Origin of the sequence: Roseovarius sp. E0-M6 (assembly GCF_037083845.1) — a bacterium.
GTDB lineage: Bacteria > Pseudomonadota > Alphaproteobacteria > Rhodobacterales > Rhodobacteraceae > Roseovarius.
In genome coordinates, this window is sequence record NZ_JBAPLA010000006.1 from 1 (window position 1) to 56,396 (window position 56,396).

The 56,396-nt window shown below is 60.9% G+C and carries 53 protein-coding genes, 1 other RNA gene and 1 pseudogene (1 of these 55 running past the window's edge); 35 read left to right on the plus strand and 20 right to left on the minus strand.

Features of this window, described 5'->3' with window-relative positions:
* A pseudogene (locus V8359_RS14190) lies at window positions 1-92 on the plus strand (IS200/IS605 family transposase); the annotation flags it as partial.
* Between the two features lie 218 nt (window positions 93-310).
* On the plus strand, window positions 311-1,393 hold the full coding sequence (locus V8359_RS14195; RefSeq protein WP_336429681.1) for a DUF2235 domain-containing protein: 1,083 nt from the start codon (window positions 311-313) through the stop codon (window positions 1,391-1,393).
* 18 nt (window positions 1,394-1,411) lie between these two features.
* Here the strand turns inward: V8359_RS14195 and serS are convergent, their stop codons facing one another.
* The 3 genes from serS to V8359_RS14210 form a co-directional block, all read right to left on the minus strand.
* Complete coding sequence (gene serS, locus V8359_RS14200) at window positions 1,412-2,704, minus strand: serine--tRNA ligase (protein WP_336429682.1); 1,293 nt, start codon at window positions 2,702-2,704, stop codon at window positions 1,412-1,414.
* A gap of 124 nt (window positions 2,705-2,828) precedes the next feature.
* Window positions 2,829-2,925: signal recognition particle sRNA small type (gene ffs, locus V8359_RS14205), an RNA gene on the minus strand.
* A gap of 46 nt (window positions 2,926-2,971) precedes the next feature.
* Window positions 2,972-4,870 (minus strand): bifunctional 2',3'-cyclic-nucleotide 2'-phosphodiesterase/3'-nucleotidase, encoded by a 1,899-nt coding sequence (locus tag V8359_RS14210; protein WP_336429683.1) that lies wholly within the window; start codon window positions 4,868-4,870, stop codon window positions 2,972-2,974.
* A gap of 190 nt (window positions 4,871-5,060) precedes the next feature.
* On the opposite strand from V8359_RS14210, the gene nudC reads away from it, so the two are divergent.
* Window positions 5,061-6,029, plus strand: a complete 969-nt coding sequence (gene nudC, locus V8359_RS14215) for an NAD(+) diphosphatase (protein ID WP_336429684.1) — start codon at window positions 5,061-5,063, stop codon at window positions 6,027-6,029.
* Between the two features lie 51 nt (window positions 6,030-6,080).
* Window positions 6,081-6,548 (plus strand): SRPBCC family protein, encoded by a 468-nt coding sequence (locus V8359_RS14220; protein ID WP_336429686.1) that lies wholly within the window; start codon window positions 6,081-6,083, stop codon window positions 6,546-6,548.
* Window positions 6,549-6,625: 77 nt separating this feature from the next.
* Here the strand turns inward: V8359_RS14220 and V8359_RS14225 are convergent, their stop codons facing one another.
* The 3 genes from V8359_RS14225 to V8359_RS14235 all read right to left on the minus strand — a co-directional run bounded on the left by V8359_RS14225 (window position 6,626) and on the right by V8359_RS14235 (window position 8,894).
* Window positions 6,626-7,096 carry a magnesium transporter MgtE N-terminal domain-containing protein gene (locus V8359_RS14225; protein ID WP_336429687.1) on the minus strand — a complete coding sequence of 157 codons (471 nt, stop codon included), beginning with the start codon at window positions 7,094-7,096 and terminating at the stop codon, window positions 6,626-6,628.
* 373 nt (window positions 7,097-7,469) lie between these two features.
* Window positions 7,470-7,832 carry a magnesium transporter MgtE N-terminal domain-containing protein gene (locus tag V8359_RS14230; RefSeq protein WP_336429688.1) on the minus strand — a complete coding sequence of 121 codons (363 nt, stop codon included), beginning with the start codon at window positions 7,830-7,832 and terminating at the stop codon, window positions 7,470-7,472.
* A 228-nt stretch (window positions 7,833-8,060) separates the two neighbouring features.
* On the minus strand, window positions 8,061-8,894 hold the full coding sequence (locus V8359_RS14235) for a prephenate dehydratase (protein WP_336429690.1): 834 nt from the start codon (window positions 8,892-8,894) through the stop codon (window positions 8,061-8,063).
* 120 nt (window positions 8,895-9,014) lie between these two features.
* Between V8359_RS14235 and V8359_RS14240 the strand changes: the two genes are divergently transcribed.
* The 5 genes from V8359_RS14240 to V8359_RS14260 all read left to right on the plus strand — a co-directional run bounded on the left by V8359_RS14240 (window position 9,015) and on the right by V8359_RS14260 (window position 15,486).
* Window positions 9,015-9,539, plus strand: coding sequence for a c-type cytochrome (locus V8359_RS14240; protein ID WP_336429691.1), 525 nt, complete (start codon window positions 9,015-9,017; stop codon window positions 9,537-9,539).
* Window positions 9,540-9,778: 239 nt separating this feature from the next.
* Entirely contained in the window at window positions 9,779-11,689 is a 1,911-nt protein-coding gene (locus V8359_RS14245; RefSeq protein WP_336429692.1) for an extracellular solute-binding protein, read from the plus strand.
* An 8-nt stretch (window positions 11,690-11,697) separates the two neighbouring features.
* The gene (locus tag V8359_RS14250) at window positions 11,698-12,786 is read left to right on the plus strand and encodes a microcin C ABC transporter permease YejB (RefSeq protein ID WP_336429694.1); all 1,089 of its coding nucleotides are present in this window, start codon (window positions 11,698-11,700) and stop codon (window positions 12,784-12,786) included.
* A gap of 4 nt (window positions 12,787-12,790) precedes the next feature.
* Entirely contained in the window at window positions 12,791-13,897 is a 1,107-nt protein-coding gene (locus V8359_RS14255; RefSeq protein ID WP_336429696.1) for an ABC transporter permease, read from the plus strand.
* Complete coding sequence (locus tag V8359_RS14260) at window positions 13,894-15,486, plus strand: ABC transporter ATP-binding protein (protein WP_336429697.1); 1,593 nt, start codon at window positions 13,894-13,896, stop codon at window positions 15,484-15,486. Before V8359_RS14255 ends, V8359_RS14260 begins: the two co-directional genes overlap by 4 nt.
* Before the next feature lie 25 nt (window positions 15,487-15,511).
* Here the strand turns inward: V8359_RS14260 and hemN are convergent, their stop codons facing one another.
* Entirely contained in the window at window positions 15,512-16,867 is a 1,356-nt protein-coding gene (gene hemN / locus V8359_RS14265) for an oxygen-independent coproporphyrinogen III oxidase (RefSeq protein WP_336429698.1), read from the minus strand.
* Between the two features lie 73 nt (window positions 16,868-16,940).
* Between hemN and fnrL the strand changes: the two genes are divergently transcribed.
* A complete protein-coding gene (fnrL, locus tag V8359_RS14270; RefSeq protein ID WP_336429699.1) occupies window positions 16,941-17,687 on the plus strand; it encodes a transcriptional regulator FnrL in 747 nt (248 codons plus the stop codon).
* A 36-nt stretch (window positions 17,688-17,723) separates the two neighbouring features.
* Here fnrL and V8359_RS14275 read toward each other — a convergent pair whose 3' ends face one another.
* Entirely contained in the window at window positions 17,724-18,563 is an 840-nt protein-coding gene (locus tag V8359_RS14275) for a universal stress protein (RefSeq protein ID WP_336429700.1), read from the minus strand.
* A gap of 204 nt (window positions 18,564-18,767) precedes the next feature.
* Between V8359_RS14275 and ccoN the strand changes: the two genes are divergently transcribed.
* The 9 genes from ccoN (at window position 18,768) to ccoS (ending at window position 28,003) form a co-directional block, all read left to right on the plus strand.
* Entirely contained in the window at window positions 18,768-20,372 is a 1,605-nt protein-coding gene (ccoN, locus tag V8359_RS14280; protein WP_336429701.1) for a cytochrome-c oxidase, cbb3-type subunit I, read from the plus strand.
* Window positions 20,373-20,408: 36 nt separating this feature from the next.
* On the plus strand, window positions 20,409-21,179 hold the full coding sequence (gene ccoO / locus V8359_RS14285) for a cytochrome-c oxidase, cbb3-type subunit II (protein WP_336429927.1): 771 nt from the start codon (window positions 20,409-20,411) through the stop codon (window positions 21,177-21,179).
* A 9-nt stretch (window positions 21,180-21,188) separates the two neighbouring features.
* On the plus strand, window positions 21,189-21,389 hold the full coding sequence (locus tag V8359_RS14290) for a cbb3-type cytochrome c oxidase subunit 3 (protein ID WP_336429702.1): 201 nt from the start codon (window positions 21,189-21,191) through the stop codon (window positions 21,387-21,389).
* A gap of 5 nt (window positions 21,390-21,394) precedes the next feature.
* Window positions 21,395-22,261 (plus strand): cytochrome-c oxidase, cbb3-type subunit III, encoded by an 867-nt coding sequence (gene ccoP, locus V8359_RS14295; protein WP_336429703.1) that lies wholly within the window; start codon window positions 21,395-21,397, stop codon window positions 22,259-22,261.
* A gap of 522 nt (window positions 22,262-22,783) precedes the next feature.
* Window positions 22,784-23,674 (plus strand): LysR family transcriptional regulator, encoded by an 891-nt coding sequence (locus V8359_RS14300; RefSeq protein ID WP_336429704.1) that lies wholly within the window; start codon window positions 22,784-22,786, stop codon window positions 23,672-23,674.
* 97 nt (window positions 23,675-23,771) lie between these two features.
* Complete coding sequence (ccoG, locus tag V8359_RS14305; protein WP_336429705.1) at window positions 23,772-25,199, plus strand: cytochrome c oxidase accessory protein CcoG; 1,428 nt, start codon at window positions 23,772-23,774, stop codon at window positions 25,197-25,199.
* A complete protein-coding gene (locus tag V8359_RS14310) occupies window positions 25,199-25,654 on the plus strand; it encodes a FixH family protein (protein ID WP_336429706.1) in 456 nt (151 codons plus the stop codon). The genes ccoG and V8359_RS14310 overlap by 1 nt, the downstream gene beginning before the upstream one ends.
* Before the next feature lie 4 nt (window positions 25,655-25,658).
* Complete coding sequence (locus tag V8359_RS14315; RefSeq protein WP_336429707.1) at window positions 25,659-27,842, plus strand: heavy metal translocating P-type ATPase; 2,184 nt, start codon at window positions 25,659-25,661, stop codon at window positions 27,840-27,842.
* A gap of 2 nt (window positions 27,843-27,844) precedes the next feature.
* Entirely contained in the window at window positions 27,845-28,003 is a 159-nt protein-coding gene (ccoS, locus tag V8359_RS14320) for a cbb3-type cytochrome oxidase assembly protein CcoS (protein WP_336429708.1), read from the plus strand.
* A gap of 110 nt (window positions 28,004-28,113) precedes the next feature.
* Here the strand turns inward: ccoS and V8359_RS14325 are convergent, their stop codons facing one another.
* Together V8359_RS14325 and V8359_RS14330 are read right to left on the minus strand one after the other, a co-directional pair.
* Window positions 28,114-29,598, minus strand: a complete 1,485-nt coding sequence (locus V8359_RS14325; RefSeq protein WP_336429709.1) for a D-alanyl-D-alanine carboxypeptidase family protein — start codon at window positions 29,596-29,598, stop codon at window positions 28,114-28,116.
* Between the two features lie 198 nt (window positions 29,599-29,796).
* Window positions 29,797-30,375, minus strand: coding sequence for a DNA-3-methyladenine glycosylase I (locus V8359_RS14330; RefSeq protein WP_336429710.1), 579 nt, complete (start codon window positions 30,373-30,375; stop codon window positions 29,797-29,799).
* Between the two features lie 100 nt (window positions 30,376-30,475).
* On the opposite strand from V8359_RS14330, the gene V8359_RS14335 reads away from it, so the two are divergent.
* The 4 genes from V8359_RS14335 (at window position 30,476) to phbB (ending at window position 33,735) form a co-directional block, all read left to right on the plus strand.
* Entirely contained in the window at window positions 30,476-31,318 is an 843-nt protein-coding gene (locus tag V8359_RS14335; RefSeq protein ID WP_336429711.1) for an EAL domain-containing protein, read from the plus strand.
* Window positions 31,319-31,453: 135 nt separating this feature from the next.
* Window positions 31,454-32,629 carry an acetyl-CoA C-acetyltransferase gene (locus V8359_RS14340; protein WP_336429713.1) on the plus strand — a complete coding sequence of 392 codons (1,176 nt, stop codon included), beginning with the start codon at window positions 31,454-31,456 and terminating at the stop codon, window positions 32,627-32,629.
* Between the two features lie 130 nt (window positions 32,630-32,759).
* On the plus strand, window positions 32,760-32,987 hold the full coding sequence (locus tag V8359_RS14345) for a hypothetical protein (RefSeq protein WP_336429714.1): 228 nt from the start codon (window positions 32,760-32,762) through the stop codon (window positions 32,985-32,987).
* Between the two features lie 25 nt (window positions 32,988-33,012).
* Window positions 33,013-33,735: an acetoacetyl-CoA reductase gene (phbB, locus tag V8359_RS14350; RefSeq protein WP_336429715.1), complete on the plus strand. Its 723-nt coding sequence runs from the start codon at window positions 33,013-33,015 to the stop codon at window positions 33,733-33,735.
* Window positions 33,736-33,958: 223 nt separating this feature from the next.
* Here the strand turns inward: phbB and V8359_RS14355 are convergent, their stop codons facing one another.
* The 3 genes from V8359_RS14355 to V8359_RS14365 all read right to left on the minus strand — a co-directional run bounded on the left by V8359_RS14355 (window position 33,959) and on the right by V8359_RS14365 (window position 35,206).
* Complete coding sequence (locus tag V8359_RS14355) at window positions 33,959-34,129, minus strand: YdcH family protein (protein WP_336429716.1); 171 nt, start codon at window positions 34,127-34,129, stop codon at window positions 33,959-33,961.
* 110 nt (window positions 34,130-34,239) lie between these two features.
* Window positions 34,240-34,998, minus strand: a complete 759-nt coding sequence (locus tag V8359_RS14360; RefSeq protein WP_336429717.1) for a tRNA1(Val) (adenine(37)-N6)-methyltransferase — start codon at window positions 34,996-34,998, stop codon at window positions 34,240-34,242.
* Window positions 34,991-35,206 carry a putative signal transducing protein gene (locus V8359_RS14365; RefSeq protein WP_336429718.1) on the minus strand — a complete coding sequence of 72 codons (216 nt, stop codon included), beginning with the start codon at window positions 35,204-35,206 and terminating at the stop codon, window positions 34,991-34,993. The genes V8359_RS14360 and V8359_RS14365 overlap by 8 nt, the downstream gene beginning before the upstream one ends.
* A gap of 54 nt (window positions 35,207-35,260) precedes the next feature.
* On the opposite strand from V8359_RS14365, the gene V8359_RS14370 reads away from it, so the two are divergent.
* Entirely contained in the window at window positions 35,261-36,262 is a 1,002-nt protein-coding gene (locus tag V8359_RS14370) for a polyprenyl synthetase family protein (protein WP_336429719.1), read from the plus strand.
* Here the strand turns inward: V8359_RS14370 and V8359_RS14375 are convergent.
* Entirely contained in the window at window positions 36,238-37,017 is a 780-nt protein-coding gene (locus tag V8359_RS14375; protein ID WP_336429720.1) for an alpha/beta fold hydrolase, read from the minus strand. The two genes, V8359_RS14370 and V8359_RS14375, sit on opposite strands and share 25 nt — an antisense overlap.
* Before the next feature lie 62 nt (window positions 37,018-37,079).
* Between V8359_RS14375 and V8359_RS14380 the strand changes: the two genes are divergently transcribed.
* Window positions 37,080-37,454 carry a hypothetical protein gene (locus V8359_RS14380; protein ID WP_336429722.1) on the plus strand — a complete coding sequence of 125 codons (375 nt, stop codon included), beginning with the start codon at window positions 37,080-37,082 and terminating at the stop codon, window positions 37,452-37,454.
* Window positions 37,455-37,599: 145 nt separating this feature from the next.
* Here the strand turns inward: V8359_RS14380 and glyA are convergent, their stop codons facing one another.
* A complete protein-coding gene (gene glyA / locus V8359_RS14385; RefSeq protein WP_336429723.1) occupies window positions 37,600-38,883 on the minus strand; it encodes a serine hydroxymethyltransferase in 1,284 nt (427 codons plus the stop codon).
* A gap of 176 nt (window positions 38,884-39,059) precedes the next feature.
* Here glyA and V8359_RS14390 point away from each other — a divergent pair, with 176 nt between their 5' ends.
* Window positions 39,060-39,821, plus strand: a complete 762-nt coding sequence (locus tag V8359_RS14390) for an NAD kinase (protein WP_336429725.1) — start codon at window positions 39,060-39,062, stop codon at window positions 39,819-39,821.
* Between the two features lie 222 nt (window positions 39,822-40,043).
* Entirely contained in the window at window positions 40,044-40,241 is a 198-nt protein-coding gene (locus V8359_RS14395) for a CsbD family protein (RefSeq protein WP_336429726.1), read from the plus strand.
* Window positions 40,242-40,305: 64 nt separating this feature from the next.
* On the opposite strand, the gene V8359_RS14400 is transcribed toward V8359_RS14395, so the two are convergent.
* The gene (locus V8359_RS14400) at window positions 40,306-41,181 is read right to left on the minus strand and encodes a LysR family transcriptional regulator (protein ID WP_336429728.1); all 876 of its coding nucleotides are present in this window, start codon (window positions 41,179-41,181) and stop codon (window positions 40,306-40,308) included.
* Between the two features lie 104 nt (window positions 41,182-41,285).
* Here V8359_RS14400 and V8359_RS14405 point away from each other — a divergent pair, with 104 nt between their 5' ends.
* On the plus strand, window positions 41,286-42,050 hold the full coding sequence (locus V8359_RS14405) for a class II aldolase and adducin N-terminal domain-containing protein (protein WP_336429729.1): 765 nt from the start codon (window positions 41,286-41,288) through the stop codon (window positions 42,048-42,050).
* Window positions 42,051-42,083: 33 nt separating this feature from the next.
* Window positions 42,084-43,235: a TauD/TfdA family dioxygenase gene (locus V8359_RS14410; RefSeq protein WP_336429731.1), complete on the plus strand. Its 1,152-nt coding sequence runs from the start codon at window positions 42,084-42,086 to the stop codon at window positions 43,233-43,235.
* A gap of 42 nt (window positions 43,236-43,277) precedes the next feature.
* Here V8359_RS14410 and V8359_RS14415 read toward each other — a convergent pair whose 3' ends face one another.
* Complete coding sequence (locus V8359_RS14415) at window positions 43,278-45,170, minus strand: propionyl-CoA synthetase (protein ID WP_336429732.1); 1,893 nt, start codon at window positions 45,168-45,170, stop codon at window positions 43,278-43,280.
* A gap of 374 nt (window positions 45,171-45,544) precedes the next feature.
* On the opposite strand from V8359_RS14415, the gene V8359_RS14420 reads away from it, so the two are divergent.
* A complete protein-coding gene (locus V8359_RS14420) occupies window positions 45,545-46,483 on the plus strand; it encodes a YeeE/YedE thiosulfate transporter family protein (RefSeq protein ID WP_336429733.1) in 939 nt (312 codons plus the stop codon).
* 275 nt (window positions 46,484-46,758) lie between these two features.
* On the opposite strand, the gene V8359_RS14425 is transcribed toward V8359_RS14420, so the two are convergent.
* Entirely contained in the window at window positions 46,759-49,062 is a 2,304-nt protein-coding gene (locus tag V8359_RS14425; RefSeq protein ID WP_336429734.1) for an NADP-dependent malic enzyme, read from the minus strand.
* A 217-nt stretch (window positions 49,063-49,279) separates the two neighbouring features.
* On the opposite strand from V8359_RS14425, the gene upp reads away from it, so the two are divergent.
* Entirely contained in the window at window positions 49,280-49,912 is a 633-nt protein-coding gene (upp, locus tag V8359_RS14430; RefSeq protein WP_336429735.1) for a uracil phosphoribosyltransferase, read from the plus strand.
* Between the two features lie 66 nt (window positions 49,913-49,978).
* Entirely contained in the window at window positions 49,979-51,259 is a 1,281-nt protein-coding gene (locus tag V8359_RS14435) for an SPOR domain-containing protein (RefSeq protein ID WP_336429736.1), read from the plus strand.
* Between the two features lie 114 nt (window positions 51,260-51,373).
* Here V8359_RS14435 and V8359_RS14440 read toward each other — a convergent pair whose 3' ends face one another.
* The gene (locus V8359_RS14440) at window positions 51,374-52,399 is read right to left on the minus strand and encodes a hypothetical protein (RefSeq protein ID WP_336429737.1); all 1,026 of its coding nucleotides are present in this window, start codon (window positions 52,397-52,399) and stop codon (window positions 51,374-51,376) included.
* Between the two features lie 177 nt (window positions 52,400-52,576).
* Between V8359_RS14440 and V8359_RS14445 the strand changes: the two genes are divergently transcribed.
* The 3 genes from V8359_RS14445 to V8359_RS14455 are packed head-to-tail and all read left to right on the plus strand — an operon-like array spanning window position 52,577 to window position 56,111.
* Window positions 52,577-53,389 (plus strand): TIGR00282 family metallophosphoesterase, encoded by an 813-nt coding sequence (locus tag V8359_RS14445; RefSeq protein WP_336429738.1) that lies wholly within the window; start codon window positions 52,577-52,579, stop codon window positions 53,387-53,389.
* A complete protein-coding gene (locus V8359_RS14450) occupies window positions 53,386-54,333 on the plus strand; it encodes a DMT family transporter (RefSeq protein WP_336429739.1) in 948 nt (315 codons plus the stop codon). Before V8359_RS14445 ends, V8359_RS14450 begins: the two co-directional genes overlap by 4 nt.
* 38 nt (window positions 54,334-54,371) lie before the next feature.
* Complete coding sequence (locus tag V8359_RS14455; RefSeq protein WP_442970388.1) at window positions 54,372-56,111, plus strand: SLC13 family permease; 1,740 nt, start codon at window positions 54,372-54,374, stop codon at window positions 56,109-56,111.
* A gap of 9 nt (window positions 56,112-56,120) precedes the next feature.
* Here V8359_RS14455 and V8359_RS14460 read toward each other — a convergent pair whose 3' ends face one another.
* Window positions 56,121-56,396, minus strand: the 3' portion of a protein-coding gene (locus tag V8359_RS14460; RefSeq protein ID WP_336429740.1) for a cupin domain-containing protein. The gene runs 105 nt beyond the window's last position; only the last 276 of its 381 coding nucleotides appear in the window; its start codon lies beyond the right edge, outside the window; it ends in the stop codon at window positions 56,121-56,123.

Below are 56,396 nucleotides of genomic sequence, written 5' to 3' on the forward strand. Positions count from 1 at the left end.
GCTTTTGGGCGCGTGGGTATTTCTCCACGACCTCTGGGAACGTGACTGACGACGTCATCAGGCAGTACCTGGAATTACATTCCTCCAAATGATGCCTCCGGCGTCAGCCGGTGCGTCCTTCACTTGAATCGGATGTCGCTTAATCTGTTCCTAAAGCGTTTCGCGAAAAACCTGACTCACAGATTTTCGCGAACCGCAGCGCGACATTCAGGCGTTGCACGCGTTTCGCCTTTCGCTGATGTCTCAGGTTAAAGGCGAAACGCTTTAGTGAGTGAACTAGTGCGCGCTCGCGTCCGTCAAGGAGGCGCCCATGACCCGCATCGTCGTTTTCTGTGACGGCACCTGGAATTCACCCAAGATCGTTGAGCCCACGCATGTGGTGCGCATGAGCCGCGCGTTGATCAACGATCCGGCGCAGGGTCAGGTTGTGGCCTATTTCGCCGGCATCGGAACCGACAGGCGGTTCGATGGGCCGGTGACCGGGTTTCTCAATCGCTGGGGCGGGGGTCTTTTTGGCTGGGGACTCGATGCCAAGGTGAAGCAAGCCTATCAGTTCATCGCGCGGGCCTATCGCGAGGGTGACGAGATTTACGTGCTGGGCTTCTCGCGCGGGGCCTATACCGCGCGGTCGGTTGTCGGGATGATTCGCAAATGTGGGATCATCGCGGACACAAGCACCGAAGGCGTGAACTGCGCCTTCGCGCTTTACCGTAAACGGGGGCGGACCAATGCCCCTGATGAACCCCATATCAAAGCGGCACGCGCAGCAATGTCGCCGGATTTCGCCACCTCGAAAGAGGATCAGGTGTGGCGGGGCGGGGGGATTGCTCGGGTGCGGGTGGCTTATTTGGGAGTGTGGGACACAGTCGGTGCAAAGGGGATACCTGTTGCGATCCTCGGGCCCGTCGCGGCGCTTTGGAACCGGCGTTACCGGTTTCATGACATGCAGTTGTCGCGTCTCGTGACGCGGGCGCGGCATGCCGTGGCGCTTGACGAAATGCGTCTGTTTTATCAGCCTGCGCTTTGGGACAACCTTGACGACAGACCCGGACAGCCGGGGCTGAATGGTGGGAATGTCAGTGCGACGCGCCCCTATCAGCAGGTTTGGTTCATCGGAACGCACAGCATTGTGGGTGGTAGCTCCGGCGCGCGCGAACTGGGTGCATTCACACTGGCATGGATGCTCGAGGGTGCCCCGGAGCTGACCCTGAAGACCGGGGCGCGGGTGCCGCAGGTGCCAGGCGATGCGGCGGTCTCAACGCCTCTCCTGCCAGCGAAAAAGGGCCTTCTGCGGCGCTGGCGCAAGGGGCCTGAGCATGGGCGCGATGTACATCCCTCGGTGCGGGTGCGGATCGAGGCGCGGTCTGACTACAGGCCCGGCAGTTTGCGCTAAGCCCGAGCGCATTTATTCTCAACTGAGTGTGCCATCCGCGCCCAACGTTGTTTTCCCGCCCAGATAGGGGCTGAGGACGTCGGGAAGGCTGACCGAGCCATCGGCCTGCTGACCGTTTTCGAGCACCGCGATCAGACATCGGCCCACGGCAAGGCCGGAGCCGTTCAACGTGTGCAGGAACTCGGGCTTGCCACCTCCGACCGGTTTGAATCGGGCATTCATGCGGCGGGCTTGAAAATCACCACAAACCGAGACGGACGAAATCTCGCGATAGGCATTCTGACCGGGCAGCCATACCTCGATATCGTGGGTGCGGCGCGCGCCGAATCCCATGTCACCGGTGCAAAGCACGATGGTGCGGTAGGGCAGGCCGAGTTTTTCGAGCACACCTTGGGCGCAGCCCGTCATGCGATCCAGCTCATTGCGTGATGCGCCGGGATGCGTGACCGAGACCATTTCGACCTTTTCGAACTGATGCTGGCGCAGCATGCCCGCGGTGTCGCGCCCTGCGCTGCCGGCCTCCGAGCGGAAACACTGCGTATGAGCGACATAGCGGCGCGGCAGATAGCTTTCCTCGACGGTGAGGCCGTTCACGATGTTGGTCAGGGTCACCTCGGCGGTGGGCACCAGCCACCAGCCATTGGTGGTCTGATAGCTGTCTTCGCCGAATTTCGGAAGCTGGCCGGTGCCATACATCATTTCAGGCCGCACAAGCACGGGTGTCCATGTCTCGGTCAGACCGTTTTCGTCGACATGTGTATTGATCATGAACTGGGCGAGGGCACGGTGAATGCGCGCCACGGCCCCGGACAGGACAACAAACCGCGCGCCCGAAAGCTTGGCCGCGGTTTCGAAATCCATGCCGGGTTTGACGCCTGCAATCTCGTAATGCTCGACCGGGGAGAAATCGAGGTCGCGCGGCGTGCCCCAGCGGTGAATTTCTACGTTGTCGTCCTCGTCCGAACCGTCGGGGACATCCTCCATGGGGATGTTGGGAAGCCCCATGAGAAGATCCGTAAGCTTTTGGTCAAGCGTCTTCGCCTCGGCCTGCATCTCGGCGACCTCGGCCTTTTTCTGACCGACGAGGGCGCGCAGACGTTCAAACTCGGCCTCGTCACCGCTGGCCTTGGCGGCGCCCACTGCCTTGGATGCCTTGTTCTGTTCGGCCTGTGCTGTTTCTGCGGCGTGGATACGGGCGCGGCGCGCCTCGTCCAATGCGAGTATATCGGACGATGCGGCATCGGCTCCGCGGCGCGCGAGCGCGGCGTCGAAAGCGTCGGGGTTGTCGCGAATGGCGCGGATGTCATGCATCGTCTTGGTCCTTGGTCGAAAGTGAATCGTCTGTCGGACTGCGTTATGCACCAGATCGCGCGGCACGGGTAGGGTGCGCGCGCCATGTTGGCCGCGTTCGTCGCACTTCACATGAGTAGGATAAGGTGAGAGGCTGGACAACGACCCAAGCGGGGCTCGTTACGGCTGCTTCCTTCCGGACCTGACCGGGTTGGCGAGGCGCTTGCCCGCGCCAACCTCTCGATGTTTCATTTAAGGGCTTTGGCGCCCGAGTGCAACCGGGTGCTGTCATAGTGCGATGCGCAGCCGCAGAAAACCGTCGGCATCGAGATCCAGTGGCGTCATGCCCTCCCGCAGCGGCGACGGCGCAACATCACGCAAACCCGGGCCGGTGCGGTGGATCACGCTGGTGCCGGGCATGCGACAAAATCGCCAGATAGGTTTGTCCGGCGGGGTGAGCGGGCCCGCCTGACGCAGGTATGTCAGCAGGTGTTCGCGGACAAGTCTCGGGTCCTCATGGATCACCTGTGTGGGTTTGGCGGCGGGGAATGGCCCGCTCCCGGCGGCGCGGTAGCTGTTGGTGGCCATCACGAACCGGTCGTCATCTTTCACGGCGCGCCCGGCATGGCGCAGCTTGCGAATGCGCCGTGCGGTCGGGTTTAGGATGCTGCCGGCGATATCCACGCGCGGAGGCTGTGACAGGTCGATCTCGTAGGTCAGGCCCTCGACGATCTCGAAGATGTGCGAAGGCATGGCACGATCGCAAAGCGGCGCATCGGTGGTGCCGGGATCAATGCCGTTGAAGATGATCGCGGCGCGTTCCAGCCAATCGCGAAGATCGCGGCCCGTCATGAGCAACCCCACAAGCGTGTTGGGAAATGCATAAAGGTCCGCGACGTGACGCAGGGCGAGTGGTCCGGGGGCGATGTCGGTGTAGTGGTGTGGACCGCCACGACCGCCTGCGCGAAATGGTGCGACCGATGCGAGCACAGGCAGGTCGGCGTAGGGACCGGCACGAAGGGCCAAGGTGAGCGCGGCACATTGAGCGCGCGCCACCAAACGCTCGGCCGGGTTCACACCGACGAGCGAGAGATAGCTGTGCAACGGTCCCTTAGAGGCCCCGATGCTTTGATTTGTGCTTTGTAACGTGATTTTGTGAGCAGGTTCGAGCTCTTCTCGGAGGGTTACATCGCTTTTCACGGTTTCTTGGTTCGGGGAATCCACGGGCCTTACGGCGGCTTGTGAGGAGGCCATCGACCAGCGCCCGTCAGCATGTTGCAAGTCCAAGTCGATCACCCCGAGATGCGACCCCCGATAGCCTGGCATGACAACCGGGATATTTCCGATCATCCCACGTGCGGGGTCAACACCCTGTGTATCGTGAAACCTCTGTGACGGGAAAACACTGTGAATATGGCCGGTGATCATTGCGTCCACGCCATCAATATGAGCCAGCGGAATGGCCGCATTTTCCATCATTGGGCGTTCCCCGGATCCCTCGATCCCGGTATGGGCCAACAGTATAACGAGATCGGCCCCCTTGGCGCGCAGGCGCGGCACCTCGCGCCGGGCCACGTCGAGCATGTCGGCGCTTTGCACACGGCCATCAAGATGTGATTTATCCCAAGTCGTGACCTGTGGGGGCATCACGCTCAGCACTCCGATCCGCAGCGTGTGTGTTGTGCCGCTGTCGTCCTGAACTGCGCGCTCGAGGATGAGGCTAGGGCTCCAGAACGTCTCGTGGTTCGAACCGCTCACGCGTTTGATATTGGCGCAAAGATATGGAAAGCGGGCGTTTTTGGCGGTGTTGCGCAACCATTCAAGGCCGAAGTTGAATTCGTGATTGCCCAATCCGGCGGCATCATAGCCGAGATGGTTCATCGCCAGAATGACCGGGTGAATGCCCTGCCAAGGCCCATCCGGCTGAGCGATGATATCGGAAATGGGGGTGCCTTGAAGCATGTCGCCATTGTCCAGAAGGATGGAATTGCGCACCTCGGCCCGCGCATCCGCGATGAGGGTTGCCAGCCGTGCAAGACCGAAAGGCATGTCATCGCGATCGAGGTAATAATCGTAGGGCAGAAGATTTGCATGAACATCCGAGGTGGCCAGAATGCGAAGCTGTACGCTCGCGTCGGCCTTTGTCGGCGCGTTTGAAGGTGGGTTTGGCCCGGGAAAGACCTTCATCGTAAATCCCGTTGGTGTTCGATTGACCAGCAAGTGATGTAAGTAAACATGTCAGAAGACTATCGATTTCCCAAAGTGTTTCAACCCGCAGTTGTGCATGTCGGGAAAATCTATTTCCACGTGGTAAAAAAGAGCAACGGGCTTGAGCCGGGTCGCCGGTCGTGTCAGTCACTTCTGGCGGAGGGTGGCTATGCGACTGGCGGAAACAGTGACATTCGGGGGATCGGCACTTGACCGGGCGGCGCAGTTGCGGGGCGACGATGCCGCACTGGTGGCGGCTGCGAAACGGCATGGTGCAGAGGTGATCGCTCTTTGGTGGGGTAAGCCGCTTATCGAGGGGGATGCCGAGGCACGGCTTGTTCGGTTGCCGGACAATCATCCGATCTTTAACCCTGACATGCCGCGCTTCTTTCTTGGTCGTGAGGATGACGGGCGGCTGGTGTTTGCCTGTGACGTTTCGGCATGGGTGCCGGAGGGTGAAGCGGGTCAGACCGGTCAGGGCTTTCTCGATGACACGCTTCAGCGGCATCCCGATCTTGCCGAGGGTCAGGTTTTTTGCGAGCTGCGGCAACTTCTTACCCGGTTGAACGCGCGTGACGCAGAACTGGCTGCCACGGCTAAGGCCTTGCATTCATGGCATTTGAGCCATGGGTTTTGTGCCGCGTGTGGTGTGCAAAGCGAGATAGCGCAATCGGGGTGGCAACGTAGCTGCCGCGCCTGTGGCACGCAGCATTTCCCGCGCACCGATCCGGTTGTCATCATGCTGATCACGGGCGGCAATGATGTCTTGCTAGGAAGGTCACCGGGGTGGCCCGACGGGATGTATTCGCTTCTGGCCGGGTTCGTTGAGCCGGGTGAGACGCTCGAGGCAGCGGTTCGGCGTGAGGTCAAAGAGGAATCCGGTATAGAGGTGTCCGAAGTCGGGTATCTGGCCAGCCAACCATGGCCGTTTCCCACATCCTTGATGATCGGGTGTTGGGGTCGGGCGGTGACAGGTGAGATCGAGATCGACCCGGTGGAAATCGCTGACGCACTCTGGGTGCCGCGCGAAGAGGTCATGGCGGCAATGGCGGGGGATCACCCGGTCATCAAGCCGGCCCGCCCTGGCGCAATCGCGCATTTTTTGCTGCGCAACTGGCTTGCGGATACGCTGGATTAAGGCGAGAATGTAAAAAGACACGAGACGCACGTCGAAACGTGGGGCAGGGCAATGAAATTTTCGTCACGGGACGATATCGAGGCGCCGATTGACTTCGTGTTCGCGCAGGTATCTGATTTTGCTTCTTTGGAACGCTCTGCGTTGCGGCGCGGTGCGGAAGTTCAGCGTGTGGATGATCTCACCTCCGCTGGGCCGGGCATGCAATGGCAGGCCAGTTTCCAGTTTCGGGGCAAGACACGGCACACAACCATCGAACTGGCGGAATATGATCCGCCCACTTGGATGGCATTCAACTCTCATTCGAACGCGATCGAGGGGCGGCTGGATGTCGAGCTTGTGGCGCTGTCGCGAACGCGGACTCGGCTCGCGCTGAAAGTGCTGCTGACGCCGCGCAACCTGTCGGCACGACTTCTGGTTCAGTCGATGAAGCTGGCCCGATCCTCCCTCAACAAGAAATTTGATGCCCGGCTGCGGGATTATGCACGCGATATTGAAGAGCGGTATCATCGGACGGCCTGAAACGCGGGAAAGCGCCAGGTGACCTGACGCTTTCCAATAGAGTGGGCCGTGATTTGTGAGCCGCCCATCCCCTTGTCTCAGACGAATTGCGCTTTGCGCTCGGCTCCGCTCAGTTCTGCGACCTGATGCTTGCGCTCCGCATCGCTCAGTTCCGCGACGATGCTGTTGCGTTCCGCATCGCTGAGTTCTGCAACGATGCTGTTGCGCTCTGCGTCGCTGAGTTCTGCAACGATGCTTTTACGCTCTGCATCGCTCAGTTCCGCGACCTGATGCTTGCGCTCCGCATCGCTGAGTTCTGCGACGATGTTGTTGCGTTCCGCGTCGCTGAGTTCCGCGACGATGCTGTTGCGTTCCGCGTCGCTCAGTTCCGCAACGATGCTTTTGCGCTCTGCGTCGCTGAGTTCTGCGACGATGCTGTTACGCTCTGCATCGCTCAGTTCCGAAATCACTGTGGCGTCGAAGGGCGTCACGGCGAAGGGTGAGGTGGAGTCTGCGAGGGCGGGAGTGGCCGTGGCGACGATCAGGGCGAGGGTGGAGATGATACGCATTTCAATAGTCCTTTCGGGTCATTGTTTGATCTGTTGTGCGGTGTGTTCCGCGGTGATGAAACGAATTTAGGACCAATCGGTCCGCATGGTAAGCCCTCTCGCATTTACGTGAAATCCCGTGTGGAGAGTGGTGACGTGGGAAGCGATTATTCGGGACGTCTGAAATCCGTATTTCCCTTGTAAACATTGCATTTTCTAATTCTCTGAGTTTGCTTGCGGGCTGAAAATGAAACAAACTGAGCGTCAAATCGTCCGATTTTCTGAAACATTGGTCAGGATGTGATGTCGGGCTTTCGGTGATGTGCGGCGATCAAAAAGGCGCCTGACAAGCAGACGCCTTTTTAGTGTTCAAGACAGTGATGTCCGTGACGTGTCACGCGAAGAGCCCCTTGCGCTCGTCACCGGAGAGTTCCACGAAGAGCCGGTCGCGTTCGTCTGACGAAAGCTCAACAAAAAGGTTTCCGCGTTCGTCCCCGGAGAGTTCAGCGAAAAGATCGTTCCGCTCATCGCCTGAGAGTTCCGCATAGAAGTTCTTGCGCTCCTCCGTGGACAGTTCGGCAAAAAGCCCGTCACGTTCGTCTGATGAAAGCTCGGCAAAGAGGCCTTTGCGTTCATCGCCGGACAGTTCGGAAATCACCGTGCCCGCGGACGGTGTGATGGTTGCCGCGTCAGGCGTTTCAGCAAGAGCCGGCGCTGAGGTCGCGGCGACGATGGCGAGGATACTGAGAGTACGCATTGGAATGTCCTTTCGTTCGGTGTTTCGATGTGCAGGTCGCGGAATGAACCGCGCTCCTGTTCATCAAGGTGGGCACCGGATCGGGGATTGAAAGCTTATCTCTCGGCATCGTGACACCACGTGTTGCCAAACGCGCGACGGCGTGAATGAACAGTGACGGTCCCGTGAAGAGCGATCAGACCCTTCACAAGTCATCACGGGAATAAAGGTTTTAAATCAAGCGCTTGCTCAGGATCTTTCGGGCGAGGCGGGATATGTTCCCAAAATCTTCACATACGATGTGAAGTAGTCCAACTCCTCTAGCGCGAGCTTGACCGACGGGTCATCGGGATGCCCCTCGATATCGGCATAGAATTGGGTCGCGGAAAACGAGCCGCCAACCATGTAGCTTTCAAGCTTGGTCATGTTGACGCCGTTCGTGGCGAAACCGCCCATCGCTTTATAAAGCGCGGCGGGAATGTTACGCACCTGAAAGATGAAGGTGGTCATCATGCCGTGCGCGCCGCGCCGGGTCAGATCGGGATCGCGGGCCATGACAAGAAAGCGGGTCGTGTTGTCGCCTTCGTCCTCGATGTCGCGGGCCAGCACGTCGAGCCCGTAGATATCAGCGGCCAGTTCGCTTGCAAGCGCGGCTAGGTGTTCCTGACCGGCCTCCGCAACATGCCGCGCCGAACCGGCGGTGTCGGCACCGGTCACACGGGCGATCTGATGATCGGCGAGAAAGCTGCGGCACTGTCCAAGAAGCATGGTGTGGCTCATGGCCTCGGTCACGCGGTCGAGCGTCACGCCGGGCAGCGCCATGAGGGCGATCCGCACACGAACGAACGCCTCTCCGATGATATGCAAGCCCGACTCGGGCAAGAGATGGTGGATGTCCGCGACCCGTCCGAAGGTCGAATTTTCGACCGGAAGCATCGCGAGATCGGCCTCACCCGAGAGGACGGCGGCGATCGCATCCTCGAACGTCCGGCAAGGCAGCACCTCTTTGTCGGGGTAGGTGTCGCGACACGCCTGATGCGAATAGGCGCCAAGTTCGCCCTGAAAGGCTATGGTTCCGGTCATGGGAGTCTCGTAATCAAACTTGGCCCGGGGGAGGGCATTTAGTCGCGCAAACTATACCTTGCGCAACGGCAAGGGAAGCGGATAGATACCGCGCAAGAGATATGAAATGGATGCGTACCTATGTTCGACACGATGACATTCACCAAGATACTGGGCGGCTTTTGCGGGGCGTTCCTGATCTTTTTGATGGGCAAATGGGCGGCTGAGACGATCTATCATACCGGAGGCGGCCATGGCGGCGAAGAGCATGCCGCAGGATACGCGATAGAAGTCGAGGCGGGCGATGATGCCGGTGCTGAGGCCGAGGAAGGCCCGTCATTTGATGAACTTCTGGCGTCAGCGGATGTCGAAAAGGGGGCGAGGGTGTTCGGCAAATGCCGCGCCTGTCACAAGCTTGAGGATGGCGCGAACGCGACCGGCCCGCACCTTTATGATGTCGTCGGGCGCGACGTCGGCGCGGTCGCCGAGTACGGCTATTCCGGTGCGTTGAGCGAGGCTGCCGATGTCTGGACTGCGGAAAACCTGAACGGATTTCTTGAGGATCCCCGCGGGTATGCGTCGGGCACGTCCATGAGCTTCTCCGGGCTGAACAAGGCAGCGGACCGCGCGAATCTCATCGCGTATTTGGATACGATCGGCGAGTGATTTTCCCTCAGACCTGACCGACAGAGCCGCCGCCCCATGTGGGCTGGCGGCTTTTTCGTGCGTGAGTTGAATGGCACAGCGCCCTGACACCTTTTGCCCTTGGCCAGAGACATCCGCGAAAGACTTAACGCTTTAATCGGATTTGTGCGGTTGCGGCACATCACGGAAAGGCATTAGCTTGCGATCTCAGGGAAAGGCACCACATGCACCACATGCAGCGTGCCTAGGGAGGAATGTTTATGGCAGTGTCCAGAGCGGTGAAAGCGATCAGGGGAAAACTGGGGGCTGTCGTGATTTTTGCGGCGTTTCTGAGTCAACCGGCCCTGTCCGAAGAGACGATCATCGAATCGCATGGTTATTCCTTCTTCGGAAACCTGAGCTATCCCGCCGATTACGAACATTTCGATTATGTGAACCCGGATGCGCCCAAAGGTGGCGAGATTGCCCTCGCACTGAGCGGCACGTTCGATTCGATGAATCCTTATGCGCGGCTTGGCCGGGCGTCAGCGCTGTCCACTGTCATGTATGAAAGCCTTCTGGGGCAAATACAGGCGGGATCGGGCAGCCTGCCGTCGGATCATTATGATGAATATTATGGCCTTTTGGCCGAGCGCATCGAATATCCTGAGGACAAGGCCTGGGTCATTTTCCATATGCGGCCCGAAGCGGAATTTTCGAACGGTACGCCGGTGACCGCCCATGATGTGGCGTTCAGTCATAATCTGCTTTTGGACCAAGGGTTGAAATCCTATGCGGATGCGGTCCGTGCGCGTATTCCAAAGGTCGAGGTGATCGACGATCACACTGTGAAGTTCTATTTCACCGAAGATATCTCACGGCGCAGTCTGATTGATCAGGTAGGCACCGTGCCGATCTGGTCGCAGGATTGGTACGAAGAGACGGGGGCCCGATTGGATGAGCCGCGCATGGAGGTTTCGCCGGGGTCGGGGCCGTATGTCCTCGACGAGGTGAATCCGCCACGTCGCGTGACGTTCAAGCGTAACCCGGATTACTGGGGCTGGGATCTTCCGATCAATCAGGGACGCCATAATTTCGATCGGATCAGGCTTGAATATTTCGCGGATTCCACGGGCGCATTCGAGGCGTTCACGGCAGGCGAGGTCACCTTCCGCACCGAGAACGACCCCAAGCAATGGGCAAGCTTCTACGAATTTCCCGCAATCGACGAGGGCTGGGTCAAGCGCGAGGAACTGCCCGATGGCTTTCCGCCCAATATGAGCGGCATCGTTTTCAATCTTGGTTCGGAGCCGTTGCAGGATCGTCGGGTTCGGCAGGCGGTGGCGCTCGGATTTAATTTCGAATGGACCAACAAATCGCTTCTCTACGGGCTCTTTGATCAGCAAGGGTCGTTCTCTGAGGGCACGCCACTCGAGGCGACCGGGTTGCCCGAGGGCGAAGAACTGGAGTTTCTCAAATCTCTGGGTGATGTGGTGCCAGAGGAAGTTCTGACGACAGAGCCGTGGACACCGCACGAGTCCGACCCGGATCGACTTGTCTCGCGCCGGAACCTGCGCGCGGCGATGAAGCTTCTGGACGCGGCCGGTTGGCCAGTGGGGTCTGATGGTATCCGGCGCAACGATGAAGGCGAGGTTCTGCGGCTTGATTTCCTCTTTAGCGCGAACGACTCGGCCTCGGCGCGGGCCACGGCCGAGAATTTCGTGTCCAACCTTGAAAAGATGGGGATAGATGCGCGGTTCGAAAGCGTCGATGCCGCGCAATATACCAAGCGAGAGCGCGACCGGGATTATGATCTTATCTTTGACGGATATCCCGCGCTTCTGGGGACCGGGACGGGCCTTGCGCAGCGGTTCGGTTCGGAGGCGGCTGAATACAGTCTTTTCAATCCAGCCGGGCTGGCCAGCCCGATGGTGGATCGGATCATCGAGGAATCCCTCATGACCGAGAGCGAGGCGGAAGAGCATGTGGCGATCCGGGCGCTGGACCGAGCGCTTCGCTATGAATTCTTTGTTCTGCCCGATGGATACGCGCCCAACCACTGGGTCGCCTACTGGGACATCTATGACCATCCCGACAAGATGCCACCCTATGCGCTGGGGGCGCTCGATTTCTGGTGGTATGACACAGAGAATGCCGCAGCCCTCAAGGCTGCAGGCGCCCCGTTGAGGTAAGCCGCACGATGGGTGCCTATATCCTGCGCAGGCTTCTGCTGATCATTCCCACGCTACTGGGAATCATGACGATCAATTTCGTGCTGGTTCAGTTCGTGCCGGGTGGTCCTGTCGAGCAGATCATCGCCAATATGCAGGGCGAGGGGGATGCGTTCTCGGGCTTTGCCGGTGGCGGTGGCGATGTCACGACCGAAACCGGCGATTTCGAGAACGAAGGTTATCTCGGCGCGCGCGGCCTGCCGCCCGAGTTCATCGAAGAGCTGGAGGCGCAGTTCGGCCTCGACAAACCTCCGCTTGAGCGTTTTCTCAACATGATGTGGAACTATGCGCGCTTCGATTTCGGGGAGAGCTATTTCCGCAAGATCGAGGTGATCGACCTGGTGCTGGAGAAACTGCCGGTGTCATTCACGCTGGGTCTGTGGTCCACGCTGATCGCCTATATCGTGTCCATTCCGCTTGGTATTCGGAAGGCCGTGCGCGACGGCACGCCGTTCGACACGTGGACAAGCGGTATCATCATCGCGGCCTATGCCATTCCGTCGTTCCTGTTCGCGGTTATGCTTCTGGTGCTTTTTGCCGGGGGAAGCTACTGGCAGATATTTCCGTTGCGCGGGCTGACCTCGGACAATTTTGAGCAACTGAGCCTTCTGGGCAAGGCGGTGGATTATCTGTGGCATATCACGCTACCTGTGCTGGCCATGTCGATCGGCGGCTTTGCGACGCTGACACTTTTGACGAAGAACAGTTTTCTGGACGAAATCGGTAAGCAGTATGTCATGACCGCACGCGCCAAGGGCGTGAGCGAGCGCAAAGTGCTTTATGGTCATGTGTTCCGCAATGCGATGCTGATCGTCATCGCGGGCTTTCCCGCGGTCTTCATCGGCGTTTTCTTTGGCGGCAGCGTCCTTATCGAGACGATCTTCTCGCTGGATGGAATCGGGCGGCTTGGGTTCGAGGCCGCAGTGACGCGGGATTACCCTGTGATGTTCGCCACGCTTTACCTGTTCGGGCTTATCGGGCTTGTGATGAAGCTGGTGACCGATCTTACCTATGTTCTTGTCGATCCGCGGATCGACTTTGAGAAGCGCGAGGGCTGAGACGATGGCCGTTTCCGCGCTTACCCGCCGCCGCTGGTTCAATTTCCGCAGCAATGCACGGGCCTATTGGTCGCTGATCATATTCAGCGTGCTGATGCTGCTGACTATGCCCGCAGAGTTCGTGGCCAATGACAAGCCGATCCTCGTGCAGTATCGCGGCGAGTATTACACACCGATTTTCAACTTCTATCCTGAAACGGCCTTTGGCGGCGATTTCGAAACCGAAGCGATCTATCGCGATCCTGAGGTCGAGTGCTTGATCGTGTCCGGCGGGCTTGATGCGTGTTTCGATGACCCGGAAGGGATCATCGAGGACGCGGCGGACAGCGTTGTCGGGGGAGACGCGATCGAAAAGGGCTGGACGCTCTGGCCCATCATTCCCTACTCCTATGACACCGCGGTCGACAGGCCCGGTGCCGCGCCGCTACCGCCCAACAATCAGAACTGGCTTGGCACCGATGATACCAAGCGTGATGTGATGGCGCGGGTGATTTATGGTTTCAGGCTCTCGGTGATGTTCACATTGATCGTGACGGTTCTGACCACCCTTATCGGGGTGATCGCGGGCGCGGTGCAGGGCTATTTCGGTGGTTGGGTCGATCTCGTGATGCAAAGGATCATCGAGATATGGGAATCCACGCCACAGCTTTACGTGATCATCATTCTGTTTGCGGTGTTGCCCCGAAATTTCTGGCTTCTGATCGGGATCATGGTCTTTTTCGGCTGGATGGCGCTTGTCGGGCTCGTGCGGGCCGAATTCCTGAGGGCGCGCAACCTTGAATATGTGCGGGCGGCCAAGGCATTGGGTGTGGGCAACATGACGATCATGTTCCGCCACATGCTTCCTAACGCGATGGTGGCGACGGTGACGTTCCTGCCCTTCATCGTGACGGGCACGATTGCCACGCTCGCCGGGCTCGACTTTCTGGGCTATGGCCTGCCGTCCTCGGCTCCGAGCCTTGGAGAGTTGAGCCGTCAGGCCAAACAAAACCTACAAGCGCCGTGGCTGGCCTTCACCGCCTTTTTCAGCTTTGCCATCATGCTGTCGCTGCTGGTCTTCATCTTTGAAGGGGTGCGCGATGCGTTCGATCCGAGAAAGACGTTCAAATGAGCTTGCTCAAAATTCGCGACCTTAAGGTGAGCTTTCAGCAGGATGGCAAGGTCAAGCCTGCCGTTCACGGCGTTTCGTTCGATGTCGACCGGGGCGAGACGGTGGCGCTGGTTGGTGAAAGCGGCTCGGGCAAGTCCGTTACCGCGCTGAGCACTGTGTCGCTTCTTGGCGCATCCGCGATTGTCGAGGGATCGGTGACCTATGACGGGCAAGAGATGATCGGCGCACCGCAAAAGCGGCTGCGCGATGTGCGCGGCAACGACATCAGTTTCATCTTTCAGGAGCCGATGACATCGCTCAACCCTTTGCATACGCTTGAGCGTCAGATCAGCGAGAGCCTTGACCTGCATCAGGGAATAAAGGGTGACGCCGCACGGCGGCGGATTGTCGAACTTCTGGACAGAGTGGGCGTGCGTGACCCGGAAAGCCGGCTCGGCGCCTATCCCCATCAGCTTTCGGGGGGACAACGGCAGCGCGTGATGATCGCCATGGCGCTGGCCAACAAGCCTGACATCCTGATCGCGGACGAACCGACGACCGCACTGGACGTGACGATTCAGGCCCGCATCCTCGAGCTTCTGGCCGAATTGAAGCGGGAAGAGAACATGGGGCTTCTCTTTATCACCCATGATCTTGGGATCGTAAGCCGTATTGCGGATCGCGTCTGTGTCATGAAGGACGGTGAGCTTGTCGAGGCAGGTCCGGTGCGCGAGGTTTTCGACGACCCAAAGCACGACTATACCCGTAAGCTTCTTGGTGCGCGTCCCACGGGAGAACCCGAGCCGGTGGCCGAGAACGCTCCTGTGATCGTGCGCACCGAGAACCTGCGCGTGTGGTTTCCGATCGAGAAGGGCTTTTTCAAGCGCAAGGTCGGCCATGTCAAAGCGGTCAAGGATGCGTCGGTCGAGGTGCGCGCGGGCGAGACGCTGGGCATTGTGGGCGAAAGCGGATCGGGCAAGACGACGCTTGCGCTTGCCGCGATGCGCCTGATCAGTTCGAAGGGCGGCATCACTTTTGACGGCGAAGATGTGCGCAAATGGTCCACCCGCGCCATGCGCCAGCGCCGCAAGGACATGCAGATCGTGTTTCAGGACCCGTTCGGCAGCCTTAGCCCGCGGATGACCTGTGCACAGATCGTGGCCGAGGGGCTGGGCGTGCATGGGTGCCCCAAGGGGCGGACCGAGCGCGAAATGGTGGCCGAAGTGCTGCGCGAGGTCGAGTTGCCGACGGATTCGATGAACCGGTTCCCGCACGAGTTTTCGGGCGGGCAACGGCAAAGGATCGCGATCGCAAGGGCGATGATTCTGCGTCCCAAGTTGGTGGTGCTGGACGAGCCGACCTCGGCGCTGGACATGACCGTGCAGGTTCAGATCGTCGACCTTCTGCGCAGGCTACAGCGCAAACACGGTCTGGCCTATCTCTTCATCAGTCACGATCTTAACGTAGTGCGCGCAATGAGCCACAAGATCGCGGTGATGAAACAGGGCGATATTGTCGAGGCAGGCACCGCCGACGATCTGTTCGAGCGGCCACAGACCGAATATGCCCAATCGCTTCTGAAGGCGTCGATGGAGGAGTCGGCGGCCTGAGAGCCGCCGAGACCGTGGCATCGGATCAGACCGCGCTGCTGTGCCCCGCCTTGCTGAGTTCATAGGCGTCAAAGCTGCGCGCGATCATGCGGGTCAGCGGCCGCGCGGCAGGTGGGATGCGCAGGCCGGTGGTGTCCAGCTCAAGATGTCCTTCGAAAGAGTTCGCCACCTCTGTCAGAAGCTTCAATGCCGTGGAACGCTGACCCGGGAATTCGTCTTCAATCCGGTCCAGATCAATACGGAAGTCGCACATGATCCATTCGATCAGGCGGCCGCGCAGGCGGTCCTCGGTGCTGAACTCATGTCCGCGCGTGGTTGAGAAACGCCCGGCGCGGATTGTTGCGGTATGCGCCCCGGTGGCCGGCGCGTTCTGCGCATACCCCTGTGGAAACCGCGAGATCGAAGAGGCGCCAAGTCCGATAAGCACCTCAGCGGGATCGTCGGTATAGCCCTGAAAGTTGCGCCTGAGCCGATTGGCGCGGTCGGCCACGGTCAAGCTGTCATCGGGAAGCGCGAAATGGTCGATTCCGATTTCCGCGTAGTGATCCCATAGAAAGAGCCGCCGCGCGGTTTCGAACAACTCGAGCCGTTCTTGCGGCGTGGGGAGCGTATCGGACGGAATCAGCTGTTGCCGCTTGGACATCCACGGCACATGTGCATAGCCATAGAGCGCCACGCGGTCGGGGCTGAGCGAGAGAAGTTTCTGAACGCTTTCCGTGATGCGGTTGGGCGTCTGATGGGGAAGGCCATAGAGGATGTCGGCGTTGAGGCTGTGGATACGGCGCGCGCGAAGCTCGGTGACGGCGTCGCGGGTCAACTCGAAGCTTTGGCGACGGCCGATGCTTTCCTGAATTTGGGGATCGAAATCCTGAACACCGATCGAGGCGCGGTTCATACCCGCCTCTGCCAACGCATCGAGCCGGGCACCGTCGATTTCGTTCGGATCGATCTCGACCGAAAATTCCGCATCCGGTCCGAAAGGCACCACGTCCGCGATTTCTCCGGCGAGGTCGCTCATCATCGCGGGCGAGAGGAGGGTCGGCGTCCCACCCCCCCAATGCAAGCGCGACAGGCGCACGCCGTCGGGCAGTATCGCGCGCAGAAGCGCCAGTTCGGCACGCAATGTTTCGAGATAGGCGATGACCGGCGCATCGGTCTGCGTGCCCTGAGTGCGACACGCACAAAACCAGCAAAGCCTGCGACAGAAAGGCACATGCACGTAAAGGGATATGTTTGATCCCGGCGCCACGGATGATATCCATGATGTGAATGTATCCGCCCCGACCTCGCGCGAGAAATGCGGCGCGGTCGGATAACTCGTATAGCGCGGCACCTTTGCGTCAAAGAGCCCCAGGTCCGCAAGTTGTGATTTCGTATCCATGCGCCTAGCTTTAAGACACGGTCGCACACGTCATCCTTGATGCAGATCAAGTCAGAAAAAACAGGTATCGTACATGCTCAAATCCGACCTTCAGGCCATGCCGCATGAATGTGGAGATTGCCCGATTCGACACCGCGCGGTGTGCGCCCGGTGCGAACCGACCGAGCTGACTGTTCTGGATCAGATGAAATTCTATCGCAGCTTTGAGGCGGGACAGACCGTTATTTGGGCCGGCGATCGAATGGATTTCGTTGGGTCCGTGGTAACGGGCGTGGCGACACTGACCCAGACGCTTGAGGATGGGCGCACGCAGATGGTGGGCCTGTTGCTGCCCAGCGATTTCATCGGGCGCCCGGGCCGGGATACGGCCGCTTACAACGCGGTGGCGACCACCGATGTGGTCATGTGCTGTTTTCGAAAGAAACCGTTCGAGGAGATGATGGCGCATACACCGCATATCGCCGAACGCCTGTTGGAAATGACCCTGGACGAGCTTGATGCCGCGCGTGAATGGATGGTCGTGCTTGGCCGCAAGACCGCGCGCGAGAAGATCGCCTCGCTTTTGGCGATCATCGGGCGGCGAACCGCATCTCTCACGCTTCAGGAAGCGCGCGGCGAGATCGTGTTCGACCTGCCGCTCACCCGTGAGGCGATGGCGGATTATCTGGGCCTGACGCTGGAAACCGTAAGTCGGCAGATCAGTGCGCTCAAGCGCGACGGGGTGATCGCACTTGAAGGCAAGCGTCACGTCACAGTGCCGGATTTCCGGCTGCTGATGGACGAGGCGGGCGATGATGCCGATGGCGGGCTCCTGGTCTGAGCCCGCCATGCGGCCGCCGCTTGTGGCGGTATTGCCTCAATGCGCCATGAGAACAGGACGCGTCGCGTGCTGAAGCATATAGAGCGTCGCGCCCCCGAACACCGCTTCGCGGAAGCGGGAATGCCCATAGGCCCCCATCACCACAAGGTCGGCTTCGATATCTTCGGCATGGCGGATGATCACGTCCGCCACACGCGGCAATGTGCGCGAGAGCACCTCCACTTCGACCTTGTGACCGTGGCGGGCAAGGAACTGTGACAGGAGACCGCCGGGGTCCGAGCGCGTCGCACCATGGGCCGGAGGATCTACCATGACCACATGCACGCGATCGGCCTGGGCGATCATTGGCAAGGCGGATTTGACCGCGCGTAGCGCCTCGGCGCTTTCGTTCCAAGCGACCATAACCTGCTTTGGAAGCGCCGTAAGGCTGCATTTGTCGGGTGTGACAAGCACCGGGACACCAGCATCGAACAGGCAGGCCTCAAGCGCGGATTCGATATCCTGACCGCGCCCGTCACCATAGGGTTGCGGCGCGATAGCAAGGTCGGAGAACCGGGCATGCAAAGAGACAATCCGCGCCAGATCGGCCATCTGGACGATGTCAGACTGACAACTCCAGCGCACATCGCTGCGGTCAAGCTCGGCGCGCGCAGACTTTTCTAGGGCCGCCGCCTCTTCCTGAGCGCGCGAGAACGCTTCCTGAACGAGTACGGAAGTGGCTCCGCCGTAATAGCTGGCGACCTGAGTGCGATCCACACCGAGACACAAGGTATCCAGATGTGCATCGAGCAAGCCGGAGAGAGCAGTTGCCGTTGGCAAAACCTCATTTATGATTTCAGAATCGGTCAGCGCGGAAAACAAGGTCTTGTAGGCCATGGCCACACTCCTTTTAATTTCTTGACGAGCCCATGCTAGAATCGCGAAGGGCCTGCGTCGTTGACCCGTATCAATCAATTGGTTCAGCTTTCTTGATACAGATCAAAGCGATCATAGGGTGAAAGGCGCATCACCCGGACTGTCTGAACGCGCCCAAGCGGCGATTCCCAGCCGCGTGGACAGAGAGACGAAGGGACATGAGAAATGACGAACTACTTCAAGCTGATCGTGCTTGGTCTGATCACGCTTTTGGCGCTGATTGGGGCCAATTATGCACGGGATCTGGCCTATTTGGTAAATGCACTGACCATCGCGCTCGTTGCGGGTGTGATGTTTTTGTGGGTTCTGCGCAGGACCGATGAACCGGTCGAAAAGGTGGACCTGTCGGGCGAATACATGGACGGCGTGATCCGTGCCGGTGTCATTGCCACGGCGCTTTGGGGGGTTGTCGGCTTTCTCGTCGGCACGTTCATCGCGTTTCAGCTTGCGTTTCCGCAGCTCAATTTCGAATGGGCGCAGGGACTTGCCAATTTCGGACGGCTACGGCCACTGCACACCAGCGCGGTGATCTTCGCCTTTGGGGGTAACGCGCTTATCTGCACGTCGTTCTACGTGGTGCAACGCACGAGCGCGGCGCGGCTCTGGGGCGGAAACCTCGCGTGGTTTGTTTTCTGGGGCTTTCAGCTTGTCATCGTGCTGGCTGCAACGGGATATCTTCTGGGTGCGACTCAATCCAAGGAGTATGCCGAACCTGAATGGTATGTGGACTGGTGGCTGACCATTGTCTGGCTCGCTTATCTCGCCGTTTTCCTTGGCACGATCGTGAAGCGCAAAGAGCCGCATATCTATGTGGCGAACTGGTTCTATCTGAGCTTTATCATCACTGTGGCGATGCTGCATGTGGTGAACAACCTCGCGATTCCGGTGTCCATTTTCGGCTCGAAATCGGTGCAGGTCTTTTCGGGCGTTCAGGACGCGATGGTGCAGTGGTGGTATGGCCACAACGCCGTGGGCTTCTTCCTGACTGCGGGTTTCCTTGGCATGATGTATTACTTCGTGCCCAAACAGGCGGAACGTCCGGTCTATTCCTACAAGCTCTCGATCATCCACTTCTGGGCGCTGATCTTCATCTATATCTGGGCCGGACCGCACCACCTTCACTATACCGCGTTGCCTGATTGGGCCTCGACGCTCGGGATGGTGTTCTCGGTCATTCTCTGGATGCCCAGCTGGGGCGGGATGATCAACGGTCTGATGACCCTGTCGGGTGCTTGGGACAAGCTGCGCACCGATCCGGTCATCCGCATGATGGTGATCTCAATCGGCTTCTACGGCATGTCCACCTTTGAGGGTCCGATGATGTCGATCCGCGCGGTCAATAGCCTGTCGCATTACACCGACTGGACCATCGGGCACGTGCATTCCGGCGCCCTTGGCTGGAACGGCATGATCACCTTCGGGGCGCTCTACTTCCTCGTGCCCAAGCTGTGGCACCGTGAGCGGCTCTATAGCCTGAGCCTTGTGAGCTGGCACTTCTGGCTCGCCACGATCGGGATCATTCTTTATGCCGCCGCTATGTGGGTGACGGGCATCATGGAAGGCCTGATGTGGCGCGAAGTCGACGCTAACGGTTTCCTCGTCAATTCGTTCGCTGACACGGTGGCGGCCAAGTTCCCCATGCTTGTCGTGCGGGCCCTGGGCGGGGTGCTCTACATCACTGGCGCAATCATCATGTGCTATAACCTCTACATGACCGTCAAACGGAGCCCGGCCATCGCGCCGACCAGCTCTGCTGTGCCGGCCGAATAAGGAGTCTTTGAAATGGCTTCCGACAAGAAACCCCCGATGCCGGCCTCCTCGAGCGGTGTGGGCGAACGACCCAAGAAGCGGTCAATCCTGGATCGTCACAAGGTACTGGAAAAGAACATCACGCTGTTGACGATCTTTGCCTTTCTCGTGGTGACGATCGGCGGGATCGTTCAGATCGCGCCGCTCTTCTGGCTGGAGAACACGATCGAGAAAGTGGAAGGTATGCGCCCTTACACGCCTCTCGAACTCACCGGACGCGAAATCTATGTCCGCGAGGGCTGTTATGTCTGTCACAGCCAGATGATCCGCCCGATGCGGGATGAGGTCGAGCGTTATGGCCACTACAGCCTTGCCGCCGAGTCGCAATACGATCACCCGTTCCAGTGGGGGTCCAAGCGGACGGGCCCCGACCTTGCGCGCGTGGGTGGGCGGTATTCGGACGAATGGCATCTGGACCACCTGCGCGATCCGCAATCGGTTGTGCCCGAGTCGATCATGCCGAAATACGGCTTTCTTGAAAATCGCCTGATCGAAGGTGAGCATGTGCAGGATCTGGTACGTACCCATCAGCTTGTGGGTGTGGATTACACCCCCGAAATGGTCGAGAACGCCAGTGCCGATTTCAAGGTGCAGGCCAACCCGGACGCGGATTACGACGGTCTGCTCGAGCGGTATGGCGAAACGGTGCAGGTGCGCAATTTTGATATGCGTCCCGGTATCTCGGAGATGGACGCGTTGATCGCCTACCTGCAAATGCTGGGCACGTTGGTCGATTTCTCGACTTTCACGCCCGTGGACAACAGGTAGGAGCGGGATATGGAAACCTATTCCTTCCTGCGAGAATTTGCAGACAGCTGGATGCTGCTCTTTCTTTTCCTCTTCTTTATCGGGGTCGTGATTTGGGTGTTCCGCCCCGGCGCCACGAAGAAATACGAAGATCCGAGCGACATTCCGTTCCGCCACGAAGACAAGCCCGCACAGGATGAGCCTGCGGACGACGATAAAAGGGAGCTGTGAGAGACATGGCCAAGACCCCTAAAAAGAAACAGAACCAAGATCCGGAAACCACCGGCCATCAGTGGGACGGCATCGAGGAGTTCAACAATCCGTTGCCGCGTTGGTGGCTCTGGACCTTCTACGTCACGATCATCTGGGGCATCGGCTATTCTATCGCCTATCCCGCCTGGCCCATGATCAGTAAGGCGACACCCGGCCTTCTGGGCTATTCCACGCGTGAAGAGGTGGCCCAAGAGATGGCGCGCGTCGAAAGCGCGAATGCCGAAAACATGTCGGCGCTGGCCGAGGTCGATCTGACCGCACTTGCGGAACATCCCGAAATTCAGGACTACGCCGAGAAGGCGGGCTCTTCGGTCTTCCTGACCTATTGTGCGCAATGTCATGGGTCGGGTGCGGCAGGGGCCAAGGGCTATCCGAACCTTCTTGACAATGAGTGGCTTTGGGGCGGCGATATCGAGGCGATTTATACCACCGTTGCGCATGGCATCCGCAATGACGTGGACCCCGAGGCCCGGTATTCCCAGATGCCCGCGTTTGGTGAGTTTCTCGAAGACGAAGAGATCGCGGCGGCGGCCAACTATGTCCTGTCACTTTCGGGAGAGCCCGAGGATCCGAGCCTCGTGGATGAGGGCGAGACCGTCTTCATGGACAACTGCGCCGTTTGCCACATGGAAGATGGCACGGGCGACCGGACACAGGGGGCACCCAACCTTGCGGATGCGATCTGGCTCTTTGGTGGGGACTATGAGACCGTTGTCGAAACCATCACCTACAGCCGCTTTGGTGTTATGCCGCCGTGGTCGAACCGCCTGACCGATGCGGAAGTCAAAGCTGTCTCGGCTTATGTTCACCAGCTTGGTGGGGGCGAGTAACGCGTCATTTGAATCCCGCGCCGCGAGGCGCGGGTCAGACACCGATCCTTCGATCTGTTCGCGCGTTTCCAGAAGGATCGGTGTCACTTAACCGCTTTATAGCACGTCTTTGGGACAGGCTACCTGACCGCACCGACCGCCCATGGCATTCCCGCGGGCGGTCGATTGTCTTCGACAGAACTTTGGTCTCACCAAGGCGGGCAGTTTAGGTTCCGGGGCCCTGACCACCGGTGTGTTCGCCAAGGCCAGCGACGCGTATGCCGACGCTCGGGCGTGATGCATGGCTCAGTCACGGCGGCGGCCCACCCTATGCGCCGCAAGCTCGGCATCTTTTCGCGTGTCGAAACGCGTCCCACCTTGCCAGTGGTCCCAATTGCGGGCCCGCGTTGCAGTCATAAAACTTTTCGCATAAATTCCCAGCATGTCTCTTATCCTTTCAAGGTGCCTTTCATGCTATGAATATGGACCTTGATGGTGCGCGGCGCGAGCCAGCAATGCTTTTGATGTGTAACCTGAGGTAACATGATGAACTGGCTGAACATGCCGCCTCTCAGCGCGTTGCGCGCGTTCGCGGCCTATTACGAAACCGGCTCAGTGGTGGATGCCGGCACGGCTCTCAACGTGAGCCATGCCGCAATCAGCCAGCAATTGCGCACACTTGAGACCCATTTGGGCGCGCGGCTTTTGGACCGGAGTGGACGGTCACTGGCTTTGACAGCCGAGGGACGGCAACTTGCCGAGGCACTGCGCACCGGGTTCGGGGCGATCAGTCATGCGATTGAGGCGATCACCGGTGCTGATGCCGACCGGCCCTTGCAGGTGTCCACCACACAGCTCTTCGCATCGACTTGGCTGATGCCGAAACTTCTCGATTTTCAGACGCGGCACCCGGGTATTGACCTGATGGTGAATCCCACCGCGAGCCTTCAGAACCCGGAGCCCGGCGGTATCGACCTCTGCCTGCGATTTGGCAATGGCGACTGGCCCGGCTTCGATGTGGACATGCTGGTGCCAACCGATATCGTGATTTCCGCCGCACCAAGCCTTGTGGGCGACTGCGTGATCGACTGTCCCGAAGATCTGTTGCGCTTTCCGTGGCTGGAGGAGCTGGGCACGAACGAGGCGCAGGACTGGCTTAGAAAGCACGGCGTCAATCAGGGGCGGGCGAAAAGCATCACCTATGTGCCGGGAAACCTCATGCTAGACGGTGCGCGGGCGGGGCAGGGTGTGATCAGCACAGCGATGTCTTCGGTTGAGACCGATGTGCGCGCCGGCCGCCTTCGCATCCTTTTTCGCGACCGAGGCGCGACCGGATATCATATCGTGACCCGCCCCGGCGTTCTAAGGCCCCCTGCGAAAGCATTCGTGACATGGCTGCGACGGCAAAAGCAAAATGCGCCCGACGCGGAATAGATCAGTTTCAGAGTCAGGATTTGATTCAGGTCAAGGCTATCGCTGCGCCGGAATGCGAGAAGCACGATGACAGAAGCCCGAGTCCCGGAGTGATCCTTTGGCAGATTCCCAACAAACAGAACTGTATGCCGCCCGCGAACCGATCTTTCCTAAGAAGGTGTATGGCAATTTCCGCAACCTGAAATGGGTGATCCTCGCGGTGACGCTGGGTATCTATTACCTCACGCCCTGGATCAGGTGGGACCGGGGCCCGCAGCTTCCTGATCAGGCGGTTCTGATCGACCTTGCCAACCGGCGCTTCTTTTTCTTCTGGATCGAGATTTGGCCGCATGAATTCTATTTCGTGGCGGGGCTCTTGGTGATGGCAGGGCTTGGGCTTTTCCTGTTCACCTCGGCACTGGGCCGGGTCTGGTGCGGCTATGCCTGTCCTCAGACGGTCTGGACCGATCTCTTCATCCTCGTGGAGCGATGGATCGAGGGGGACAGAAACGCGCGGCTGCGGCTGCATAGACAGAAGAAGTGGGATTTCCGCAAAGCGCGGCTTCGGTTTACCAAATGGCTTGTCTGGCTTCTGATCGCGGTGGCGACCGGCGGGGCATGGGTGTTCTATTTCACCGATGCGCCAACGCTTCTGGTGGATCTTTTCACGCTTGAGGCGCACCCGGTCGCTTATACGACTATTGCCATCCTGACCGGCACCACCTTTCTTTTCGGTGGCTTCGCGCGGGAGCAGATCTGCATATACGCCTGCCCATGGCCCCGCATTCAGGCGGCGATGATGGACGAGGATACGCTGACCGTGGGGTATCGCGAGTGGCGGGGCGAGCCGCGCAAGCACTCCGAGCCGGTCAAGGAGGGTGTGCCTCAGGGGGATTGCATCGACTGCATGGCCTGCGTCAATGTGTGCCCCATGGGCATCGACATCCGCGACGGCCAGCAACTGGAATGTATTACCTGTGCGCTGTGCATTGATGCCTGCGACGATATCATGGCCAAGATTGGTAAACCGCGAGGTCTGATTGATTACATGGCCTTGACCGACGAGGAGAACGAACGCGCGGGCAAGCCGCCCAAGCCGATCATGAAGCATATCCTGCGCCCGCGCACGATGCTTTATACCGCGCTTTGGTCACTTGTCGGGGTCGGGCTTGTCTTTGCGCTCTTTATCCGGGCGGATATCGAGATGACGGTCGCGCCGGTGCGCAACCCCACATATATCACCATGTCCGACGGCACGATCCGCAACAGCTATGAGGTGCGTGTGCTGAACAAACATGGCGAAGACCGGCCTTTCAGAGTGGCGATCACCGGAGATTCCGCGATGGAGGTTTTGCTTGAGGGCGAGACGGACCAGACAGTCACCGTACCCGCAGACTCGACCTTTAATCAGCGGGTATATATTCAGGCCCCGCCCGGCAGCGCGCCCGCCGAGGCCGAGAGCACCGATGTGCGGATCTGGATAGAAGACCTGCGAAGCGACGAGCGCGCCTACAAGGACACCATTTTCAACGGAAGGGGCAACTGATGGCGGAACGAACGATCAAAGGATGGCACGTTTTTGCGGGCTTTGCAGGGGCGTTTGCCGTGATCATCTCGGTTAACCTCGTTCTGGCCTTTTCGGCTGTAAGTACCTTCCCGGGCCTCGAGGTCAAAAACTCTTACGTGGCGAGCCAAACCTTCAATGAACGCAAGGCGGCGCAAGATGCGTTGGGCTGGGATGTCGCCGCGCATCACAAGGACGGTCAACTCACCCTGAGCATTCGCGACAAGACCGGGCAGGTGATCACGGTCGAGGCGCTGGATGCGACCGTGGGCCGCGCGACGCATGTCTATGCCGATGTCAGTCCCGAATTCACGATGACACCGCAAGGCTATGTCGCCCCGGTCGAACTGGGCGGAGGAAACTGGAACATTCGCATGACGGCGCGGGCCGCTGATGGCACGGAATTCGCGCGGCGCGTCGTTCTGATCAAGGATTGACCACATGACTGCCGCGCTTCGCCCTTCGGCCTGTCCTGCCTGCGCGGCCGCCCCCGCCGCCGAAGCGGTGGCGGAAAGCCCAAGCGAGAGCGCCGCCCAGATCCTCATATCGCTTCCCACGATTCATTGCGCGGCGTGTATCGCCAAGATCGAGCAGGGGCTCGAGGCCGAGCCGGGGGTCAGAGGCGCGCGCGTCAACCTGACCCGTAAACGCGCCAGCATCACAGCCGATCCCGAGATCACTCCGGCGCATCTGGTCCGGGTTGTCGAGGCTTTGGGATACGAGGCGCACGAGCTTGATACAGCGAGCCTGAGGGCCACCGAGACCGACCGGGCAGGCCGCGACCTGCTGATGCGCATGGCCGTCGCGGGCTTTGCCAGCATGAATGTGATGCTTCTGTCGATCTCGGTCTGGTCCGGGGCCGAGGACGCCACGCGCGATCTCTTTCACTGGATTTCGGCGGCCATCACGCTGCCGACCATCGCCTTTGCCGGGCAGCCGTTTTTCCGCAACGCGTGGACCGCGCTTCGTGCTGGCCGGCTCAACATGGATGTGCCGATTTCGCTGGCGATCCTCCTCGCGGTCGCCACATCGCTGTGGGAAACGGTGCTGTCTGGTGAGCATGCCTATTTCGATGCCGCCGTGGCGCTGACGTTTTTCCTGTTGGCGGGGCGGTATCTGGATCATCGCACCCGCGCCGTGGCGCGATCCGCCGCCGAGGAGCTGACCGCACTTGAGGTGCCACGGGCGTGCCGGATAGGCGCGGACGGGCAGGAGGAAGAGGTGGACGTAACGGCTCTTGCCCCCGGCGACTTAATTCGTGTGCGGCCAGGATCACGGTTGCCGGTGGACGGAGAGGTGACCGACGGGACGTCCGAGCTTGACCGGTCCTTCCTGACCGGTGAGACGATACCGGTTTTCGCCGGGCCCGGGCATGCGGTTTCGGCAGGCGAGGTGAACCTGTCGGGGCCGATGACGGTGCGGGCGACGGCAGTGGGGGCGGATACCTCACTTCACCGGATGGCGGATCTGGTCGCCGTGGCCGAAGCTGGACGCGCACGTTACACATCGCTCGCGGATCGGGCGGCCAAGCTTTATGCGCCGGGCGTGCATATCCTCTCGGCGTTGGCGTTTCTGGGATGGTTCATCGCCACTTGGGATATGCGCACCGCGCTCAATATCGCGGCGGCGGTCCTGATCATTACCTGCCCCTGCGCGCTTGGCCTCGCGGTGCCAGCGGTCACAACGGCTGCCAGTGGCAAACTGTTTCGTCGGGGGATGCTCATCAAGCATGAAACCGCGCTCGAGCGGCTGGCCGAGGTGGATGTCGTGGTCTTTGACAAGACCGGCACGCTAACCGAAGGCGATCCGAAGCTGATCGCGACCGCGGCCATCACTTCGCAAAATCTGTCGCTGGCGCGCGCGCTGGCCGAGGGCACCTCGCATCCGCTGGCGCGCGCCATTGTGCGGCTGGCGGAGGAACGCGGCGTCACGGCGGTCACGCTTGAGGATGTGCGCGAAGTGCCAGGCTATGGCGTTTTGGGGCAATCGCCGGAGGGTGAGGTGCGTCTGGGCCGCGCCGATTGGGTCGGTGTCGCGCCGGGCGCGGGCACCGAAACCTGTTTGCGGGTGGGGGCCGACGCGCCGGTGCACTTTGCCTTCGAGGACGCGCTTCGCGAGGGAGCCGCCGAAACCGTGAGCGAGTTGATCAAGGACGGCAAGCGCGTCATTCTTGTCTCGGGCGACACGCAAAGCGCTGTGGCGGGGCTGGCCACGCGTGTGGGCATCGCCGAATGGGTGGCTGCGGCGCGCCCGGAAGACAAGGTTCAAAGAATCGAAGCACTGGCTCGGGATGGCGCGCATGTTCTGATGGTGGGTGACGGTCTCAACGATACGGCCGCGCTCGCGGCGGCGCATGTGTCGATTTCTCCGGCGTCGGCACTGGATGCCGCGCGTGCAGCATCTGATATCGTTCTATTGGGGCGGAGCCTTGCACCGGTTGCGGGTGCGCTCGGGCTTGCGCGGCAGGCACGAAGCCGGATCACCGAGAACTTTCGCATTGCGACGATTTATAATATCATTGCCGTGCCGCTGGCGGTTGCGGGACTCGCCACGCCGCTTATTGCCGCGCTGGCCATGTCGACCAGTTCGATCACTGTTTCCCTGAACGCCCTGCGCCTGAGGTAATCATGACGATCCTTGCCTATCTCATTCCGATTTCGCTAATTTTAGGCGGTGCTGGGCTTTTGGGGTTCATCTATACCGTGCGCAGCAATCAGTATGACGATCCCGAAGGCGACGCGCGGCGCATCCTGTCGGATGACTGGGACGACAAGCCGAAACCCTGAGTGGAGTGTATCAGCCATGTCGCGCGCATTCGGAGTGTCGCGTCGGGCTTCGGCTCCCTGATGTCGCATGTTCGAGGAACGTAAAACGCACTCAGTTGTGGCCGGATACCTTAGCCGGGGTCGATCATGAAACAGGTCATCTGCTTGGCCTGAAGCCTGCGGCAGGCAAGATCGGCCGTTTCACGGGTCAGCCCAAAGAAGTTCGCGTCATAGCCGCTGGGACGGTCCACGACTTTGCGCAATGCCTCGTCGAGGGTGTCAAGTTCGCTCAGCGCGGTCTTGAGAAGCACCTTGCGCGCCTTATAGCGGCTGGGATAGCGCCCGACATTGATGCCCCAATTGCGCCCGCCCGAGGTGGAGATTCGCGTCACGACCTGTTGTTCGGGCTCTTCACGGGACACATCCGAAAGAACAAGACTATTGGGACGCAGCTCGGGTTTGACACTGGCGAGGACGGCTTTTTCGGCCACGGTCCCTTCGGCAACGCTGGCGGATCCGACCGCCTCGGCGGCCTCGGTGTCTGAGGGCTCTTTTGCGGTCGTCTCAGGGGTGAGTTCGACCGCTTGCGCCTGTTTCAGCGCCACCTCTATGTCAGCCTTGGCTACGACCGTCGCTGCCGGCGTTTCCGGGACGGGGCGGGCGGTCGGACGCAGGCTTTTCTTGACCGCCGCAGCCGAAGCCAGGCGCACGGTCTTGCCAACACCGCCAGATGCGCCGCCCTTCAACTTGCCGAGATAGGCGGGTTTGGCCGGCTTGTTGAGCGCCACGCGCGTCGGTGACCTCTTGAAGCCCATGTCCAGAAGTTCGGCCACGCGAGCATTGCGCCAGTGCGACGACCGACCGCCGAATACTGTCGCGATCACACGCTCGCGTCCGCGCTCGGCGCTGGCCACAAGATTGAAGCCCGCCGCGCGAGTATAGCCTGTCTTGATCCCGTCGGCACCGCGATATGCCCCAAGCAAGCGCCGATTGGTGTTGCGCACGCTGCGAACGCCCGCGTCAGTGCTCGTGCGGGAGAAAAGGTTGTAGTATTCGGGATAATCATAGAACAGGTGGCGCCCCAGCGTGGTCATGTCGCGCGCGGTCGAGAGATGGCCCTGTTCGGTCAGGCCGTGGGCATTCTTGAACGTCGTTTTCGTCATGCCGAGTGACTTGGCCGTGCGGGTCATGCGGCGGGCGAAACGTGCTTCGGACCCCTCGATCGCCTCGGCCAGCGCGGTTGCGGCGTCGTTCGCCGATTTCACCGAAGCCGCGCGAATGAGATAGCGCAGCTTGATCTTCTGCCCGGACCTGAGGCCCAGCTTGCTAGGGGGTTCACTGGCTGCGTGACGCGATATCGTTATAACGTCGTCGAGGCCGATTTCACCGTTCTCAACAGCTTCGAAAACCACGTAGAGCGTCATCATCTTGGTCAGAGACGCGGGATGCAGGCGGGTATCGGCGTTGCGTGAATGCAGAACCTTGCCAGACCTGGCATCAATCACCATGGCCGCATAAGGGGCTGCTGCCGCGCTTAGTGGCACGACGACGAATATCCACAAAGCGGCCAAAGCCACCAAAATCCAGCGCACCGGATGCGTGTCCCGCGTTCTCATGAACCTGCTCTTTTTACTGCCTCATGCCGCCGGTTTTCCGGCTGACTATCATTTATGACCTGACGCTAGCACAGGAAGTGCTTTGAATAAAGTGTTCATTTTAAATGGATTTCGGGCTTTTTCAGTGCAAAGCCTTCAACATTTTGCGGGCCGCCAGACCGTGACCACCAGACCTGCCAATGTGTCGGGAATGTGGCGTCAGCGATGGGTGCCCAGCGCCGCCACCTCTTCATGGCGCGGGCAAGTGACGATATGATCGTTGACCAACCCGCAGGCCTGCATGAACGCATATACGATCGTGGGTCCGCAGAAGCGAAACCCACGACGCTTGAGGTCGCGCGAAATCTCGTGCGACAACGGTGTGTGTGCCGGCACCTCATCGAGAGTGCGCCAGGTGTTCTGAAGCGGTGCGCCGCCCACATATGACCACAGATAGGTGTCGAAGCCTTGCTCGGCCTCGATCACTTGCCAGGCGCGGGCGTTGCCGATGGTCGCCTCGATCTTGCCCCGATGGCGCACAATGCCGGGATCGGCCAGAAGCCGCGCGACATCCGCTTCGTCCCAATTGGAAATGACATGCGGATCGAACCCTTCGAAAGCGCGGCGAAAGTTTTCGCGCTTTTTCAAGATGGTGATCCAGCTCAAGCCAGCCTGAAACCCATCGAGAATCAATTTCTCCCAGAGCGCACGGCTCTCGTATTCCGGCACGCCCCACTCGGTGTCGTGATAATCTTGGTAAATCTTCTCGTGACCGACCCAGCCGCAGCGTGTCTCCATGCTTGCTATTTTCCTCGCTTGTCCAAATTTTGACGGATTATCTTAAACCTTCCTTAGCGCAATAAAGGCATGCTGTCGCGAGCGAATGAGGAGAGCGGTCATGGGCGCGAAGGCCAAGGCGAAATGGAGGGATGTTCCTCCGGGGCAACAGGATCCGCTGTCCTATGCGGTCTCCGCGCGCGACCGGTCGGTGATCGACATGGTCGATGCCGCGGTCCGGCACAAACAGGTGATGCTGGCGTTTCAACCCGTGGTCCCGGCGCAGCAGACGGGGCGCCCCGCCTTTTATGAGGGGCTTATCCGCGTGCTCGACGAAACCGGGCGCATCATCCCGGCACGCGAATTCATCAGCACAATCGAAACCACGGAGACCGGGCGAATCGTCGATTGCCTCGCTCTTGAAAAGGGGTTGCTGACCCTCGCGCAATACCCTGATCTCAGGCTCTCGATCAACATGTCGGCGCGTTCGATCGGGTATGGACGTTGGATGCGATCACTGAAAAAGGGTCTTGCCCGGGATCGCACGGTTGGGGAGCGTCTGATCCTGGAAATCACTGAAAGTTCGGCGATGGTGGTGCCGGAACTGGTCATCAACTTCATGGGCGATCTTCAGACCCAAGGGGTCAGCTTCGCTCTCGACGATTTCGGCGCGGGATACACCTCGTTCCGATATCTCAAGGAGTTTTTCTTCGACATTCTCAAGATCGACGGCCAATTCATTCGCGGCATCGCGACCGACCCCGACAATCAGGTTCTGACACATGCGCTGGCGACAATCGGTCGTCAATTCGATATGTTCACGGTGGCCGAAAGTGTTGAGAGGCCCGATGATGCCAGCTACCTGACGGAGATCGGCATCGATTGCTTGCAGGGTTATTATTTTGGTGCGCCCACGGTGCGGCCCGGCTGGCTTCTAGGAGAGGCGCGGCAGGCAAGCGCCTGACCGGTGCAAGAGCGCCCGTTGCCGCACTGCGGCGGCTGGGCTACATTCCTTATCAACCTGGCAGAGAGATTCGCACCGGCATGGCAATTCGGTCGTCGGGCGTGGACCTGCCCAACACATGATGGGGAATTTCACATGACCAATGTAGTGATCGCTTCGGCCGCACGCACCGCTGTCGGCTCTTTCAGCGGCGCATTCGCCAATACACCGGCGCATGATCTTGGCACGGCAGTGCTCGAGGCCGTTTGCGCCCGCGCAGGCGTCGACAAGTCCGAGGTGTCGGAAACCATCCTCGGTCAGGTCCTGACCGCCGGTCAGGGTCAGAACCCCGCGCGTCAGGCCCATGTGAATGCCGGTCTGCCTATTGAAGCCGCGGCTTGGGGTATCAATCAGGTTTGCGGTTCGGGCCTCAGGGCTGTCGCGCTCGGGGCACAGCACATTCAGCTTGGCGACGCCAAGATCGTGGCCGCGGGCGGTCAGGAAAACATGTCCATGGCCCCGCATTGTCAGAATATGCGCCAAGGTCAGAAAATGGGCGACATGAAGCTGATCGACACGATGATCCGCGATGGCCTGTGGGATGCGTTCAACGGCTATCACATGGGTCAGACCGCCGAGAACGTGGCCGAGAAATTTCAGATCACCCGTGACCAGCAAGACGAATTCGCACTGGCAAGCCAGAACAAGGCGGAAACCGCACAAAAGGCTGGACGCTTCGAGGACGAGATCGCGCCTTTCACGGTCAAGACCCGCAAGGGCGAGAGCGTGGTGGAGCATGACGAATATATCCGCCACGGTGCCTCGATCGAGGCAATGCAGAAGATGCGCCCCGCCTTCGCACAGGACGGTTCGGTCACGGCGGCCAACGCAAGCGGGCTTAACGATGGGGCCGCGGCCACACTCTTGATGAGTGCCGACGACGCCGAAGCGCGTGGCATCACGCCGCTTGCCCGGATCGCCTCTTATGCCACTGCGGGCGTTGATCCGGCGATCATGGGTGTGGGCCCGGTCAGCGCGTCGCGCAGGGCGCTGGAGAAGGCGGGCTGGACTGCGGCGGACCTCGATCTCGTTGAGGCGAACGAAGCCTTCGCGGCACAGGCTTGCGCCGTTAACAAGGAAATGGGCTGGGACCCCGAGATCGTGAATGTGAACGGCGGCGCCATTGCCATCGGCCACCCGATCGGTGCGTCGGGCTGCCGTGTGCTGAACACCCTGCTGTTCGAGATGAAGCGGCGTGACGCCAAAAAGGGCCTCGCCACGCTGTGTATCGGTGGCGGCATGGGTGTTGCCATGTGCGTCGAACGGACCTGATCTGATAGCATGGGCGACCGCCAACAAAGCGGTCGCCCCGACCTTTCATGAGTGCGGCGAAACCTCCATCCGAACAGGTCGTGTTTCTCGGCGGGGGCACGCTATGCTTCTGGCCAGCTGAGTTTGTGCATTGCACCCGCGCGCAAGTGGCCCCGCGATCAACCGCGGCAAGGGCAACATTTCCATTCTGCTGGCGCGTGATTATGATCATATCCCTGACCGCGATGATCGTCTATATTTGAGCCCTCCCAAGGAAACAGAGGCCGACAAGATCGACTTCACCGACCCGGAAAAGATTGCCCGAACGTGGGAAAAAGGTATCAAGGCTGAAGTGAGATATCTGAAGCCAAACGACTGAAACACTAGATCAAGGAGATTTATTTATGGCACGAACAGCACTCGTCACCGGCGGCAGCCGTGGTATCGGCGCGGCCATTTCCAAGGCACTCAAGGCCGAAGGCTACAATGTCGCCGCCACATATGCGGGTAATGACGAAGCCGCCGCCGCCTTTTCCGACGAAACCGGGATCAAGACCTACAAATGGAATGTCGCCGACTATGACGAGAGCGCCGCAGGCATCGCCAAGGTTGAGCAAGAGGTGGGCCCGATCGATATTGTCGTCGCCAATGCCGGCATCACCCGCGACGCGCCTTTCCACAAGATGACGCCGGAACAGTGGCAGCAGGTCATCGACACCAACCTCACAGGGGTCTTCAACACGGTTCACCCGGTGTGGCCCGGCATGCGCGAGCGCAAGTTTGGCCGCGTCGTTGTGATCAGTTCCATCAATGGTCAAAAGGGTCAGTTCGCGCAGGTCAACTATGCTGCGACCAAGGCCGGCGATCTCGGCATTGTCAGGAGCCTTGCACAGGAGGGCGCGCGTGCCGGTATTACCGCGAATGCGATTTGCCCCGGCTACATCGCCACGGAAATGGTCATGGCCGTGCCCGAGAAAGTGCGCGAGTCCATTGTTGCGCAGATCCCGGCGGGACGTCTGGGTGAACCCGAAGAGATAGCCCGCTGTGTGACGTTTCTCGCGTCCGAGGATGCGCAGTTCGTCAATGGCTCGACCATCTCGGCCAACGGGGCACAGTTCTTCGCCTGATCCTTTTGGGTCATGACAATGCACAGGGCCGGTCGCGAGTGACCGGCCCCGCAGGCGCTATGAAAAAGGGGCCGATAAACGGCCCCAGATATCTGCGCTTTGCTTGGAAATATCATTATAAGGTGTTTCGCCTTTGCCCCGCGTCAGCAGTGAAAGGCGAAACGCTTTAAAGGTCCGGTCCACTCTTATCCCAGATGGTTGTGCGTCTGGTCGGTAACCGCGATCAGGCCGAGACGGAAAGCTTCTCGATCTGCTCCTTGATCCTGAGCTTTTGCTTTTTGAGTTCCGCAATCTCAAGGTCGTTCGATCCCGGAGCGCGCTGTGCTTCTTCGACTTGAAGCGAGAGGGAATGGTGCTTTTTCTTCAGTTCCTCAACGTGTGAACTCAGGCTCATCTACGATCTCCTCTCAATTTTGCTTTTGAACACGAGAAGTCCATCACATAATCAGCTTCGTGTCACGCCGCGAGCGCAGCATTTTGCCGAGGAATGTTGCGTGAATTTGTCTAAACCCGTTTTGGGAAATCGAGTGGCGCACCATCGCGCAGGACACAAGTGGTTGGTTTTGTGTAGCTTTCCCGGTCTGCCTCATGTCGGTCACCGGTATGCAAGACCCAACCCGCGTGAAGGCAAAATTCCGCGCGCCCTCCCTTGCGCCCCCGCACGAGCACCAGACGGGGCGCGCGCGCGGCACGCGACAGCAGAGGCAGCACCTCGAGACTGCCAAGCCGCGCCTGCATGCAACTCAGAAGTTGAGGCAGGCGCGCGGCCCGGTGGATGAAGGTCACGGTGCCTTTGGGCGCGGCGCGGCGGGCCGCGGCTTCGACCCATATTTCGAGGGGGGTTTCCTCGCCCATTGAGGCTTCGCGCCCGGGGTCGATGGCCGCGGTGGTCGCGCGGCGGTCAAAATAGGGCGGATTGGCAAACACATGGTCGAACCGGCGGGCCTTTAGCGCCGCGGGCATCTCCGCGATATCGCCTTCTTTCACATCGAAGTTCAGCGCATTGGCCGTGGCGTTGTCCCGCGCGAGGGCTGCATATAGCTCCTGTCGCTCGAGGCCCGCAACCGTCACGCCGGGCACCCGGTGGGCAAGACAAAGCCCGGCCACGCCCACGCCACATCCCAGATCAAGGGCGCTCTGGCCCGGTTGGGCGGGGATGCTCGCGGCGAGAAGCACAGGGTCAATGCCCGCGCGGTATCCTTTGGAGGGCTGGCGGATCGACAGGACGCCACCCAGAAACGCGTCTGACCGCGTTTCAGCCATCCAGCTCGATCCCGTTGTCGCGCAACGTGCGTCTGGCCGCGTCGATGTCATCCTCGCGGACCATCAAACGCCTTGGAAATATACCGATGCCGCCTTCGAGAATGCTCATGTTTACGTCCATTTCAAAGCAGTCTATACCCTCGCCCTGAAGCAAAGCCTGAGCGAAAGCGAGTGTTGCCGGATCGGTGCTGCGCAGTAGAAGTTTCATGAGACCGACTTAAGGTTGCCGACCGCCTTTGTCGAGCGGCAGTATGGACCAGCGATGAGCCTTGATGACGCCGCCACCAAACCGCATGACCGACTGGCCAAGCGTTTCGCCGCGCGGATGGAGGCGGTCAACACGCTGATCCGGACGCGCATGGCGTCCGAACATGCTCCGCGCATTCCCGAGGTGACGGCCCACCTGGTCGAAGCCGGGGGCAAGCGGCTTCGACCGATGCTGACCCTCGCTGCTGCGGATATCTGTGGCTATGAGGGCGATCACGACATCCGGCTCGCCGCGACGGTCGAATTCATTCACACGGCAACCCTTTTGCATGACGATGTGGTCGACGAAAGCGACAAGCGGCGCGGCCGGCCCACTGCGAACCTTCTGTGGGATAATAAATCCAGCGTGCTTGTTGGCGATTACCTCTTTTCACGTTCGTTTCAGTTGATGGTCGAAACCGGATCGCTTCGGGTGCTTGATATCCTTGCGAATGCGTCGGCCACCATCGCCGAAGGCGAGGTGCTTCAACTCACCGCGTCGCGCGATATCGCGACAACCGAGGCAACCTATCTTCAGGTCGTGCGCGGTAAGACCGCCGCGCTTTTCTCGGCCGCCACCGAGGTGGGGGGGGTGATTGCGGGGGCCGATGACACGGTGACACGGGGGCTTTATGACTACGGAGATGCGCTGGGCATCGCATTTCAGATTGCCGATGATCTTCTTGATTTCCAAGGGGATAGTAGCGTGACAGGCAAGAATGTCGGTGATGATTTCCGCGAGCGGAAGCTGACCCTGCCGCTGATCAAGGCGATTGCCGGGGCCGATGCAGAAGAGCGCGCCTTTTGGCAGCGCACGATCGAGAAGGGGCGCCAGGAAGAGGGCGACCTCGATACGGCGGTTGCCCTTCTGGCCAAGCATTCGGCGCTTGAGCGGACGCTGGAAGATGCACAGGGCTGGGCGGCCAAGGCGCATGCCGCGCTGACCAAAGTGCCGGAACACCCGGTGCGCGACATCTTGGCCGAGCTTTCGGATTATGTTGTGGCGCGGGTGTCCTGACGGTCAAGCCAGGCGCGCAACGCCGCCTCGAACTCGCGCGGTTTGTCGGCATGAAGCCAATGTCCCGCGTCGGGGATTTTCACAAAGCGTGCCGCAGGGAAAAGCGCGGTGATCCTGTCGCGGTCCTCGCGCTTGACATAGTCGGAGTCGGCACCTGTCAGGAACAGTGTCGGGCCGTCATATGAGCCTGATATATCAGGGAAACCCATGATCGTCGGCATTTCCGAAATCAGTGTGTCGAGGTTGAGCTTCCAGCGTTGGCCCTGAACATCCACGGATTGCAGGAAAAACGGAACAAGATCGGGATTGTCGATGCGCGGGGCAAGCCGCTCGGCCACATCCGAGCGGCGCTCAATCCCGGAAAGATCGGTGTCGCGCATCGTTTCGGCATAGCCAAGTTGGCTGTGGCTGTAGGGCACCGGCGCGATGTCGGCCACGATGAGGCTATGGACAAGATTGGGCCTTGTGAGCGCCAGAACCATCGCCGCCTTGCCGCCCATGGAATGCCCCATAACATGAAACGGCGCGCCCCCGGCGTCGATCACCTTGGCCAAATCTTCGGCCATGTCGGGATAGCTGTGGGATGTGGTGCGCGGGCTGTCGCCGTGATTGCGCATATCGACCGCCGTGACCTGCCGATCGTCCGACAGCCGCTTGGCGATGACGCCCCAGTTGCGGGCCGAGCCATAGAGCCCGTGTGCCATCAAAAGGCCGGGGTGGCGTGTGTCAGAGCCATGTGTGATCGTGTTCAGCATGCAGACAGGTTTACCGCCTGATGGGAATCGCGTAAATCTCTGATTTCCTTGGGATGTAGTAGATGATCGACCGCGACGCCTTTGACACGCGCATTGCCGAGCTGGAAGCGCGCCTTCGCGAGAAGGTTGGTGCGCGCGGCAGAACGCTTGCCGCAAAGCTGCGGCATGCGGGGCGGCGCCTTCCCGGTTGGGTGCAAAAGTCGGGCGCAGTCTTGACCCGCGCACAGGCCAAAGAGGGTCATCCAAAGATCTGGCGGCAGGTCGACGCCACGGAAACCGAGCGCGCGTTCGAGCGTATTCATGCCCATCTCGACACCATAGACCCCGTGGACCGACGCCGTGGGATCATCTTGGGCATTCTGGGCGGTATCGTTTTCAACATTCTGATTGTGCTCGCATTTTTTCTGGCCGTGCTGAAGTGGCAAGGCTTAATCTAAGGCGTTTCGCCTTTACCCCGAGACATCAGCGAAAGGCGAACGCCTTAAGCAAGGGCATGCCGCTGATAGCGCGGTGCCCCACAAATAAGAAACGGGCGGCGCCGGATTGTCCGTCACCGCCCGCGAAAAAGACTGCTCGCCTTGTTCAGATGTTGGGATAAAGCGGGAAGCGCGCACAGAGTGCCGCGACCTTCGCTTTGACCGCTTCTTCGACTTCGCCGTTGGCGTCGGGCCCATTGATCGCCAGACCGTCAACGACCTCGACGATAAGATCGGCAATCTCGCGGAATTCATCCTCTTTGAAGCCGCGGGTCGTGCCAGCGGGCGTTCCGAGGCGGATGCCGGAGGTAACCGTGGGCTTCTCGGGGTCGAAGGGGATGCCGTTCTTGTTGGTGGTGATATGCGCGCGCCCGAGAGCCGCGTCCGTGATGTTGCCGGTCACCTTCTTGGGACGCAGATCCACCAGCATGACGTGTGTGTCCGTGCCACCGGTCACGATGTCGAGCCCGCCCTTCATAAGCTGATCGGCCAAGGCCACGGCATTGGCGCGCACCTGCTTCTGATAGGTCTTGAACTCGGGGCGCAATGCCTCGCCGAAGGCAACCGCCTTGGCCGCGATCACATGCATGAGCGGGCCGCCCTGAATGCCGGGGAATATGGCCGAGTTCACCTTCTTGGAGATGGCCTCGTCATTGGTGAGGATCATGCCGCCACGGGGACCGCGCAGGGTTTTGTGGGTGGTGGTGGTGGCCACATGGGCGTGCGGGAAGGGCGAAGGATGCTCGTCAGCCGCCACGAGGCCGGCAAAGTGGGCCATGTCCACATGCAGATAGGCGCCGACCATGTCCGCAATTTCGCGGAAACGGGCAAAGTCGATCTGGCGCGGAATGGCCGAGCCACCCGCGATGATCAGCTTGGGCTGGTGTTCTTTGGCAAGCGCCTCGACCTCGTCATAGTCGATCAGGTTGTCCTGTTGGCGCACACCGTATTGCACGGCATTGAACCATTTGCCTGACTGGTTGGGGGCCGCACCATGGGTCAGGTGCCCGCCCGAGGCGAGGTTCATGCCAAGGATCGTGTCGCCCGGCTGAATCAGGGCCTGCATGACGCCTTGGTTGGCTTGGCTGCCCGAGTTTGGCTGAACATTGGCGAAGTCACAGCCGAACAGCTCTTTCGCGCGGTCAATCGCGAGGTTCTCGGCGACATCCACGTATTGGCATCCGCCATAATAGCGACGCCCGGGATAGCCTTCGGCGTATTTGTTGGTCATGACCGAGCCTTGCGCCTCCATCACGGCGGCCGAGACGATGTTCTCGGAGGCGATGAGTTCAATCTCGTCGCGCTGCCGGCCAAGCTCATCGGTGATGGCCTTGTAAAGGTCGGGGTCGCGTTGGCTGAGGGATTCGGTGAAGAAACCGGAATCAGACATGGGGAAGGCTCCGTGGCAAAGGTATCATTCGCCGATTTCCTATAGGAAACCCCGCCTTCATGTAAGGCGCTAAATCGACAATAAAGCTTGAGGTTGCGACATGTATGGTGCAGGTCGGATATGAGTGGCGCAAATGCGCCCCCGAATGTGCCTATTGGAAACAGGAGGCCGGACGCATGAGCCGCGCCATAGCCTTTGTGGCCAGCGAAATGCATCAGGCGGGGCATGCCCGGTCGCTCCTGGCGCAGCGGTTCGGGGATGTGCCCGAAGACGAGGCGGATGTGATCGTGGCGCTTGGCGGCGATGGCTTCATGCTGAGCACGCTGCACAGGACACAGGAACTTGACGTGCCGGTCTATGGGATGAACCGCGGCACCGTGGGCTTCTTGATGAACGAATACAGTGAGCACGACCTTCCCGACCGGTTGAAAGCCGCCGAGGAAGAGGTGATCAACCCCTTGTTCATGCGGGCAAAAACGACCACGGGCGATATCCGTGAGGCGCTTGCCATCAATGAGGTTTCGCTGCTGCGAGGGGGGCCGCAGGCGGCCAAGCTTCAGATCCATGTGGACGGGCATATGCGCCTTGAGGAGCTGGTTTGCGACGGGGCGCTTGTGGCGACGCCCGCAGGCTCCACGGCTTATAATTACAGCGCGCACGGGCCGATCGTGCCCATCGGTTCGGATGTGCTTGCGCTGACGGCGGTGGCGGCGTTCCGTCCCCGGCGCTGGCGCGGGGCACTCCTGCCAAAGACTGCGAAGGTGCGGTTTGATGTGCTCGACCCGGCCAAGCGTCCGGTGATGGCCGACGCCGATAGCCGGCACGTGGAAAACGTGCTGTGGGTCGAGGTCATGTCCCGGCCTGATATCCGTCATCGCATTCTCTTTGATCCCGGCCATGGTCTTGAGGAGCGGCTGTTGCGCGAACAGTTCGTCTGAAAGGTTAATCCGCCGTCCGGCACGTCGGTATCACGTCGGCATTCACGTAAGTATCGCGTCGGTGATTGCTGAGTCGCGAATGGCGTCAACGCGGCGTTCGGTGCAGTTGGAAAAGGGTGGAATTTGCCGCTGCGGTGCGGAACATTTCGAGAGGCTTCCGGTTGTCGGATCACACGGGCGCCAACATGCGCCACGGAATTTCAAAACCGAGAGGAGCACATCATGAACTGGGAACAAGTCAAAGGTAACTGGAACCAGATTCAGGGTCAGGCGCGCGAACAATGGGGCAAGCTGACCGACAACGATCTTCAGGAAGCGGCGGGCGAGCGTGATCAGCTTGTCGGTAAACTTCAGGAGAAATACGGCATGGCCAAGGAACAGGCCGAGCGGGAAGTGGACGATTTCGCATCGCGCATGTGAAGAAAGCCTTCACGAAACAGTAAGGCGGCCCCGGCGGGCCGCCTTTTTCGTGTCCGAGGACAAATCACCTGTCTTTGACCTGTTCCTTGAGCCAATCGGCGAATGCGCGTGAGGCTGCGCTTTCGTCGGGTTTGGCGGGCGGGATCAGGAAATATCCCTCGGACAGGGGCGGCGCGTGATCGAACGGGCGCACCAGACGACCCTCGCCAATCAGGCGGGCGACAAGCGTGTCATGCGCCATAGCTATGCCCGCCCCTTCAAGGGCAACATTCACCGCGATGCCGAAGGTCGAGCCGCGATTGACTTCGGCCCAACGGGTGAACGGGCGGCCCTGAGAGTTGAACCACGATTCCCAAGTTCCGGTATGCCCGGAACATTCGAAGAGCGTGGCGGTGTCGAGATCAAACGCGCCGTTCTGATAATCGGGCCGGCAGACGGGATAGAACCTGTCCTGTGTCAGCCGTTCGGCGCCATGTGGCAGGTCGCCGTGCCGTGCAAAGCGAATTTCGAGGCTCGACGCGTCGGAATTGCGTTCTGGATCCCAGATCGGGGTGACAATGTTCAGCGCGATCTCGGGATGCGCCGTCTGAAAGTGTCGCAGCCGGGGCGTCAGCCAGAAAAGCGCGAAGCCAAGGTTGCATTGCACGATCAGGGATTCGCCCCGATTCTCACCGAAGACGGATCGCGTGCCTTGGGTCAGCATGTCGAAGGCTTCGCGCACCGTGGGAAGGTAGTTGCCCCCGGCCTCGGTCAGATCGAGCGCGCGAGTCCGCCGGATAAAGAGATCGCGACCGAGAAAGTTTTCAAGGTTTCGGACATGCTGGCTGACTGCGGATTGGGTCAGGCCCAGTTCCTCGGCGGCCATGGTGAATGAGAGATGTCGCGCCGTCGCCTCGAATGCGCGCAGCCATGTCAGGTGAGGCAAGGTATTCGCAGGCATGGGGCCCCGTCCATTAGAAGAACTAATGCCATGGCGCATTATCCATAATTTGTAAAGGCTTGGGCGGTTTGCCATCTGTCGTGGCAAGAGCAAAAGGAGCCGATATGACACGCCTTGCGACGCATGACGCGACCCCGAACCTTGGCCATTGGCAGGAGCGTGCCGATATGGCGGCGGCGTTCCGCTGGACTGCTCGGTTGAACATGCACGAGGCGGTGGCGAACCATTTCAGCCTTGCGGTGAACGAGGGCGGGACCGAGTTCCTGATGAATCCCAACCAGATGCATTTCAGCCGGATCAAGGCGTCGGACCTGCTTCACCTCGATGCGAATGACCCGGACGCGATGGAAAAACCCGGCGCGCCAGACTCGACCGCCTGGGGCCTGCACGGATCGGTTCACCGCCACTGTCCGCATGCGCGTTGTGTGATGCACGCGCATTCGATCCATGCCACCGTTCTGGCCAGTCTGGCCGACAGCCATTTGCCCGCGATTGATCAGAACACGGCCACGTTCTTTGGGCGCCATGCCGTGGATGACCAATTCGGCGGGTTGGCCTTCGAGGAAGAGGGCACGCGGTGCGCGGGCCTTTTGTCGGACCCCAAGATCAAGGTGCTGGTGATGGGCAATCACGGTGTCTTGGTCATTGGCGACACTGTCGCGGATGCGTTCAACCGGCTTTATTATTTCGAGCGCGCCGCCGAGACCTATATCCGGGCGCTCCAGACCGGGCAGCCGTTGCGCCTGCTGTCCGACGAGGTGGCCGAGAAAACGGCACGGGAACTAGATGATTATCCCGGTCAGGCCGAAGCGCACCTGAATGAGATCAAGGCGATTCTGGACGCAGAAGGCTCCGATTACGCCGCTTGAACATCCGACACACACCATCAGCAAGGAGGGATCATGACGACCCGATCCGTACGCCTGTCCGAAAAGGGCCTTTTCGTTCCGCTCGCCGACGGCGAAACCTATTTCAACTATCATTGGCTGCGCGATGCGTGTCCCAGCGCGATTGATCCGCAGACGCGCGAGCGTGTGTTCGACATCTCATCGCTGGAGGCCGGTCCACGGGCGCAGGCCGCGCGGATTGACGGCGGTCATCTGGTGATCGACTGGCAAAGCGAGGATCACGAGACGCGTCTGCCGCTGTCGCAGCTTCAGGCCTTTGCCGATAATGGCCGCAAACCCGACCCTGCGGATTTGCCGCGCAAGCTGTGGTATTCGGATGGCTATGACGATTTCCGCCGCGTGACGCAGTCGGATGTTCTGACGACGGATGACGGGCGTGCGACCCTCGCGCGGGCGCTGGTCGAGGACGGGGTCGCGCTGGTGACCGAGATGGAGAACAGCGACGAGAGCCTGACGCGGCTGGTGAACAGCCTTGGCCCGATCACGCCATCCGCGGAGGGCGATCATTTCGAGGTGCGGCTTGAGATCGCGCCGACGAACCTTGCCTTTACCGCCGGACCGCTGGAAATGCATACCGACCTGCCGGGCGAGGAAATGGCACCGGGGGTGCAGTTCCTGCATTGCCGCGAGAACACCGTGGAGGGCGGACGGAGCCTTTTCCTTGACGGGGCGGCGGTTGCCGCGGCCCTGCGCGAGGAAGACCCGGAGGCGTTCAACCTTCTGGCCAGCCACGATATTCCGTTCTTCTACCGGCATGACGGCTGGGACTACCGGGCGCATCAGCGCGTGATCGAGCTGGACGCGCGGGGGAACGTGGCCGGGGTCACGGTGTCACAGCATCTTCAGGACGATATCGACCTGCCGCAAGACCTGCTGGACGACTATTACCCGGCGCTGTGCAAGTTCATCCGGATGATGCAGGAAGACCGGTTCCTGTGCCGGTTCCGGCTGAATGCGGGCGAATGCATCGTGTTCGATAATCATCGGATCGTGCATGGACGTGAGGCGTTTTCGGCCGACAGCGGCGCGCGGCACCTGCGCGGTTGCTATACCGACCGGGGCGCGACGTGGAGCACCTACCGCACCCTTGTGGCGCGTGGTGCGACCGGCCTGCTCGAAGACCGCCCGGCGGCGAAGGTCGCCTGATGGGGCGGGCCCGGGCCATGTCGGCCCGGGCCTGCCCCGCGTTTACGTTTTTGCCAGTCCGAGGCCCTGCAACGCCTCGCGGATTTCGTCGAGGATGGCCGGGTCGTCGATCGTGGCGGGCATCTTGTATTCCTTGCCATCGGCGATGTTGACCATGGTTGCGCGCAGAATTTTGCCCGAGCGTGTCTTGGGTAGACGATCCACGACGCAGCACAGCTTGAATGCCGCAACGGGGCCGATACGGTTGCGCACAAGTTTGACGCATTCCGCGCTGATCTCTTCGGTGGGGCGGTTCACGCCCTTGGTGAGACAGACGAATCCGACCGGAAGTTGCCCCTTGAAGGAATCCGAGATGCCGATCACGGCGCATTCGGCCACGTCGGGATGCGAGGCCAGAACCTCTTCCATGCCGCCGGTCGACAGCCTGTGACCCGCCACGTTGATCACGTCGTCGGTGCGCGCCATGATCCAGAGATACCCGTCCTCGTCCTTCATGCCCGCGTCGCCGGTTTCATAGTAGCCGGGGAAGGTTGAGAGGTATGATTTCCGGAACCGGTCCGGCGCATTCCAGAGGGTCGGAAGTGTTCCGGGCGGAAGCGGCAGCTTGATCGCGATGGCACCAAGTTCGCCCGCGGGAAGCTCGTTGCCCTCGGGGTCGAGGATTTGAACGTCGTAGCCGGGCATCGCGACGGTGGGCGAACCGAGCTTGACCGGCATCGGCTCGATTCCGACCGGGTTGCCGGCAATGGTCCAGCCTGTTTCGGTCTGCCACCAGTGGTCATAGACCGGCTTGCCCGTCATTTCCCGGGTCCATTCGATCGTGTCGGGGTCTGCGCGTTCGCCCGCGAGGTAGATCGCGTTGAGACAGCTCAGGTCGTATTTCTTGAGAAACTCGCCCTTGGGGTCTTCACGCTTGACCGCGCGAAAGGCCGTGGGGGCGGTGAAGAAACTCTTGACCTTGTGTTCGGAGATCACCCGCCAGAATGTGCCCGCATCGGGCGTGCCAATCGGCTTGCCCTCGAAGACGATCGTGGTGTTGCCGTGAATGAGCGGCGCATAGCAGATGTACGAATGGCCCACGACCCAACCCACGTCGGAGGCGGCCCAGAACACATCGCCGGGATCGACGTTGTAGATGTTCTTCATCGTCCAGTTCAGCGCCACGAGATGCCCCGCGGTGGCGCGCACGACACCCTTGGGCGCGCCGGTGGTGCCGGATGTATAGAGAATATAGGCCGGATGGTCGCCTTCGACCGGAACACAGTCGGCAGGCGTGACATCGCGTTGAACCTCGTCCCAGTCGAAATCGAAACCGGGCTTGAGATCGCCGGTTTCGGGTTCACGCTGAAAGATCACGGTAAACTCGGGCTTGTGATGGGCCTCGGCGATGGCCCCGTCCACCAGCGGTTTGTAGGGCACGACGCGCCCGGGCTCGAGCCCGCAAGACCCGGCGATGATCGCCTTGGGGGTCGCATCGTCGATCCGCACCGCAAGTTCGCTGGCTGCGAAGCCGCCGAACACGACCGAATGGATCGCACCGAGACGGGCACAGGCGAGCATCGCCACCAGCGCCTCGGGGACCATGGGCATGTAGATGATGACGCGGTCGCCCTTTGCGATGCCCTTGTCGCGCAGCGCCCCGGCAAGCGTCGCGACGCGGTCCTTCAGGTCCGCGAAAGTGATCTTCGCCTTGGTGCCGGTGACGGGGCTGTCATGGATGATGGCCACCTGATCGGCGCGACCGTTTTCAACATGCCGATCCACCGCATTCCAGCAGGTGTTGACGCGGGCCTCGGCGAACCAGTCATAGAGATGATCGCCCCGGTCATAGAGCGCCTTCTTTGGCGGCTCGACCCAGTCGATCGCGCGGGCCTCGTTCAGCCAGAACCCCTCGGGGTCGTTCTGCCACGACTTGTAAACGTCCTTGAAGTTCATGAAGCTCTCCCTCTTTCCCTTGGGGCAAGGTGTTACGCAGCGTGGGCAGGTCCGACAAGGCTGTTACCGATCACGCGGGCCGGTATGATCACAAAAATTTGCAATTTTCCGCCAATGCCGCTGCAAATTTTGCAAATCGCCTTTTTTACGGTGTTTTAGCGGCCCGTGGCGAGACGGTTTGCAAAGTCAAGAGCGCGTGATGCGGTCAGCCCGTGCTTGAGCGATGCCGTGCCGCACTTCATCATCGCCGGGAAAGGGGCGCAGATGCCGGATTCCGGGACCACAGACCGCCGATTCGATCCCGATGTAACCGTGTCTCGGGGATCGGCGATGATCTGTGAGGTGAGGGCCTTATCGCGATCCGGGGGCATAGCATGACCCTATGGTTGCTTGTGCTGGCGCTGCTGCTGGGGGCGGTGCTCAGATCGGGGTCGGTCTGTATGGTGGCGGCGACCGAGGCATTCCTGCGCAGGCGCGACCCGTCCCGAGCGTTACTGATAGCAGAAGGCACGTGCTGGGCACTTGTGGCTCTGACCTTGATCGGGGCCTACCCTTTGGGTGTTCGGTTCAGCGAGTCTATGCTGCTGGGGCTGGCGGGGGCATTCGTGTTCGGGATGGGCGCGGCGGTGAACGGCGCCTGCGCCTTTGGCGTGATCGCGCAGGTGGGAACCGGACGGTTCGAATATGCTCTGACCGGTGTGGGGGTCTGGATCGCGGTGCAGGCGTCGGGCGGCATGAGACCTGTGACCGAGAGCATGGACATGGCGCCGGTCGGGACATGGTCCGCGGCTGTGATGCTTGCGGTTGCGCTTGTTCTTGTGCGGCTTTGGTTGCGGCGTGGACGGACAGTCGGGCGGGTATTGTTCCTTGGTGTTGCGATGGCAGTGGGGGCGGCGTGCTTCACCGCCATCGCGGTCAATCATGCGCGATTCCCATGGATCGCCTTGTTGAACGATCCAGGGATGGCGACTGCGCTGTCATGGTGGATCGCCGGTTCTGTGGTGGCGGGCGCGATTGGGGCAGGGCTTGTCATACCTGACGGGTTCAATCTTAGTTGGCCGGGCTTTGGCCGACTTGGACGCCGACTCATTGGCGGGGTGCTTATGGGAACGGGCAGTGTCATGCTTCCCGGTGGCAATTCCAGCTTGCTTTTCTTTGGACTGACAACGGGCGCTCCAATGGCGGCGCTTGGCCTTGTGGCCATGCTCGCAGGGATCGTCGTCATGATCCTTGCTTCTGCGGGTCCGCTCTCGCCGTTTTTGCGCCGGGTGGCGGCCATGTGTGGCCTCGGGCACAGTGATCACCGGGGTTGAGGCGGCCCGAGGGGCCAAGGACGCGCGACCGAATTTCGCGTGCAGGGGGATTTTCGACATCCGGCAGGTCGAAAACCGGCCAGATCCTGAGCCGTGTCTGTGCTACGACTCAGATCGTGGAGCGGCATGGTGCCCCTCCCGCTTTGAAAAGGTCCGTTGCCATGGGCGACAAGGAACGCAAGCCGGCCAAACCCGGCACGAAACCCACCAAGAAGTAAGTCTTCACCCCATCCAGAAAATGACCGCCGGCGCGCAGACCGCCGGCGGTCTCGTGATCAGCCGTAATGCGCGACCGGTGTGCCCGCGATGGCCGCCACGTTGAGAAGCCCGCGGGCGGTGACGCCCGGCGTCACGATGTGGGCGCGGTTGCCCATGCCCATGAGAATCGGGCCCACCTCGAGCCCGCCCGCTTTCATCTTGAGGATGTTGCGCACGCCCGACGCGGCATCGGCATTGGCGAAGATAAGCACGTTGGCCGCCCCCTCCATCCGGTTGTCAGGCAGGAGCCGCGCCCGCAGTTCGGGATTGAGCGCGGTGTCGACATTCATCTCGCCCTCATAGCAGAAGCCGGGATTCTGCGCGTCAAGGAGCGCGATGGCGGAGCGCAGGCGCTTGCCCGAATCCTCACCCTGATTGCCGAATTGTGATTGCGAGCAAAAGGCGATGTTGGGTTCGATACCGAAGCGGCGCACATGGCGTGCGGCGCCGATGGCCGACTGCGCGAGGTTCTCGGGGCTGGGAAAGACGCGCACATGGGTGTCGGCGATAAAGAGCGGCCCATCTTCGAGAATGATCATCGAAAGCGCGCCGTGCGGGCTGAACCCGTCATTGCCAAGCACCTGATTGACGTAATTCAGATGCCATCGATATTCCCCGAAGGTGCCGCAGATCAGGCTTTCGGCCTCGCCGCGATGGACCATCACCGCGCCGATGGCGGTGGTGTTGGTGCGCATCACCGCGCGGGCGAGATCAGGGGTCACACCCCGGCGCTGCATGATCTGGTGATAACTGCTCCAGTAGTCGCGGTAGCGCGGGTCGTTTTCGGGATTCACGATGGTGATGTCGCGTTCGGTGCTGATCTCGAGGCCCATGCGTTCACAGCGCGTCTGGATCACATCGGGGCGACCGATGAGGATCGGCTGTTCGCTCGTCTCCTCGAGCACGGCTTGCGCTGCACGGAGCACGCGCTCGTCCTCTCCTTCGGCAAAGACGATGCGGCGCGCCTCTTTGCGGGCGGCCTCGAAGACGGGCCGCATGAGCAAGGCGGATTTGAACTGTGCGGCATCGAGCCGGGCCTTGTAGGCCTCCATGTCCTCGATGGGCCGCATGGCGACGCCGGTTTCCATCGCGGCGCGCGCAACCGAGGTCGAGACGATCCCCGACAGGCGCGGATCAAACGGCTTGGGGATCAGGTAATCGGGACCGAAGGTGAGTTGTTCGCCCTTGTAGGCCGCCGCCGCTTCGGCCGAGGTGGTTTCGCGGGCAAGCTGCGCGATGCCTTCGACGCAGGCCAGTTGCATCGCGTCGTTGATCTCGGTCGCGCCCGCATCAAGCGCGCCACGGAAGATGAACGGAAAACACAGCACGTTATTGACCTGATTGGGAAAATCGCTTCGGCCCGTGGCGATGATCGCGCGCGGTGCCACGTCGCGGACGAGGTCGGGCATGATTTCAGGGGTCGGGTTGGCTAGGGCGAAGACGATCGGGTCCTCCGCCATTTTCTCCACCATCGGGGGGGTGAGAACCTTTGGTCCCGAAAGCCCGAGGAAGAGGTCCGCCCCAGCGATCACCTCGTCCAGCGTGCGCTTGTCAGAGGGTTGCGCGAAGGCGGCTTTTTGCGGGTTCATGTCCTCGGTTCGGCCTTCATAGACCAAACCGTGAATGTCGCAGAGCCAGACATTCTCGCGTTTGACGCCCAGCTTCAGAAGCAGGTTGAGACAGGCGATGCCCGCGGCCCCGCCGCCCGTCGAGACGATCTTGATGTCCTCGAACTTTTTGCCCGCGACATGCAGCGCGTTGGTGGCCGCCGCGCCGACGACGATGGCGGTGCCGTGCTGATCGTCGTGAAAGACGGGGATATTCATGCGCTCGCGGCAGATTTTTTCGACGATGAAACAGTCGGGCGCCTTGATATCCTCGAGGTTGATCGCGCCGAAGGAAGGCTCCATCGCGCAGACGATCTCGGCCAGTCGTTCGGGATCGGGCTCATCAAGTTCGATATCGAAACAGTCGATATCGGCGAATTTCTTGAAGAGCACGGCCTTGCCCTCCATCACTGGCTTGGAGGCGAGCGCGCCGATATTGCCCAGCCCCAGCACCGCCGAGCCGTTGGTGACCACCGCCACGAGGTTCCCGCGTGCGGTGAAGCGCGAGGCATTGGTGGCGTCGGCCTTGATTTCAAGGCAGGCCTCGGCCACACCCGGCGAATAGGCCCGTGCCAGATCGCGCCCGTTGGCCAGCGGCTTGGTCGCGCGAATCTCGAGCTTACCGGGTTCGGGAAACTCGTGATAATCCAGCGCGGCCTTGCGCGCCTGTTCGCGGGCGGTGTCGGTGGCCTCGGGGTCAGGGGTGTCGGTCATCATATGATCCTTCGGGCGGATTGATATATCGTTCAGCGCTAAACTATCCGCACGTCATCGGGGGCGACCCGCGCGCCGGAGGCTTGACGTAACGTTCGCACGACAGGCGCGCGCGTGCAAATGCGATGTGCGGTCTGGCGTCCGGGGGTGGATTATGAGTATTTGTAGAAAGATGAAGCCGGGAGGCGACCTGCCTCCGCAACGGACCGGAGGGGACATGGACCAGCACCTGACCGTCGTCGAGCATCCGCTCGTGCAACATAAACTCACATTGATGCGCGAGAAGGAGACCTCGACCGCCGTGTTTCGGCAGCTCCTGCGCGAGATCAGTCAGCTTCTGGCCTATGAGGTCACCTATAAGCTGCCCACGGAGGCGCGCCGCATCGAGACCCCGCTCGGAGAGATGGACGCGCCGGTGCTTGCGGGGCGCAAGCTGGCGCTGATTTCGATTCTGCGGGCGGGCAACGGCCTTTTGGACGGGATGCTTGAGCTCATTCCATCGGCACGGGTGGGCTTTGTCGGCCTTTACCGCGACGAGGCCACGCTTCAGCCGGTGCAATATTACTTCAAGGTACCTGATCACCTTGACGAACGGTTGGTCATTCTGGTCGATCCAATGCTCGCCACCGGCAATTCGAGCGCGGCTGCGGTCGATCTGGTCAAGCAGGCGGGCGCCAAGGATATCCGGTTCCTGTGCCTGTTGGCTGCGCCCGAAGGTGTCGCGCGGATGAAGGAGGCGCATCCGGACGTGCCCATCGTCACCGCGTCACTTGACGAGAGGCTGAACGATATCGGTTATATCCTGCCGGGGCTCGGGGATGCCGGAGACCGGATGTTCGGCACGAAATAGCTGTATTTTCGGTTTACTGCGCACAGGATTTACGGCAAGCTGACCCCCACATCTTGTGGGGGCAAAATGAAACTTACCAGAGTTATTGCGATTGCCGTGATCACGGCGTCAGGCGCGCTGGGCCTTGCCCAGGCGCAGACGCTGCGCGATGCGGAGGCACCAGCCGAATTCCCGCCATCTTCTTTTCAGGGGCGGCAATATGTGGACAGCGACGGATGCGTCTTCATCCGGGCCGGTATCGACGGCAATGTCACATGGGTGCCGCGGGTGTCGCGGAGCCGGAAACTTGTCTGTGGCTATCAGCCGACGCTGACCGCGCGGGCCAAGCCCGAGCCAGCGGCGAAACCGGCCCCGAAGCCCGAGGCGGTTGCCACAGCGAAGCCGGTCGTGCGCACGCAGGCAAAACCACGCACCGTTGCGGCGGCGCAGCCCAAGCCGGTGCGCAAGCCCGCACCGCAGCTTGTGCGCCCTGCCGCGCCGGTGGCTCAGGGCCCCGTCGTGCAGACCGCGCCCGCGAAAAAAGTTGTGACCCGGAAACCGGCCAAGACCGTGCGGCGTGTCGCCGGGGCATCGCCCTGCCGTGGCTTGAGCGCGGTGTCGGCGCGATATCTGCGCGGTCACAATGTGCGGTGCGGTCCGCAGGCCGAGCCGCCGCATAACGGTGCCGTGGCATCGCCATCGCGGAGCTATAGCCCGGCGCAGGCCACGACGACGGCCGTTCGGCGCCCTGCCGCCACGCCCAATACGGTGCAGAGCCCGCCGGTGCGCGTCGCGCCGAAGCATGTCTATGCCAAGCAGCGTGTCGCAACGGCGGGTGTGCGCATTCCCGAAGGCTACAAGCGGGTCTGGATGGACGGGCGTCTCAATCCGAAGCGCGCGCATCAGTATTTCGAGGGCAAGGCGCGGATGGAGCAGGTCTGGACCAAGACGCTTCCGCGTGAACTAATTCAGCGGGATGTCGGCCCCGTGGTTCAGCCCGCCGATCCGCAGACAGGGTATTCGCGTGGCTATGGCAGCAAGGGGCACGGGACCGCGCCGGTGATTTCGTCACGTGGAACGGCCCCGGCCAAGTCGCAGGTGCAGGCCAAGCAGGCGCAGCCTGTGGCGCAATCCAAACCCGCGAGCCACAGCTATGTGCAGGCCGGTGTCTTTGCCACACGCGCGCAGGCCGAACAGGCCGCGCAGCGCGTGGCGCGCACGGGCCTGACGACGCGGCTCGGGACGCTGACCAAGGGGGGTAAATCCTACAGCCTCGTTCTGGCCGGTCCGTTCCGGACGCAGGGCGCGTTGGGTTCGGCGCTGGCGCGGGTTCGTGCCGCCGGTTTTGGCAACGCGACGTATCGCTGACCTGCGCAGGAGCGCGGGAGAGCACAGAGAGAGACTATGCCGGGCCGGGCCGAAACCGCGCCCGGCATTTCTGTTCCTGGGGCCGTGAGCAAGGCGATCCGGGACATGGGATGATCAGGTCTCGCAGATGCCCTGTAGCCTGAGCCAGTCGCTGTCGGGCAAAACCGGATCAAGCGATTGACCGGCGAAGGGGTCGGCCTCGATCAGGCTCAGCGTGGTTTCGCCGGAAATGTCGCGTGCGTAGGCATAGGGCGTGGTGCGCACCGACCATGCGCGAAAACCGTCGAGCAATTCCGTATCCGATAGCGGTGGCGGGTCGGCAGCAAGCAGGTGTTCGGCATAGCTTCGCAGAATGTCATCGGGCAGGTTGCCGGTGGTCAGTAGGCGGATCGTGGCCATGGTGCCCGCATGCTCGAGAAGTCGGTCGAGCGGATCGGCGTTGCGGGCGCGCAGATGCGCGGCGATGATATGACCGGCGAGAACATCGGGGTCTTCGTGATCCTCGACGAGGGTGCGGCCGATCAGGATGGTGCGACCGGGCAGGCCGACCGTGTCGGTCACACCATCGGGCACCACCATGAGCCGCGTGGCCCCGTCGGGCGGCGCGAGACGTTGCGCCAGCCGGTCGAGCGCCGCGACGCCACCCGGTTCAAAGCAAGGTGTTCCGGTGACGCCGCGCATCTGGTTGACCAGGTTTTCACCTATTTCGGCCCGCTTGACCGGCGGCACCACGGCGAGCGCGTGGCGGCGCAACTGATCCGGGAGCCAGAACACCGCCCCCGCGACCACCGTCAGGGTGATGCCAAGCGCGATCATCCGGCGGAGCCGTCCGGGGCGGGGCCGAGCGCGGGCGATGGCGGTGCGCAGCTTCTCGATCGCGGCGATCATTTCGGCTTCGCTGTCGGCAAGTTCGAGTGTCTCGGCCGGATCGCCGTCGGGATGATAGATCGCGGGCCGTTCACCGGGGTTGGCGCGGATGATCGCGGGCAGGGACCAATGGGCGAGCGGGCGCTCGGCCATGTCCGACACGACGAGCGTCGCGTCGCCCAGCGAGACGATCACCTCGCTGCGCTGCGCCTCGGGGGAGGCACGCCAGAGGCCGGTTGCCTCGAGCCTTTGATACTCGCTGAGTGCGGTCATGCTGTCCGGGCCTGCTCTGCCTCGTTCAGACGACATTAGCAGGGGGCGCGGGGTCCGGCAATTGCCTCGCGCAGGGGCGGGGCGATTGTGGACGAGGGGCGGGAGTGGTGCGAGAAATATATGTTCGACGGGATCTGCCTGTTGCAGGCGAAGAGCGAAACGCATTAACTCGCGCCCATGAAACTGCTTTTTCTGGGTGATGTGATGGGCCGGGCCGGACGGCAGGCCGTGATCGAGCGGCTGCCGGGCCTGCGTGAGGCATGGCGGCTGGATTTCGTGGTCGTCAATGGTGAGAATGCGACCAACGGGCGGGGCCTCAATGCGGGGCATACGCGCGCCCTGATGGAGGCGGGTGCGGACGTGATCACGCTGGGCGATCACGCCTTCGATCAAAAGGACATGCTTCAATTTCTTGAGACGGAACCACGCGTCATTCGCCCGCTGAACATCGCCAAGACCCCGCCGGGTCAGGGCGCGCGGGTCTTTTCGGATGCACGCGGGCGCAAGGTTCTTGTGGCGCAAGCATTGGGGCAGGTCTTTATGAAGCAGCCCTATGATGATCCGTTTTCGGCGCTGGACCGGGTGCTTTCGACCCATCGGCTTGGTGGTGCCGTGCAGGCCGCGATCGTGGATTTTCATTGTGAGGCGACAAGCGAGAAGATGGCGGCAGGCCATTTCTGTGAAGGCCGCGCAAGCCTTGTGGTCGGCACGCATACCCATGTGCCCACGGCGGATGCGATGATCCTGCCGGGCGGGACCGCATATCTGAGCGATGCCGGCATGTGCGGCGATTACCTGAGCGTGATCGGCATGGAGAAGACCGAGCCGATGCGCCGCTTTGTCACCGGCATGCCCTCGGCTCGGTTCGAGCCGGCGATGGGGGAGGCGACACTCTCGGGTGTTTACGTGGAAACCGATGATCGCACGGGCAAGGCAACCCGCATCGAGATGGTGCGCCAAGGTGGCCGCTTGCAGGAGTCGGGCGCATGATGGAGCGTATCGGGCTTTATGCCGTGCTGTTCTTGATGGGCACGGGATGGGGTTTGACGATTCCGCTGGCCAAGGTCGCGGTGAGCACCGGGCACAAGCCCTTCGGCTTGATTTTCTGGCAGCTTGTCACGGTGGTGATCCTGCTTGGCTCGATCACGGTTCTGCGGGGCAAGCCGCTTGTCTTCAAACGCGAATACATGCCGCTTTTCGTCATGGTGGCGCTGTGCGGGGCGGTGCTTCCGGACATATTCTATTACCTTGCCGCGATGACATTGACCGGGGGGGTGATGTCGATCACCACCTCGACGGTGGCGATGTTTTCGCTGCCGATCGCCCTGGCGCTTGGCAATGAGCGGTTCGAGGCGAGCCGGTTCCTAGGCGTCGGGTGCGGCCTTTTGGGAATCATTCTGTTGGTGGGACCGGATGCGAGCCTTTCGGAGGGATCGTCGGGCATCTGGGTGCTGATCGCACTTTTGGCGCCGTTGCTCTATGCGACCGAGGGCAATCTTGTGTCGAAATGGGGGACGCAGGGCCTTGATCCCATGCAGGTTATTTTCAGTGCGTCCCTGATCGGGATGGCGATCACGTTGCCGGTTGCTGTGGGCACAGGGCAATGGATCAACCCGCTGGACGGTGTGGGCCTGCCCGAGCTTGCGCTGGTGGTCGGAGCCATGGTGCACGGGCTTGTCTACGCCTGCTATGTCTGGCTTGTCGGGCGCGCGGGGTCCGTCTTTGCGGCGCAGACAAGCTATGTGGTAACGGCGACCGGTGTCTTGTGGTCCATGGGCCTTTTGTCAGAGAGCTATTCGGCGTGGGTCTGGCTCGCGCTGGGGGTGATGATGCTGGGTATGTTCCTTGTTCAGCCGCGGGCGGTGCGGGTGCTTGTGCCGGGGCGGGCCATGGAGGATGATGGGCATCCACCAGACGAGGCGCCGCGCACGTGATTTCCTATTTTGACCTGTCGCAAACGACACAGGCCCTGATGACGCTGAGCGTTGTCGCGGTGATGTTCGTTTTCTTCGTTCGCGAAATCTATCCCGTGGAAGTGGTGGCCATGGGGGGCGTCGCTGCGTTGCTGGTGACCGGGCTTTTGCCCTATGACGCGGCGCTTGCCGTCTTGTCGAACCCCGCGCCGTGGACCATTGCGGCGATGTTCATCATCATGGGGGCGCTGGTGCGGACCGGCGCGCTTGAGGCGTTTACCGCCGTGGCCGAGATGCAGGCGCGCACCAATCCGAAAATCGCCATTGCGATGCTTCTGGCTCTGGTGATCCTTGGATCGGCGATCATGAACAACACGCCTGTGGTCGTGGTGATGATCCCGGTTTTTGTGCAGATCGCGCGGACGATGGGCCTTCCGGCCTCCAAGCTTTTGATCCCGCTTAGTTACGCGGCGATTCTAGGGGGCACTCTCACGCTGATCGGGACGTCCACGAACCTTCTGGTGGATGGTGTGGCGCGGGCGCAGGGGCTTGAGCCGTTCAGCATTTTCGAGGTCACGCCGCTTGCCATCGCGTTGGTGATCTGGGGCATGATCTATTTGCGGTTCATCGGTCCCTATCTTCTGCCGCGTCGGGACAGCATGGCGGACATGCTGTCGGATCGGTCGAAGATGAAATTCTTTACCGAGGCCGTGATCCCGCCTGAATCGAACCTGATCGGGCGCGAGGTGACGGGTGTTCAACTTTTCAAACGCGAGGGCGTGCGACTTGTCGATGTGATCCGGGGGGATCAGTCGCTCAGGCGGAGCCTTGACGGGGTTGAGCTTCGGGTTGGGGATCGGGTGGTTCTGCGCACGCAGATGACCGAGCTTCTGAGCCTGCAACGCAACAAGAGCCTCAAGCGGGTCGATCAGGTCTCGGCGGTCGAGACCAAAACGGTCGAGGTGCTGATCACGCCGGATTGCAAGATGGTGGGCCGGTCGCTCGGGTCGTTGCGCCTGCGACGGCGTTATGGGGTCTATCCTCTGGCGGTGCATCGGCGGAACCAGAATATCGGCCGGCAGCTTGAGGATTTGATCGTGCGGGTCGGGGATACGCTGCTGCTTGAGGGTGCGCCTGACGACATCAAACGTCTGGCCACGGAAATGAACCTTGTCGATGTCTCGAAACCCTCGGCGCGGGGGTTCCGGCGGGGTCATGCGCCCGTGGCCATCGCCGCGCTTCTGGGGATCGTGGTTCTGGCCGGGCTGGGTATCGCGCCGATCCTGGCGCTTGCGGTGATCGCGGTGGCGGTGGTGCTGTTGGCGCGATGCATTGATGCGGACGAAGCGTTCTCCTTTGTCGAGGGGCAGCTTCTGGCGCTGATTTTTTCGATGCTGGCGGTGGGGGCCGCGCTTGAGGCTTCGGGCGCGGTGAAGCTGATCGTCGAGATGCTGTCGCCGTGGCTCATACTGTTGCCCGGCGTCGCGGTGATCTGGGCGATTTACCTTATTACCTCGGTGCTGACCGAAATGGTGAGCAACAACGCCGTGGCCGTGGTCATCACCCCCATCGCGATCGGGCTTGCCGAGGCGATGGGCATCGACCCGAGGCCGCTTGTGGTGGCGGTGATGGTTGCGGCCAGCGCGAGTTTCGCGACGCCCATCGGCTATCAGACCAACACGCTGGTCTATGGGCCGGGCGGCTATCGCTTTACCGACTTTCTCAAGATAGGCGTGCCTTTGAATCTGAGTGTCGGGCTTTTGGCCTCGGCGCTGATCCCGCTGATCTGGCCACTTTAGGGCACGGGCTCACTCCTCGGCGGCGTCGGCCTCGGCTTTGGTTTCGTGCTCGGTGCCCGGCGCATGCTCGGGTGGCGAATAGGTCGTGTAGAGCTTGAGGGGCCCTTTGCCGGTATTGACGAAATTATGATATGCCCCCGACGGCACGAAGCTTAGATCGCCCTCGTTTATGGGGGTTACCGCGTCGCCGATGACGGCTTTGCCATTGCCTTCGACGAAGATCAAAACCTGATCGTGGCCTTCATGAACTTCGCCACCGATCTCGCCGCCTTCGGGCACCGACAT

Excerpts from the sequence above, each read along its gene's own strand:
- V8359_RS14220 (WP_336429686.1), top strand. The coding sequence starts at position 6,081 with ATGAAATTTTCGTCACGGGACGATATCGAGGCGCCGATTGACTTCGTG.
- V8359_RS14405 (WP_336429729.1), top strand. The coding sequence starts at position 41,286 with ATGACACGCCTTGCGACGCATGACGCGACCCCGAACCTTGGCCATTGG.
- V8359_RS14410 (WP_336429731.1), top strand. The coding sequence starts at position 42,084 with ATGACGACCCGATCCGTACGCCTGTCCGAAAAGGGCCTTTTCGTTCCG.
- V8359_RS14310 (WP_336429706.1), top strand. The coding sequence starts at position 25,199 with ATGGCGGAACGAACGATCAAAGGATGGCACGTTTTTGCGGGCTTTGCA.
- V8359_RS14290 (WP_336429702.1), top strand. The coding sequence starts at position 21,189 with ATGGAAACCTATTCCTTCCTGCGAGAATTTGCAGACAGCTGGATGCTG.
- V8359_RS14260 (WP_336429697.1), top strand. The coding sequence starts at position 13,894 with ATGAGCTTGCTCAAAATTCGCGACCTTAAGGTGAGCTTTCAGCAGGAT.
- V8359_RS14195 (WP_336429681.1), top strand. The coding sequence starts at position 311 with ATGACCCGCATCGTCGTTTTCTGTGACGGCACCTGGAATTCACCCAAG.
- hemN (WP_336429698.1), bottom strand. The coding sequence starts at position 16,867 with ATGGATACGAAATCACAACTTGCGGACCTGGGGCTCTTTGACGCAAAG.
- V8359_RS14400 (WP_336429728.1), bottom strand. The coding sequence starts at position 41,181 with ATGCCTGCGAATACCTTGCCTCACCTGACATGGCTGCGCGCATTCGAG.
- V8359_RS14250 (WP_336429694.1), top strand. The coding sequence starts at position 11,698 with ATGGGTGCCTATATCCTGCGCAGGCTTCTGCTGATCATTCCCACGCTA.
- V8359_RS14395 (WP_336429726.1), top strand. The coding sequence starts at position 40,044 with ATGAACTGGGAACAAGTCAAAGGTAACTGGAACCAGATTCAGGGTCAG.
- V8359_RS14315 (WP_336429707.1), top strand. The coding sequence starts at position 25,659 with ATGACTGCCGCGCTTCGCCCTTCGGCCTGTCCTGCCTGCGCGGCCGCC.
- glyA (WP_336429723.1), bottom strand. The coding sequence starts at position 38,883 with ATGTCTGATTCCGGTTTCTTCACCGAATCCCTCAGCCAACGCGACCCC.
- V8359_RS14415 (WP_336429732.1), bottom strand. The coding sequence starts at position 45,170 with ATGAACTTCAAGGACGTTTACAAGTCGTGGCAGAACGACCCCGAGGGG.
- V8359_RS14275 (WP_336429700.1), bottom strand. The coding sequence starts at position 18,563 with ATGGCCTACAAGACCTTGTTTTCCGCGCTGACCGATTCTGAAATCATA.
- nudC (WP_336429684.1), top strand. The coding sequence starts at position 5,061 with ATGCGACTGGCGGAAACAGTGACATTCGGGGGATCGGCACTTGACCGG.
- V8359_RS14300 (WP_336429704.1), top strand. The coding sequence starts at position 22,784 with ATGATGAACTGGCTGAACATGCCGCCTCTCAGCGCGTTGCGCGCGTTC.
- ccoP (WP_336429703.1), top strand. The coding sequence starts at position 21,395 with ATGGCCAAGACCCCTAAAAAGAAACAGAACCAAGATCCGGAAACCACC.
- V8359_RS14370 (WP_336429719.1), top strand. The coding sequence starts at position 35,261 with ATGAGCCTTGATGACGCCGCCACCAAACCGCATGACCGACTGGCCAAG.
- V8359_RS14235 (WP_336429690.1), bottom strand. The coding sequence starts at position 8,894 with ATGACCGGAACCATAGCCTTTCAGGGCGAACTTGGCGCCTATTCGCAT.
- phbB (WP_336429715.1), top strand. The coding sequence starts at position 33,013 with ATGGCACGAACAGCACTCGTCACCGGCGGCAGCCGTGGTATCGGCGCG.
- V8359_RS14380 (WP_336429722.1), top strand. The coding sequence starts at position 37,080 with ATGATCGACCGCGACGCCTTTGACACGCGCATTGCCGAGCTGGAAGCG.
- V8359_RS14360 (WP_336429717.1), bottom strand. The coding sequence starts at position 34,998 with ATGGCTGAAACGCGGTCAGACGCGTTTCTGGGTGGCGTCCTGTCGATC.
- V8359_RS14335 (WP_336429711.1), top strand. The coding sequence starts at position 30,476 with ATGGGCGCGAAGGCCAAGGCGAAATGGAGGGATGTTCCTCCGGGGCAA.
- V8359_RS14445 (WP_336429738.1), top strand. The coding sequence starts at position 52,577 with ATGAAACTGCTTTTTCTGGGTGATGTGATGGGCCGGGCCGGACGGCAG.
- V8359_RS14455 (WP_442970388.1), top strand. The coding sequence starts at position 54,372 with ATGACGCTGAGCGTTGTCGCGGTGATGTTCGTTTTCTTCGTTCGCGAA.
- V8359_RS14355 (WP_336429716.1), bottom strand. The coding sequence starts at position 34,129 with ATGAGCCTGAGTTCACACGTTGAGGAACTGAAGAAAAAGCACCATTCC.
- V8359_RS14230 (WP_336429688.1), bottom strand. The coding sequence starts at position 7,832 with ATGCGTACTCTCAGTATCCTCGCCATCGTCGCCGCGACCTCAGCGCCG.
- V8359_RS14340 (WP_336429713.1), top strand. The coding sequence starts at position 31,454 with ATGACCAATGTAGTGATCGCTTCGGCCGCACGCACCGCTGTCGGCTCT.
- V8359_RS14330 (WP_336429710.1), bottom strand. The coding sequence starts at position 30,375 with ATGGAGACACGCTGCGGCTGGGTCGGTCACGAGAAGATTTACCAAGAT.
- ccoO (WP_336429927.1), top strand. The coding sequence starts at position 20,409 with ATGCCGGCCTCCTCGAGCGGTGTGGGCGAACGACCCAAGAAGCGGTCA.
- V8359_RS14425 (WP_336429734.1), bottom strand. The coding sequence starts at position 49,062 with ATGACCGACACCCCTGACCCCGAGGCCACCGACACCGCCCGCGAACAG.
- V8359_RS14420 (WP_336429733.1), top strand. The coding sequence starts at position 45,545 with ATGACCCTATGGTTGCTTGTGCTGGCGCTGCTGCTGGGGGCGGTGCTC.
- V8359_RS14450 (WP_336429739.1), top strand. The coding sequence starts at position 53,386 with ATGATGGAGCGTATCGGGCTTTATGCCGTGCTGTTCTTGATGGGCACG.
- V8359_RS14440 (WP_336429737.1), bottom strand. The coding sequence starts at position 52,399 with ATGACCGCACTCAGCGAGTATCAAAGGCTCGAGGCAACCGGCCTCTGG.
- upp (WP_336429735.1), top strand. The coding sequence starts at position 49,280 with ATGGACCAGCACCTGACCGTCGTCGAGCATCCGCTCGTGCAACATAAA.
- V8359_RS14435 (WP_336429736.1), top strand. The coding sequence starts at position 49,979 with ATGAAACTTACCAGAGTTATTGCGATTGCCGTGATCACGGCGTCAGGC.
- V8359_RS14245 (WP_336429692.1), top strand. The coding sequence starts at position 9,779 with ATGGCAGTGTCCAGAGCGGTGAAAGCGATCAGGGGAAAACTGGGGGCT.
- V8359_RS14225 (WP_336429687.1), bottom strand. The coding sequence starts at position 7,096 with ATGCGTATCATCTCCACCCTCGCCCTGATCGTCGCCACGGCCACTCCC.
- V8359_RS14365 (WP_336429718.1), bottom strand. The coding sequence starts at position 35,206 with ATGAAACTTCTACTGCGCAGCACCGATCCGGCAACACTCGCTTTCGCT.
- fnrL (WP_336429699.1), top strand. The coding sequence starts at position 16,941 with ATGCTCAAATCCGACCTTCAGGCCATGCCGCATGAATGTGGAGATTGC.
- V8359_RS14375 (WP_336429720.1), bottom strand. The coding sequence starts at position 37,017 with ATGCTGAACACGATCACACATGGCTCTGACACACGCCACCCCGGCCTT.
- V8359_RS14390 (WP_336429725.1), top strand. The coding sequence starts at position 39,060 with ATGAGCCGCGCCATAGCCTTTGTGGCCAGCGAAATGCATCAGGCGGGG.
- serS (WP_336429682.1), bottom strand. The coding sequence starts at position 2,704 with ATGCATGACATCCGCGCCATTCGCGACAACCCCGACGCTTTCGACGCC.
- V8359_RS14255 (WP_336429696.1), top strand. The coding sequence starts at position 12,791 with ATGGCCGTTTCCGCGCTTACCCGCCGCCGCTGGTTCAATTTCCGCAGC.
- ccoN (WP_336429701.1), top strand. The coding sequence starts at position 18,768 with ATGACGAACTACTTCAAGCTGATCGTGCTTGGTCTGATCACGCTTTTG.
- ccoS (WP_336429708.1), top strand. The coding sequence starts at position 27,845 with ATGACGATCCTTGCCTATCTCATTCCGATTTCGCTAATTTTAGGCGGT.
- V8359_RS14240 (WP_336429691.1), top strand. The coding sequence starts at position 9,015 with ATGTTCGACACGATGACATTCACCAAGATACTGGGCGGCTTTTGCGGG.
- V8359_RS14210 (WP_336429683.1), bottom strand. The coding sequence starts at position 4,870 with ATGAAGGTCTTTCCCGGGCCAAACCCACCTTCAAACGCGCCGACAAAG.
- V8359_RS14325 (WP_336429709.1), bottom strand. The coding sequence starts at position 29,598 with ATGAGAACGCGGGACACGCATCCGGTGCGCTGGATTTTGGTGGCTTTG.